This window comes from Scytonema sp. UIC 10036 (assembly GCF_009725235.1).
In genome coordinates this window covers 230,686-278,839 of record NZ_WJFC01000001.1, presented here as the reverse complement: position 1 = coordinate 278,839, position 48,154 = coordinate 230,686, and the positions used below count along the sequence as shown (strand labels likewise).

The window sequence follows — 48,154 nt, the reverse complement described above, 5'->3', positions numbered from 1 at the left end:
CCCCTAACCCCAAACCACTACCCCCTAACCTCTACCCCAATCGCCAATAATAACGATTCCATTCATACATTCCTTGAATTTCGTATTCTTCTCCAGTGTTGAAGCGAATAATGCAATTTGTTGACGAACCACTACTATCGTTGGTTTCATTGATGCTCATAATAATACAATTGTACCATTGACGGCTGCAAGGACCATCATCTTGTACCCACTCCCATAAAGCATTACACACTTCAATGCGATCGCCAACTTTTAGCTTTGGTGCATACTCACAAGCATACTTTTGAAAATGACAATCTTCGACGCGATTTAGCCACTGTAAGCCATAGCGATCGCGAATAAACTGTACTGCACCTGAGTCCTTTTCAAGCAGCCAATCGTTGAGTAGCTGTGCTTTCCACGAAAGGTTTTGTGCTTCTTGAGACTTGACAAATTCTAACAGTGCTTGGATTTCCTCTTGTGTCAGTTCATCTAAGGGATTTAAAACGTCTGACACATCGAGTGAAGAGTTTTCCTTAACTTTCTCTACTATTTGTAGGAGTATTTCCTTTTGTGTATCGGTGAGAGGACAGCTAGCTGCATCGCAACGACAAAACGCCACTTGCAAAGCTACTTGAATCTCATCTGGACTCATAAGTGGTACAGCAATTGAGGACTTGATTGAACCCTCAGCAAGTTGCTGAGAGCTTTATTTAATAATTATTACAAAATTAAAAAAGAAGTCTCCCATACCTATGGAGCGAAATTCCTGTAAGCTGAGGTAAGTGTAGCTTATGACTCTATTTATCCACGGCGTGTTTTATGCAGTTGCGATCGCTTACAGTTATTCTTGTTTCCTGTATCATTTGGGTACTGTCATGGACATTTACCCCTTTCGCTGAAGCACTGACACAGGTTAAGCTATACGATCTCGCCTACCAACAGTGTCCGCCAGAACTAGCACAAGGAGCTGTGACAAGTGGCGGAACGACAATGGCAGCTAACTGCTTTATTGTGACAGGCAAAGCTAAAAATGACACCAATAAGACCGTCTACGATGCGGATATTTTTGGTCGTATTTATGATGCTAACAACGATCCAGTGATGCAAAACCGCACGCGTCTTGGGTCTATTGATGAAATTCCGCCCGGTGTGAGTGATTTTGAATTGCGAATTTCCGTAGCGGCGAATCAACCCTTACCTCTGAAGCTTAAACAATTTAAGGCAGCAGGGTTCAGCGCTCAAATTCGGAAGTAGTCAGTGACGGTTTTCTTGTTATCGTCTCTCATTAATGAAAATCTCTATATTGTAGAGACGCGCCATGGCGCGTCTCTACACCGTTCTTTATGGAGATGCTTATTGAAGCAGTTACCAAACTTAGCCAACTATGGGAAGGCGTGCTAGAGACATGAGCAAAGAACTCAAGACGTTTAGCAGTAGAAAAGCCAGTATTGGAGAAAAATCCATCCCACCCAAGGGAGGAATTATAGAACGGAACAGATTGAGGTAAGGGTCTGTGATTTGGCTGAGAGCTGCAAATGGCTGACTCCCCCAACTAATGTTAGGGAACCATGACAAAAGAACTCTGATAATCAGTAAGATACTATAAATCTGTACGAATTGATAGAGGGTGTTGATCAGTAGATTCATGGATGGGTCGGATTCCTATTAAGTGTTAAAAGCAGTCTTATCTTTGATTCTAATTTAGCGCCTGCCACAGCGTGTGCAATTATAATTATCTGCATCTAGTTACCAGCTACCATTTATGAACCAGTCACTGGTCAGGTGGTCAGGTGGTGAGTCCAGCGCTGCTGGAGGGTCTCCCACGCCCTGGCGACTGGCGTATAGCCCTTGAGAGCATAGCCTGCGGCATCGCGTAGCGTGTCTGTAAGGACATAGGAGATACCTAAAGGGTCAGGTGGCCACTGTACTATCGTAACTCCTCAGCACGAGGGGAACGGTCGTTAACGGGTTGATTGGCATTGCCATTCACCTGACCCAATTGCTGCCGCACTTCATCAATTGTGGCATTAAGTTGAGCAATTTTATCTTCTAGAGATCGCCGTGCCATCTCCATCTCCATGCTGTCTTCCTCAGAAGCTCTAATAGGTCGCTTTTTCGCTACTTTTTTAACTTCTGTTGCGCTAGAGGTTAACTGACGCTCTTCTTCTGGTAATTCTTCAGGTTCTCGTTTGTAAGCAACAAGCGCACCCACAAGCCCACCTACTACACTACCAACAATTGCTCCGGTTAGAAAACCACTTGCAAAACCATCTCGCTGACTCATATCCTTACCACCTTACTCTCCTTTACAGTTGTCAGTTATCAGTTAATATTATTTACTGGTCACTGGTCACTGGTCACTGGTCATTGCCCCTACGTGCATACTAGCTTAAGTTCCAAAAATGCGATCGCCTGCATCTCCCAAACCTGGTACAATAAAACCCTGCTCGTTGACTACTCGATCGATACTGGCAGTGTAAACAATTAAGCCGGGATAAGCATCATTTAATTTTTGCAAAGCTGGTGGAGCTGCCACTACGCTAATAATCCGAATCAGAGTTGTATCAACACCCCGTTGTGTTAATTCTGCCATAGCTGCCATGATAGATCCACCAGTTGCAAGCATTGGATCGGTAACCAACACTCGTGTTTGCGGTTGAAATTTTTGTGGCAACTTATTTAAGTAGCAGTGAGGTTGTAAAGTTTCTTCATTTCGTACTAAACCGAAATGATAAATCGATGCCAGAGGCAGAACTGTTTGCGCTCCTTCCAGTAACCCCAGTCCGGCTCGTAGAATTGGTACTACTGCCACAGGTACCGTAGGATCTATCAAAGTTGCCGGACAAGAATCTAAAGGAGATTGCACTGTTGTTTCTTGAGTAGGCAACCATTCTCGAGCTGCTTCATAAGTCAGCCAGCGCCCCAACTCCGTCATCGCACTGCGAAACAGCACCGAGGGGGTTCCAGCATCACGAGCAACTGCCAACCAGTGCTTTATCAGAGGATGAGGGGGAACGTATACGCGCAGTTGTAGCGTCATAGCCGCAAATAGCCGCTTTTTCTAATAAATAACGACTGAAACATCATAATACTTTTTACCGATCGCAGGTTTCCACTATTGAAAACTACTTTAAATTTATTGATAATATCTTGCATTATCAGTTGACATATATTCTCAATCAAGGCTATATTGTTGTTCAGTGTTCTCCTCTCTTTAAGGATCGGCAAACGGGATTGGTCAGCTTTCTTCTGGCTTGTCCCTGTTTTTTTGTTACTAATTAGTGGTTAGTAGTTAGTTGTTAGTTGTTAGTTGTTAGTTGTTTTTGCACTAACCATCAACCACTAACCACTAACCACTAACCACTAACCATCAACCATTAACAATTATATGGATGTCATAGTTATTGGCTCTGGGATAGGCGGTTTAGTCACAGCAACTCAATTAGCAGTAAAAGGGGCTAGAGTGCTGCTACTGGAACAATATTTAATTCCTGGGGGTAGCGCTGGTTATTTTGAGAGGCAGGGCTATCGATTTGATGTTGGAGCATCAATGATATTTGGCTTTGGGCAGAAAGGAACGACTAACTTACTCACTCGTGCTTTACAAGCTGTCAATGTTAACTTAGAAGTGATTCCCGATCCCGTTCAAATTCACTATCATTTACCAGAAGGTTTAGATATTAAAGTCAATCGGGTTTATGAAGAATTTTTACAAAATTTAATTGCATACTTTCCACATGAGGGCAAGGGAATTCGCCAATTTTATGATGAATGTTGGCGAGTCTTTCATTGTCTCAATAGTATGGAGTTGCTGTCATTGGAGGAACCTCGGTATTTACTTCGGAGTTTCTTTCAGAAGCCCTTGGCATGTCTTGGTTTAGCAAAATATCTACCTCAAAACGTTGGGGATGTGGCAAAGCGTTATATCAAAGACCCCCACTTGTTAAAGTTTCTTGACATAGAGTGCTATTGCTGGTCGGTAGTACCTGCGCGGATGACACCCATGATTAATGCTGGAATGGTTTTTTCAGACAGGCACTACGGAGGTGTCAATTATCCTAAAGGAGGGGTAGGACAAATTGCTCAAAAATTAGTAGAAGGGTTGATTAAAGCAGGCGGTCAAATTCAATATCAAGCGAAAGTCTCAAAAATTATCATAGAAAATAAACAAGCTGTGGGTGTGCAACTGACTAATGGTCAGGTGTATCGTGCCAAACGAATTGTTTCAAATACTACACGCTGGGATACCTTTGAGAAATTACTCAATCAACAAGAAATTCCATCTAATGAGAAAAGATGGCAGCTACGATATCAGAAGTCACCGAGTTTTATAAATTTACATATGGGAGTCAAAGCGGAAGTTTTGCCTTCAAGAACAGAGTGCCATCACATTTTGCTAGAAGACTGGGAAAAGATGACAGCGACAGAAGGAACTCTATTTGTGTCAATTCCTACATTGCTTGACTCAGAATTAGCACCTTCTGGGTATCATATCATTCACGCTTTTACACCTTCCTGGATTGATGAGTGGCAGGGTTTATCAGCAAGTGAGTATGAAGCAAAGAAAGAACAGGCGGCTTGGAGAATGATTGACCGTTTGGAAAAGATTTTTCCAGGGTTAAATAATGGTTTGGATTATCTAGAGGTGGGGACACCTAAAACCCATCGTCGCTTTTTAGGTCGTAATGATGGTACATATGGACCAATCCCCCGACATAAATTGCGGGGATTGTTGGGAATGCCGTTTAATAGAACTTCGATTTCAGGGCTTTATTGTGTGGGAGATAGTACGTTTCCCGGTCAGGGTTTAAATGCAGTGGCATTTTCTGGGTTTGCTTGCGCTCATCGTATTGCTGTTGACTTGGGGCTGAATCACTAAATTTCCTTATGCACGTAATAATTCAAAAAATACTGCCGAGCGAACACTCGTACAATTCCCTTAATCTGTTAAAAATGCAGTATTAATGGCAATACTGCTCAGCCTATAAATGTTGGGTTTCGTTCCTCAACCCAACCTACTAATATTCTCAGCCCTTAAAGTATTGGAATTTATAGTAATATTTGATACAGTTAACAATATCATTCTTGGATTGGGTTCAGCTAAAAATCTTGCATAGCGTTTCCCAGTCTACTGAAGTAAAAATTTATCAGCGTCCATCAGCGTCCATCAGCGGTTAATTCTTTCTTACTGTACTTCACAAATGTGGAAATTGTTATAACGTGTCAAACTAAAAGACAAGGATTACACGGAGGTGTTTAAGAATGTATTCTATAGACCAACTAGAGCAAACATGGCAGGATAAAGCACTTGATAGCATTATCAATATAGTCAGAGCACCTGATGGTGACTTTGAGAGTGTTGGTCAACTTGCAAGTGCTGTTAACGATCCGCAAAGCTTACAAAAAGTAATAGAACATCTTTGTAGCACACCGCAAGGAAAACAAGCATTTCAAAATCGCCCCCGATTGGGTGATGTCAATCTACAAAAACTTTATTGTTTACCAAACAATACATTAGGTTATGCATATGCTAATCATATGCTCAAAAACAATTTGGAACCTTTATCTGCAGGACAAGTAGAAAGCGATAACCAATTCTTAGGAGCGCATCTCAAAGAAACTCATGATATTTGGCATATTATTACTGGATGCGATACGAATATTATCGGGGAGATTCAATTAGAAGCTTTTTATGTCGCCCAACTATACTTTACACGTTTCTGGTTGGCTTTATTAGCTAAAAATCTTGTTAAAGCCTCTATTTACGATATAGAGGTTTCAACAAATTATGTGGATGCGATCGCTAAGGGATGGCTCATGGGAAAACAGGCTAAGCCTCTATTTGGTATTGAATGGAATCTGTTGTGGGAAAAACCTCTAGAGGATATTCGGACTTCGTTTAACATAATTTTTTCTGAAATTTAAAAATTTAGGATCGCGACAGTTGTTAAATAAATGAACCAAAAAAGGTTCCTGTGGAACGGGCGGGACGCCCGTTCTAAATTCACAGGGAGAATGCCCGTCCCACAATTACAACAGCTTGTCTGGAGTAATCGGTAGATTGCGGATGCGCTTACCTGTAGCATGGTAAACAGCATTACCTATTGCAGATGAAACACCAGTAATCCCTATTTCACCCACACCCCTGACACCCGCCGGATTAAAGTTGAGGTCAGGTTCCCCAACGAAAGCAACTTCAATGCGGGGAATATCCGCGTGTGCGGGAAAGTGATAGGTAGCAAGATCGTAAACGACTGGATAACCGATATTTGGGTCAAAGTGACACTCTTCCATCAAAGCTTGCCCAATACCCATGATAACGCCGCCTCGCACCTGAGAAGCTGCAGTCTTAGCATTGATAACGCGCCCAATATTCATGACGGATACCCAACGCGTCACCTGCAGGCGTCCAATTTCTTCATCTATACTGACTTCACAAAAATGCGCTCCCCAAGATTGAAACGCCCATTTCTTTCCTTCTTCACCTGGTTTTGAGGATGCTGTTGCCTCAACAGCTGCACGCCCAGACTGGCGCAGGCTGGCAAATACATCATCAGCTGTCTTGGCGTTGGCTGTTTTCAGGACTTGCTGACAGGCAGACATGACTGCAGGAAGGAGGGATGCTGTCATCATAGAACCGCCTGCTAAGCCGCCATCTGGTAGCAATGAGTCACCAATATCTACCCGCACTTTTTCTACAGATAGCCCCAAAACTTCTGCGGCGGTGGAGGCGACAACCGTATAGGCACCAGTACCCATATCATTGGCTGCAGTCAAAATATGTGCTGTACCATCTGGTAGCAACCGTACCTTCGCGGATGCTGCACCCCTCCCACCAGGGAAAGTTGCCCCTGCCATTCCCCAGCCTATTAGCTTACCATTACGTGTCAGCGATCGCACTTGGAGTGGCCGGTCTTTCCAACCAAATTGTTCTGCACCAAAGCGCAAACATTCAGTGAATGCTTTGGCTGAAAATGGCAGCCCTTTACGCTGGTGTTCCTTGGTTTCATTTTTCAACCGCAATTCCACGGGGTCAATCTTGAGCTTCCAAGCCAATTCGTCCATTGCTGACTCCAATGCCCAAAGACCGGGATTTTCTCCTGGTGCTCTCATAAATGTTGGCGTCCCAACGTTTATCACCGCCACTTCTTGCTTCAACCGCATATTAAGTGTAGCATACATGACTGGAGTAATCCCCGTACAAGGTTCTGTAAAAACATCTACTAGCGATGTACAAGATTTGACATCATGCTCAACAGACACGAGACTACCATCCGCAGTGGCTGCCAAACGAATAGTTTGCTCAGTTTCAGAACGGTGTCCTGTATTTGCAGTCATTTGCGCTCGTGTCAGGACAACTTTCACGGGGCGTTGAAGTTGGCGAGCCACCGCAGCACAGAGAATACCGTGTGGCCAGGGGAAGGCTTTAGAACCAAAAGCTCCCCCAATAAAGGGGGTAACAATACGCACCCGCTCTGTAGGAAGTCCAAAAAGTTCTGCATAGGTACGCTGGCTACCCACCACCCACTGAGACGGTTCGTAAATTGTCAGAGAGTTTGAACCTTGCCACTGAGCAATGGTAGCATGAGGTTCCATAGGCGCGTGCAATTCAGTGGAAGTTTTGTAGGTAACTTCCATCTTTGCTGTTGCACTTGCCATTCCTGTGGTAAAGTCTCCCTTCTCAAACTTCATCTCCTCACCAAACTGGGATGGGGGTTCTTTGAAAGTAGCTTTTGTCGGATCTATAAGGGGTTTCTCAGTTGCGTATTCAACCTTCACCAAGTGTGCTGCATGACGTGCTCGTTCAAAGGTATCTGCTACTACCAAGCCAACGATCTGCCCTGCGTAATAAACCCTATCATCAGATAACGGTAAACGAGCCTCGTAAATTTTCGAGGTCATAAAATTATTGGTTGGCTTGAATACCTTTGGCGCATTTTTATGGGTAAAAACAGCGATGACACCTGATGCTTTCTCTGCTGCACTCGTATCAATGCTTTTAATCTGTCCGTTGGCAATGCTAGCGGTGACAAGGTAACCGTGAACAAGATTTGGAATTTGATGTTCGGCTGCGTAAGTCGCCGTACCTGTTACCTTTGCTCGTCCGTCCTTGCGGCTAACTACAGATCCATTGACTTTGTTCATACAACCCCCCCTCCTTTGGCTGAAATTGTCAGTGCGCGGCGAATTGCCCGTTTTGCCATGTCAACTTTGAAACTATTGTGAGTCAGGGGTTTTGCTTCCCGAAGTGCAATTTCTGCTGCTTGTTCAAATGTTGTGGCGTTGGCAGTCTTGCCAATTAAAAATTTTTCGGCTTCAGTTGATCGCCAGGGTATGTGGGCTACACCACCCATTGCTAAGCGAGCATCTTTGATTTTCTCAGCTGAAAGGTCAACAGCTGCTGCTACTGATATTAATGCAAAGGCATAGGAAGTGCGATCGCGTAATTTCAAGTAAACTCCTGACTTAGCAAAGGAGATTGGTGGTAGGATAATAGCGGTAATTAACTCACCTGGTTCCAAATTTGTGTCTCGCTGGGGAGTATTTCCCGGTAATCTGTGAAAATCTACCATCTGTATTTGCCGCTTGCCTTTAGGGCTTTCCACGACAACCACAGCATCTAAAGCAGCGAGAGCAACACACATATCTGAGGGGTGAACTGCCAAGCACTGGTCGCTAGCACCTAAAATAGCATGACCGCGATTAATTCCCGTTGCTGCTGGACAACCAGTTCCCGGCTGGCGCTTGTTACACGGAAAGGCAGTATCATAATAATAGGGACAGCGAGTGCGTTGCAACAGGTTACCGCCTACAGTTGCCATGTTGCGGATTTGCTGAGACGCACCGGAGAGGATTGCGCGGGACAAAATTGGGTAGTCGCGACGAATATCGGGATTGTCTGCAACTGCTGTGTTGCTCGCAAGCGCCCCAATGAGCAAACCTCCATTAGTTGTGCGAGAAATGCGCTTCATGTCCAGTCGGGAAATATCTATGAGTTGGGATGGCTCATCTAGAAAACCCTTGAGGCGATCGACTAGATTTGTCCCACCTGCTATATAAGCTGCATTTTTGTTAGCTGTTGAGCGTTGAATGGCATCTTTTACAGAAGTCGCACGAATGTAGGTAAAATTGTTCATGTGGGCAACTCCTCAGTTTCGCGAACTAGGACAGTTGCCACAGGAGAAGGTGGTTTTTGACCGGCGACTTGTTGTACGGAAGCAACAATACCGTTGTAAGCACTGCACCTACAGAGATTGCCGCTCAATCGCTCTTTGATTTCCACGGACGAGAGTTCGGCTAGTTGTGGGGGACTCGACAAATCTGGAGTGACAACACTGGCACAACCTCGTTTGACTTCATTGACTAGGGCAACAGAAGCACAAATTTGTCCCGGCGTGCAATAGCCGCACTGAAAACCATCGTTGTCAATAAAGGCAGCTTGCATCGGATGGAGGGTATCGCCCTTTGCTAGCCCTTCAATGGTGACAATTTCTTTGCCCTCTTGCATGATTGCTAATGTCAAGCAGGAATAGACTCGTTCGCCTTCAATCAGAACAGTACAAGCTCCACACTGTCCGCGATCGCATCCCTTTTTACTACCCACCAGTCCCAAGCGATCGCGCAGAGCATCCAACAGCGTAACGCGAGGCTCAATAGAAAGGGTTTGGAGTTTGCCATTAACGTTTAGTGAGACAGACATTTCATCTCCGGAACTTTGGGCAGTTGCCTTTGCTGTGTTTGCTTGTTCGAGCAATGAAGGAGCCGCAATAGCTGCTCCCGTTGCGGTGAGTGCTTGTCCTAAAAAACCACGGCGGGACGTTTTTCCCGTCCCCTTTTTATGGTTTTGCATGATTCTCTTCCTCTGGATCGGAAAGTGCAGAAATACACTCTCGCTTACACTATCATTTTCTCCAGATTCAGCTCTTCTTTTCTAACCAACTCGCTGCCCAATCAACAGCACTTTTTATCAAAAAAAGTCTGGTTGGCGCGTTACCGACGTTAGAACTTTTCACATAACCTGCTTCTTCAAAAGCTGTACCCATTTCCTCAAAACATTCCCAGTTAAACTCAACATCTTTATACGTTTTCCAAACCCGTTGTCCTTCTTCAGTAATCGGTGAGCCTTGGGTAATTTGCTTGACCTTGGTAGTTCGATACTCAGCAAGATGAAAGCAAGTGTTGGAATCGTACCCAACCCCTAATAGTACAACCGAAGCATTCAGGTCATACAAGCGAGCCAGTGGCGATTCATTGCCCAAGGAATAATCTAAACTGTGATTGTTGATAATGTCTGGTGCATATTTTCCCCATGCAGCAAATGAAGATGTGGGATGGGAACTCCGCACAACCTCAGGGAAAGTCCGAAAAGCTTCAGCAATTTTACCCATTCCGCGTGTGGGAGTTAACCGCGCATCAAAGGCTGGCATGGTATCTCGAATTATCTGAACCCATTCACTTGGTACGGGTGGATTTTGCCACTCTGCGGGATCGGAGTAATCACCAGAGTGACTGGGCATAACTAGAGTACCTATAGTCGTTAGCACATCCATGAAAGCTTGAATGACCGTAACTGAACCGCCACAAACCCATCCTAACGACTTTAAAGAAGAGTGTACCAGTACGATCGCACCGGGAATTAAACCAAGTTGGCGCAAGTCAGTTGCAAGACTTGCACGAGTGCGGGGTGATGGTGTTTGAAAAATGGCTTCTGCTTCACTCATATCAATAAAAACAAAGCGATTTGTGAAAATACTTTGAGCAAAAGTCAAATATAGTGCATAAATAAAGTCAGATGACACCTATATAAAATAGGCTGCAAGTGCGATCGCTCGACTCATAACTATACTTGTGATGGCAGGTGTGCCGAGAGAAAATATAGTCTTGGGATTTCGGTCTCCTGAATTAAGGAAAGATTCAGAATTTGCTGTTTCGTAAGACTCAAGACACAAATGTTGGAAGTACTTGTGTCGGTATCAATGTCTCGAACACGGTGAATTTGATTTATGCTAATGGTAGCCAAAATCAAGAACCGTACCTACTTTGTCAAAATAATGAACTGGATGCTAACAATCGCTCTGATTTTGAGCACTGTAATTGACTATCCATCAAAGGTAACAGCCCAAACTAAACAACCAGCAACTAGCGAGCAACCTGCACAACCATCCAGAGATCGGACTTCACTTCAACAACGACGTACCTCTCGACCGGTTTTTGTTTGGCCTAAAACACCCAAGCGGTTGAGTCCTGTTTCTGGGCGTAGAGCAGGAATGGGTAGCCGGGATAACTGTCCTACAGTTGCAACTGCACTTACTGCTTTAATACCGTTGCGAGAGGAACAAGGGGATAGCAAACAGACAGATAAATCAAGTGTGGGGATTGTAGAAGGGCTAACTACCTCTGAACGACCAACTTTTTGGTTTTACGTTCCCTACACTAAGGATTTAAAAGCTAGTGCTGAGTTTAGCTTACAGGATAGTACGGGAAATGATATTTATAAAGATGCAATCTCACTACCTACAAATCCCAGTGTCATAGGTGTTTCTTTACCATCCAATGCATCGTTACAAGTAGGTAAAACATATCGCTGGTACTTAAAAGTTCGTTGCGATCGACAACAAATAGCAAGGGTTCCTATCTACGTAGAAGGAGATATTCAGAGAGTGAATTTGGATTCTGGTGTCATGCAGAAGTTGCAAGCAGCAGCCGATCCCCAACAAAAAATTGCGATTTATGCAGAAGAAGGTATTTGGTTTGATTCTCTGACTATGCTGGCACAACTGTACCTTTCTAATCCTAAAGATGCATCTCTTGCTGCTAATTGGCAAAGCTTACTGCGCTCTGTCAATTTGGATAATGTTGCTACGGCTCCTCTGGTGAAATAACATGATTTAGCGATCGCTTAGATAGGGGTTGATATTACGTTAGGACACGATGCGCGAGTCAATCATTATACCAGAGTGAACTAGGCACGCCCCCTATTCATCCCTATAAACTTCTTTACGATGTCCAACTTTAACAACGGTTATTACTAAAACACCATCGTAAATATCATATAAAATTCGATAGTCGCCTACTCTAAGTCGATAACCGTTTTCTCGATTTTTTAGTTTTATAACACCATTAGGACGTGGGTTATCGGCTAATTCTAAGATTTTCGCTTCAATTCGTTCTTTAATATCAGAAGGCAATTTGTTTAATTGTTTAGTTGCTTTTCTTGAAAAATCAATTTGATAGGTCACTCAATTCCTCTCTTATAATCTTCCCAAGATACCGTCCCATGCTTTTTAATATCTTCTAATGCAGCATCATAGTCTTGAATGTCCTCTTCATCCTCAGATGACCGAATATGTAACAGTTCTAAAACATCCTCCAAAGTATCTTCATAAGCTTGTTCTAGTTGTTCGTAAATAGCTTTTAACAACGCTTGTCTTTTGGTTGTAGTTTCCATTTTTACACCTATAATTAATGACTTCTTATGCTAGTAGGTATTTTGAATTGTCATGTTATTGTCTATTCTATTAAACGTACTTTACTTCTTATCTTACCACAGGTAAAAAGTTCATCTGCATCTGTCAAACCAATGTCAGCGAATACTGTTAGGGCGATGCTTGGCTCTGTCTCTTCTTGTATCTGGGCAATTTTTTTTATCGTAGCCAGATCGTTCCAAGCAAAGTGATATCACGATTGTCCTTAAAATTTCTACAACCAGTTACCCACTAGTACGTAAGGTGCCCAGTAAAGAGGACGGCTGTATTCAGAACCAGACAGCAGCTTTAATTGAGCAAGGCGTAGGGATTCTGCCGTGGTTTTGCCAGTTATTAACTGTCGGTAGAATTCATCAATAAACAAAGCCGTGGAATTATCACCAATCTGCCATAAGGAAGCTAAAGTACTACGCGCTCCAGCACGTAGAGCAACTCCCGCTAATCCCAATGCAGCGCGGTTATCTCCTGCTGCTGTTTCGCAAGCACTCAAAACAAGTAATTCTACTGGCTCTGTTCGTTTTTGCTCTCTACTTTTGAGCAAGCGATCTAATTCCCCTACGTAGATACGTTTATCAGCTGCTAGGATAAAAGTGTCTTTTGCTTTGGAGCTAAATTGCCCGTGAGTTGCTAGGTGAATGACTCTGAAAGGTTGGGTATTGATAGTTTTTCCTAATATTGTACTTTTGAATGTTTCATCTAATAATGTTGTTTTCGATACACCCAATTGCTGAATTAATTTCAGTTCGACTTTAACGTTGGGAAGCGGTGCAAACTTTTCGTGTTCGGGTGGTTGAGATAGTCCTCCAGCAAGGGCGTTTAATTTTTCTTCCGCTAAAGGTTTTGGGCTAAAGAGTTGCAGTCCTGGGCTAATAGCAACAGCGTACTTTTGGACTAAATACAATGCGCCATCATATAATGCAGACATGGGAAGATTTCTTAATAACCCGTCTGGGATAAAGACTAAAGTATTGACTTTACTATTTTTCAGCTCACTTTCAACTGGTTTAATTAACCAGTCATATAACTGCTGCGAAACTGCTTGAAATTTCTTCAATGCATCGGGTTCGACTATCGTCTGTCGCATTTTTGTAACGGCTTGCTCTACTTCCTGAAGATTAACGACAGAAGTTCTACGCATTAACGGTTGGTTGGGGAGCTTGAGGATAACTTCTAAGTGGTTATCTAGGAGAATGGGGTAGAAAATAGCAGTGTTGGGGTTATCGCGATCTACCACTTTGTCAAGCACTACAAATTGGTTACTCAAGCAAGCTTCTCGGAAAAAATTGTCCAGTTCTGCTAGTTGCAAGGCTTCTATTCGCTTGCGGGCTTTATCTAGATCGGGTTTTCCCTCTTGTAAAAGCAGCTCTACTGACTGACGGTAAATGGGTTCTACGCTATCGCGGAAATTAAATTGCACCTCCCGATTGACTGCTACTAAATCGCTGCGGAGAGACTCAAGTGTGGCAACTGCGGTATCATAAGCAGCTATGGCTCCCTGTATATTTTCTTGTGCTTTTAGCAAGCGTCCCAACTGCCACTCCCAACGATAAGCTATATCTGAAGCATTGATTTTTTGAGCAACAAACAATGCTTGTTGCGTTAAATCTTGTGCTTCTTGCCATTGACGGTTCTGCTCGTAGACTTCTCCCAAACTCCCTAATGCATAGGATTGTGCGCGTTCGTCTCCAATGGTTTTGGCTTGTTGAACGCTGCTTGCTAAAATCTCAGCAATGTCTTTTTTATTGCCTATTTTAAGTAAATTACGAGCAAAGTTTATCCGTGCATAAATACCTGCTTGATTTGTTGGTAAACTTGGTAATTGGGATTGAATTGTAGGCTCTAATGTTTTTGCTTCTGCTATTTGTTGATTCTCAACAAGCAAGCTCAGTTGATTGATTTGAGCTTGAACTTTTGTAAGTGGGGTAGGTGCAACTTTAGCCGCATTTTCATAATGAATTATAGAAGATTTTGTATCGTTTAATCCTCTTGCAGTATTACCAAGAGAAAATTCTGCCAGACTAATTTCTAAAGGCAGTTTCAGTCGTTGGGCAATTTCTAAACTAAGTTTTAAATTTTTTGAGGATTGTTCTAAGTCACCGAATTGTTGTTGTGCATTCCCAAGAGAGCGTAAAGCTGTTACTTTTTCAAGTGAATCAGGTTGGGTTTTCAACTGTTGGGAAACTTCATTCAATACGTCTAAGCTACGGCTGTAAAAACCAGAAACTCGCAGAGCTTGTGCTTGGTTGATACGATCGCGTGTCACTCCAGTATTGTTGCCTATTCGCTTCCAGATTTGTTCTGCTTGTTGCCATGTTTTCAATGATACATCCGCCTGTCCCCGTGAAAGTTGCAATTCACCCTGAATATCGAGAGTTTGGGCAAGTATTTCTAGTAAATCTGTCTTGCGATTGTTGACAGTCAACTTTTGGTTGTCTTTCCAGCCAAGTAGACTTAAACTAGTGTCGATCGCTTGGGAAGCTTCTTGCCACGAACCAAGTTGTTTGAAGACTAGAGAGAGGTTTGTGAGTGCGGTGGCTTGTGTGATGCGATCGCCTGATTTTTGAGAAATGCGAACAGCTTGTTGTAGAACAGTTACTGCTTCGGTAAAGCGCCCTGCTTGATACAGTACTTCACCTTGTTCGAGAAGTTGTTGCGGTGTCAGGGATTGGATGGTTTGGATGCGATCGTCTGCTGATTCTGATTGTTTAGCGATCGTGCTAGGGATAAGAGTTAGGAAAAAAGCAAGAGTGAATAGTACTATATGAATCGCCGCAAGTCTGACGACTCGCTTTAACAGATAGAGCTTTTGCATATCTCACACCTTACCAAGATACAGGACAAGAAGCAGTTTGTTCTAGATCTTCTAGATCCCCGACTTCTTAAAGAAGTCGGGGATCTAGCCGCCTATCAGAATTAATAGTGACGTGCAAAGAAGGTGAATAAACTCAGAGCACCGCTACCAATTAAGAGTTAGCAGGGTTAACAAACAGGCTTAACCTTTAGATCGAATACCATCTGAAATTCCAAAAAAAACAATTTGTGAATGGGTTGTTTCTAGTTAATCAAACTGCTACAGCCAAAATTTTACAACGCAAACAACTTCTTTTACTGACTTAAGGAGAACAAAAATGATGAAAAGTTGTAATAAACCGATGGTTAGATTTTTCAAAAAAGCTCGCAATTTGCTAGCATTGCCTCTTGCTGTAAGCACTTGGCAAGCTTCAATTCCTGTTGTACTATTGCTTGTATCTTCTGCCTTTGTGACTGCCGAGATTGCACGTGCTGTAGAATCAATGCCCGTTACCCTCGTTCAAGGATTTGGTTACGACCCCACATATGCTGCATACAAGGTATTGATTCAATCTAGAAGCGGCAATCAATACTTCGTATGGTACGACAGCTTAATTCAAGCCAAGATTGGTTCAGTTATTGTTCTCACATATGAAGGTTCTGGCCCTTCGCTCTATTTCTACAAGTTAATCAACACTGGTAATGGAAAAGAAGCACGGATCAGTCGATATCAAAAAGTCAATTGATCTGTCACATCCACAGCCAGTTTCCAAAGTCCGCGTCGGTGAACTTTGTTTGTATACTGTAAACGGCTAACAACTGTTCTTTTTCAGAATGGTTTAGCATCTGTAGGGGCGCGGCGGCCTTGCGCCCCTACGAGTTTTTGACAACTTTTGGAAAATTAGATTCTGAATTTTATACAATTAAACAATGTGCTGGTTACTGGCAATCCCAACTATTGACAAGAAGCTCTTGGAAACCAAGGGCTGCGAGAGGTAATATCAGGAACTTGTGCCACTAATTCTACGTTTCCATTACCATCAACTACCCAACTTGAGGCTTTCACAATTTGACGAACCTACATTCTGCCCCCCAAGGTTACCCCTGTTAACTCACCATTTGCTTGTAAGCTTAATGTGCTATCTAAATTGCATTGAGTGTTATAATAAGCCAAAACTCTGCCGGAGTGGCTGCCGTCATCGTGTAGCGTTTTGTGGGTATACATAACCATGAATGTACAACTTGTTAATTCTCTCGTAGAAGTGGTACTAAACCTCTCTCTCGAAGAGCAAAAACTATTTCAAGAAAAGCTTAGTAACAAGAATTTAATGTTACAAACTAATAAACCTCAAACATCAGAAGAGAGATTATTACTTTGGCAGAAGTGGATGGATATAGCACCAAAAAGCTATGCCAACCTTTCTGATGAAGCTCTGCGTCGAGAAAATATCTACGATGATTAAGTATGACCCATTATCTATTAGATACCAATATCCTGTTGCGTTCCAGGGATATAGCTGCTCCCGATTACAATCTTGTTGATCGTACAATCAGGTATCTAATATCTAACAATCATCAATGTTTTATTACATCTCAAGTTTTAATTGAATTTTGGGTTGTAGCCACTCGTCCTACTGATGTAAATGGATTGGGATGGACACCAGAAGAAACCGAACGAGCAGTGCAAATGCTCATAAAACAGTTTGAGTGGCTAGAAGAAACACCGAGTATATTTCGCATTTGGTTGAGCCTCGCTACAACTCATAGGATTTCAGGGAAACGCATCCATGATTTACGCCTACAAGCAGTAGTGCTTGCCCATAATATCAGTCATATTCTGACTTTAAACCCAAAAGACTTTGTTCCAGTTGAGGGAATTACTATTATTCACCCCAACAGTATAAACAGCTAAAAACCTGGGAAATACTAGAGTTTTGTTTGTAAATTGTACCCAATTTATTACGAACGAGCGAGGTTTTCATTGTGTTATTAGTTTACCGTTGTTTGTTGTGTTCAGCAAAGTCATTTGAGCAACTGAGCTATTTATATGCAAGACTATTGTGCTTGCGATCGCTATTCCTAAACCTTGCCATTTGTACAAACTCTCAGACACTTTTACCCCACTAACTCACAATTAGCTTCTTTCTAATGTGCTGGGTACTGGCAATCCCAACTATTGACAAGAAGCTCTTGGAACCCAAGGGCTGTGAGAGGTAATACCAGGCACTTGTGCCACTAATTCTACGTTTCCATTACCATCAACTACCCAACTTGACGCTTCCACAATTTGAGCTTTTGTCGCCGCAAGGTTGGGAGTCATTGAAACTACTGTGGGTTCGCTAATTGTGGTTTGAACTGAGTTTTCTGAGTGCAATTGCTCCAGACGTGCGTTCTCAGGCGATCGCAATCTCACCCACTGTGCAATGGTACTTGAATCTTGTAGTGGTTCAGTGGGATTGAGTGGTAGTCCACCTCGCCCTGTTGCAGTAAAAGTATTCTGAAATTGTCGCGTACCTGGAGTGCAGGCGGTGTAAATTTGGTTTGAAGCATCAACTAGATTAATTGGGAGTTCGACTAATCCACTAGTGAGATCGACATCAGGTGGGGTGATTTCTACATTGCCACTTAACTCTCGCGTTGCGCCTGTAGCTGTGATGTCACTTGTTTTTGAGGAAGCTATATCCCGGAACCCAGCGCCAAAGATGCCTTTGGTATTAATTCTGATATTACCACCACGTGAGTCAGTTGAGTTGGCAGTGATATCGCTATTTTCAAAAGCAGCAAGGAATTTAGTGTTAATGTTGATATCGCCACCAAATACATTTTCTCCCCTAGCGTTGGTGGTGATGTTACTGCCACGACGCAGTAACACTAAATCTCTTGCACTAATGGTAATAGTTGCTTGTTCTACATTTAGGTTATTGTCCCGACTGCGAGTATCAGCACTGAGAGTACTATTGTCCAGAAGGATAGTGCGAGTATTGACATTCAAGTTACCCGCCGCCCCATTTCCCACACTACTAGCAATAATTCGAGCACCATCTTTCAGGAAGAATTTTTCTGTGCTGATGTTGATGTCCCCACCTTTGCCTACACCTTGAGATTCCACAGTGCTGAATACTCTAGCATCACCTGCAAAAGCCACAAAATCTTTTGCTTGCAAAAACATACTACCCGCATTTCCTACTCCAAAAGTACTGACGGATAGTTCAGCACCATTAATTAAAGACAGCGAACTACCAAAGATCGTGATGTTCCCACCATTGCCTTTTGCCGTCGTCTCTACGGCGCTGAAAATCGCACTGGGAAATCCGTCCTTGACTCTAGAAATCGTCACTGCACCTTGAACATCAACATTGACATTGCCCGCATTTCCCTTTCCTAAGGTACTGGCAATCAGTTGAGCACCATCCGTGAGGGAGAAAGAATTACCAGAGATCGTGATGTTCCCACCATTACCTATTGCCCCTATTCCCACAGCGTTGAAAATTCCACTGGACAATCCGTACTTGACACCAGAAATAGTCACCGCACCTTGAACATCAACATTAATATCACCTGCTTTCCCTTCTCCAAGAGTGCTGGCTTGCAGTGGAGCGCCATCAGTTAAGGAGAAAGAATTACCAGAGATCGTGATGTTTCCACCATTACCTTTTGCCTTTGTTCCCACAGCACTGAAAATTCCACTGGACAATCCGTCCTTGAATCCAGAAATCGTCACTGCATCTTCAACATCAACATTGAAATTGCCCGCATTACCCTCTCCAAAAGTGTTGGTAGACAATTGAGCACCATCAGTTAAAGATAACGAACTACCAGAGAGAGTAATATTGCCGCCATTACCTTTTGCTCCCGTTTCTACAGTGCTGGCAATTGTACTGACAAATCCATCCTTTATCCCAGAAATCGCGACTACACCTGTAACACCAAGATTAACCTTGCCTGCATCCCCATTCCCAAAAGTGCTGAGGTATACGCCAGCACCATCAGTTATGGATAACGAACTACCAGAGAGAGTAATATTGCCGCCATTGCCTTTTGCCTCCGTTCCTACGGTGCTGAAAATACCACTAGCAAATCCGTTCTTCACCCCAGAAATCATGACTGCATCCGTAACATCAACATTGACATTGCTTGCATCCCCTACTCCAAGAGTGCTAGCAAATAACCCGGCACCATCAGTTATAGATAACGAACTACCAGAGAGAGTAATATTGCCGCCATTGCCTTTTGCTCTCGTCCCCACAGCGCTGAGAATTCCACTAGGAATTCCATCCTTGACTCCAGAAATTGTCACTGCGCTTGTAACATCAATATTGACATTACCTGCATTCCCTTCTCCATTAATGCTAGCTGATAATAGAGCACCATCAGTTAGGGAGAATGAACTACCAGAGATATTAATGTTTCTGCCATTGCCTTTTGCTCCTGTTTCCACATTGCTGCGAATTCCACTGGCAAATCCGTCCTTTCTCCCAGATATTTTGACTGCACCGGTGACATCAACATTGACATTACCTGTATCCCCTTGCCCAAAGGTGCTAGCAATCATTTGAGCGCCATCAGTTAATGACAACGAACCACCAGCAATACTAATGTTGCCGCCATTGCCTTTTGCCTCCGTTCCCACAGTGCTGCGAATTCCACTGGCAAATCCGTCCTTCACGCCAGAAATCGTCACCGCACTGGTGACATCAACATTGACATTACCTGCATTTCCCTCTCCAAAAGTGCTAGTAGACAGTTGAGTGCTATCCGTTAAGGACAACGATCGCGAGAAAATTTTAATATTCCCTCCATTGCCTATTGATTGCGATCGCACAGTATTGAAGATGTCGCTCCCAACAAATTTTATGTCCTCAGTAGCATTTAGGATGATGTCTCCAGCTACAGTGCCAACTGAACCATTACCTTCCTCAATCCCAGCTGAAAGAACGCTTCCTCCCAAAACATCTAAATTCCGAGCGTTGACTGCGATACTACCACCACCAGCAGCTTCTACAAATACACCAGTGCCATTGGTAAGGGACACATCTGCCCTTTGCACTTGTTGGGGAAAACTCAAACTCAGATTATTTCCTACAACATCTAACCCTACAGTTCCTGATGCTGCTAACCCACCCAACTCGACTCGACCCCCCGGAGTTTGTAAAGTTGTGTCATCCAGCGATATCTTACCCCCTACTAACGCTAAATCGCTAAAGTTGTCAGTTCGTCCTGCCGAGAAAAATGAGGACTGCATCGTAATATTCCCCGACGTTCCTGTTAGTCCCAAGCCAATCGGAGCAGTAATTGTTAATAGCTCAGTTGGATTTGTTGTTGTCAATTGTGTCCCATCTTTAAAATCCATTCGGTTCGCCGTTGTTGCTAAAAAAGCACCGCCAACATCCAACACCGCACCAGGACCAAAGATAATACCATTTGGGTTGAGTAAGAAGAAGTTAGCAGGAGAACTCGTCTGTATAGTGCCATTAATATTAGAAATAAAGGGAACTCCTACCCCTGTGACGCGCACAATTACATTGTTAATTGCTGAGTTTGTCTGGAAATCTGCAACGTCATTAGGATTTGGAAGCGAAAATTGACGAAAGCTGTGGAACAAATTGCTTCCCCGTTGGGAGCCATTGGTAATGGAACAAACACCGCTTTCACATGAAGTTGTTAACTCGCCATTTACCCGTGTACCTAAGGTGTTGTCTGGGATAATTTGAGCTTGGACACAGTTAAAAGAGGAAACGATCGCGATCGCCCAAGGAACAATGGCGGAACCAAACGCACTACTGAAAAACCAGCCCCAACAAGATTTGACCCCAAACATTGCAACCTCCCAGTCGTAACCGTTGGTAAATGGTGCTGATTCTCGTCGCTGAAGTATATTAGCACAAACTATACCAGTGTTGGAACAACTAGAGATAAAGTGTAGTCAGTTAATCTCACAGAGATGTTTTTGATAGCAACGATATAATAGTTGCAGCCCAAATTGATTAAACATCTTTATGTCACTCACCGAACTTATGCCCCTTCTGAAGGAATTATCTTACTCTGATAAGCTTCTGCTACTACATTTCCTGGTAACTGAATTATTGAAGGAATCAGGTTTAGCTGTATTAGACACTCAGGGCACAGTAGCTAGTCAAGGCTTACACGATTCTTTTGAAGCTGCTGCTGTTTTAGCAAAGGCATTGGTAGAGGAAAAAGCAACGACACATGGTTGATAAAGCTAGATTTGCATTCACCGAGATGAATCCACAACTTGGTGCATTAAGCACGCTACCCTATCTACCGATAGTCCTAACTTATCAAAACCAATCTCTCAGTGTATCAGGCTTACTAGATACAGGTTCTAGCGTCAATGTATTACCATACGAAATAGGTTTAAGGCTAGGAGCTGTTTGGGAACGTCAAAGACTCTCTGTTCCATTAGGGGGTAATCTGGCTAGGTTTGAAGCACGAGCATTAGTGTTGATAGCAAATGTTGAGCAGTTTCCTCCGGTAGAACTAGCTTTTGCTTGGACAAGAGACAGGAATGCTCCATTGATTTTAGGACATATGAATTTTTTTCTAGCCTTTGATGTTTGCTTTTACCGTGCTGAGTCGGTATTCGAGATTAGCCCTAAAAGAGTTTTTCAATAGAATTTATTAATAGCGATTGAAATCGCGGCTATACAAGCTAGGTTCACCTGGTATTGTAGGGGCGCAAGGCATTGCTCTCCTACCGATGTACTTCATTTACCTGAAAAATACATACTATAAACAGCGCTGATTCTTGCTGCTGGGATATACTAGCACAAACTAAGTAGCCAAGCACAAATAAACCGAACTACATTACAAAATGTAAACAGACCTGAAATCCTTACCAATGACGAATGACAAATGACTAATGACGATCCTCACGCTTTTAACTTTAATTGTGCTGGCTTACTTATACCAGTGTTGGAACAACTAGAGACGAATTAAAAACACTGGAGTGCTGCTTGAAAATGAATAAACTAATATCACTGCTACCAATTAAGAATTAACAGGGTTAGCAAACAGGTTTAACCTTCAGTTCAAATACCATCTGACATTCCTAAGAAAAACAATTGGATTTTAGGAGTAAATATGAAAACTGCCATAAGTTTACTTGTCAGTTTAACGGTGTCCATTGCATTTCCAAGTAGCACATTTGCACAAGTTCCGGGTCGTTTCTCGAAAGAACAGATGATGCCCATATGCAATACTATATACAATTTGCACGATCGCAATCCAAGAGACTTACAGTTAACTAGCGCCAGAAGGGAATGCAATTTTAGATTTTACCTTGTGAGGCTTTGTATGACAACTAGAGCCTCTGTGACTTGCTGGGAAGAGATGTCTAAATCCTCTGCTGCATTAGATGGTACGGCGGATGGCGATATCATTCTTGTTCAAGCATTAAGAAAATACGGATTCAATATTTAAAGAGCGAGCGCTATGACTTTAAGTGAAGATATTCAATTAACACAAGAGATAGAAATGTCACGACAAGAAGAGATTAAAAACGGATTACCTGATGCTAGCGACGAACAGGTAGAGCGCTTTCTAAAACAAGTTGAACGGTTAGAAGAGCTAGAAAACTACTTTGAGAAATATCCAGAGGACAAACCGGGCTATCAGGATATTTTGGCTCGTGCAAAGAAGGCTCTCGATTATCAACGTTCTTACCGCATTGCTCTCATTGGTGTCACTGGTGCTGGTAAAAGTACGTTGACTAATGCCTTACTGGGAGATGATATAGTTCTGGCTAGAATTGCTGGTAAACCAGCTACTGGTACAGTGTTGGAAATTTTCTTCGATCTGCTAGAAACAGAACCTCGAAAAGCGATAGTAAATTATCGAGACGAAAAAAACATTCGTACACTCATCTATGAATCTCTTCAACGCTACCAGCATTACAAAATTGATATATCATGGCTGAATGGCAAACTAGATATAGGCTTTGCAAGTAAACTTGCAACTGTGGAGCCAGAATAGAAAATTGCAGAAGTCGAAATTCGCAAAAACTTTGAAAACTTGCGGAAAACACTCAGCGATCTTGTTTCACAATATCTCAATAACAATATGAGTAGTTTGCAACGTGAATTTTTCATGGACAACGTTAGAGATGCAGAAAGCCTCAAATAGCTTGTTGATGAAAATAGCGATCGCAATGTCGAAAAATCTTCTCGCTGCATTGGTTTAATCGAGAGCGTCAGTTATCACCTACATTCGGTACAAAGTCATGCAGAAACAAAGACATTGCAACTTCCAAAAAATGTTTGCTTGGTCGATCTTCCTGGATTAGATGGTAGTACTCTGCACAATATTATTATTCGTAATGGTATTAAAGAGGCTGATGCAGTTATACAAGAATGGGCTAATCTATAGTATCTACGAGTATTGGCGTCAAAGTGGAAGTGCTAAAGGACTAATTTGGATGTCTGATGATTTTGATACACCTCTAGAAGAACTTCGTGAGTATATTGTCTCATACTGATTCAAGACTGCGTAGGTTTTGCATAAAAATACGAAATTACGTAGGTTGGGTTGAGGAACGAAACCCAACATTTATCAGCATTTGTTGGGTTGAGCGAAGCGCTCAACCCTATTTCCCTTAACCGCTTATCTTCTCTCCTATATTATTGTGATATAATAATGTATGAATTTCTCCAATATTGAATTGATATGCATCAAGTCGATATATCTCAAGCTACAAGTTCTCCAGAAAGTTTGTTTCAAACAGCGCTTTCAGGTGACGAAATTGTAATTACTCAGAACAACGAGCCAATTTTAAAAATAATTCGTTTAAATCACCCAAAAAAACGGCGTCAAAGTGGAAGTGCCAAAGGACTAATTTGGATGTCTGATGATTTTGATGCACCTCTAGAAGAACTTCGTGAGTACATGGAATGAGATTCCTTATTGATACTCACACATTTTTGTGGTTTATTCATGATAGCCCACAGTTGAGTTCCAACGCAAAGAATTTGTTGGAATCAGATAACGATCTATGGATAAGTATGGTTAGTTTATGGGAGATAGCGATTAAAGTTAATATTGGTAAACTTACACTCCCAAATAACTATGAGGACTTTATCCCCGAACAACTTGTACTAAATGATATTGAAATTTTGCCGATTAGAATGGCACATTTATCAATTTACACTACATTGCCATTACATCATCGTGACCCTTATGATAGATTACTTGTCGCACAAGTCATGACAGAAAAAGTTTCAATTATTAGCAGTGATGTTACATTTAATAACTACTCTATAAATAGAATATGGTAATCGTTTTTGTAGAGAATCAATAAACTTCTTGACTTGCGTGCAACGTATTTATGAGTGTTTGGTCTGTTTTTATCAGAAAAGGCGATTGAGTAATTCTTCTCGTTCTAAATTAAAGTGATTAGCGATCTCTCGAAGAATGGCACTAAGTGTTCCTATTTTAATCGGATCGTGAGCAGGAATTGTCAGGTTGTGTTCTCCATTTTCCTGAGTTGTCAGGCGAATGTGGCTACTAGTCTGGCGAGTCGTTTCATAGCCCAACTTGGTAAGTGCTTTAATAAGGTCTTCAGCAGACAAATCTCTGGGCAATTTCACAAGGCAAACACCTCGTCTCGGACAATATGTAGGCGGATGAGTTTGGGACGACTCTGCTCATCAAGATAATGACACTGAACTGCATCTCGTATCATTTTCCGCAAAGTTGTCAAGTCATCTGCTTGTGTGAAAATGGACTCACCAAGCGCTCTTGCATTGTATCCACCGTCTAGGTCATCTTCAACCAAAAAAACAATTTCGCTCATATGCTATTAGTAAAATGCCTTACTATCTAAGTTAACAAATACAAATTGCCTTCGTGATGTCATTTATGATTATATACAATTAAGCTAGAGAGTTAAAAGGTTAATATCTGTAGACATGAGTACTCTAAAGTTTTTATTCTTGAGTCAAAATCGCTGAGCCATTCCAAATATAGCTTTACAAGTTGAATTTACAGCAGCAGCATCTGATAAAGACTTCTTTTGATGGGATTTAATTTTTACGAAGTTCCCCGTTCCTTGTTCCCTTGTTATAATAAACCAAAACTCTGCTGGAGTGGCTGCCGTTATCGTGTAGCGTTTTGTGGGTATACATAACCATGAATGTACAACTTGTTAACTTCCTCGTAGAAGTGGTACTAAACCTCTCTGTTGACGAGCAAAAACTATTTCAAGAAAAGCTTAGTAACAAGCATTTAATGTTACAAACTAATAAACCTCAAACATCAGAAGAGAGATTATTACTTTGGCAAAAGTGGATGGATATAGCACCAAAAAGCTATGCCAACCTTTCTGATGAAGCTCTGCGTCGAGAAAATATCTACGATGATTAAGTATGACCCATTATCTATTAGATACCAATATCCTGTTGCGTTCCAGGGATATAGCTGCTCCCGATTACAATCTTGTTGATCGTACAATCAGGTATCTAATATCTAACAATCATCAATGTTTTATTACATCTCAAGTTTTAATTGAATTTTGGGTTGTAGCCACTCGTCCTACTGATGTAAATGGATTGGGATGGACACCAGAAGAAACCGAACGAGCAGTGCAAATGCTCATAAAACAGTTTGAGTGGCTAGAAGAAACACCGAGTATATTTCACATTTGGTTGAGCCTCGCTACAATTTATAGGATTTCAGGGAAACGTATCCATGATTTACGCCTACAAGCAGTAGTGCTTGCCCATAATATCAGTCATATTCTGACTTTAAACCCAAAAGATTTTGTTCCAGTTGAAGGAATTACTATTATTCATCCCAACAGTATAAACAGCTAAAAACCTGGGAAATACTAGAGCTTTGTTTGTAATGTCATGTTACTGTCAAAGATAACATTGGAATTGTTTGGGAGAGTGGTATCTGGGATGATTTGCTTTCAGCCAGAATACCCCAAAGTGACATTGTTTTAGGTTTTCATCATCCCAGTAAAGGAAGTTTGACAGAATTTGCTACTGCTTAAGTCAGAGAATAAGCTGTTTGTTATACTCTCTTAATATAAGATGCTAGATTCTTGACTATACATTAACATCCATCGATTCAACCTCCATACACTGGCAGTCATGAGTATCTTGATGAAGTATCTAATCCGCAAAGTAGGCACTACGTGTCTTGGGTTTACGATCGCAGCTTGTTCTTTCGCTTCAGCGAATAAGAATCCACCAGTTCCTTCTGCTGAAGCGCCTCTTGTTCGAGCTGCTACTGCAAGTGGAGAAGCTCAAGGATTTCGGCAAACACCAATCGTCAAAGGCTTAGAGCGTCCGTGGAGTATGGCATGGCTTCCAGATGGAACAATGCTGATCTCGGAAAAAGCAGGGCGGCTGCGAGTTGTGCGAAATGGAGTCCTCGAACCAACCCCGATTGCAGGTGTACCGGAAGTGTTGACAACAGGGCAAGCTGGATTGATGGATGTCTCGATTCATCCTCAGTTTGCCAAAAATCGCTTTGTTTACCTCACCTATTCCCACGGTACCCAGAATGCTAATCGAACTCGCGTTGCCAGAGCAACATTTGATGGAAAAGCGTTACGCAATTTACGGGTGATTTTTGAAGTCTCCCAAGTAAAATCGGGTGGACAACATTTTGGCTCTCGCATTATTTGGTTACCAGATAATACAATGCTAGTCGCTATCGGGGATGGAGGAAATCCACCTATTCAGCTAGAGGGTAACCTAATTCGGAGACAGGCGCAAAATTTACGCAGCCATTTGGGTAAAATTATACGGTTAAATGATGATGGTTCGATACCTCGCGATAATCCATTAGCGACTAACAAAAATGCAAATTCGGCAATCTGGACTTACGGGCATCGCAATATTCAAGGACTAGCGTTCGATCCAGGTGCGCGGCGGATTTGGTCAACGGAACATGGGTCGCGTGGTGGTGATGAGCTAAACTTAATTCAAGCTGGGAAAAACTACGGATGGCCCCTTGTAACCCATAGCAAAGAGTATACAGGTGGCGAAATTTCAAAGACTCGATCGCAACCTGGTAAGATCGATCCAAAAGTCGTTTGGACTCCGGCAATAGCTCCTTCTGGATTAGCATTTTATAATGGCGATCGCTTTCCGGCGTGGAAGGGAGATTTGTTCGCTGGAGGTTTGGTTTCCCAAGATGTGCGGCGCATCGATCTTGACGAAGCGGGAAACGTTCGAGGTCAACAAGAAATTCAGATCGGACAACGGGTGCGGGATGTGCGGCAAGGACCAGATGGGTTATTGTATATTCTCACAGATGATTCGGATGGTCGGTTGATTCGGTTAGAACCTACTGGAGGTTAGAAGTTCTTCTCAACGGAGATCGATTTTGGAAAAGATTTCAATGCAAGCAATGGGACTGCGAGAGTCGTTGGTTTTCTTCGGAATTCCTATGCTGCTGCTGTATATTGCCACGCATATTGGAGTCTCCGCTCTCAACCAAGCAACTGGAATGCCAACGCTAGTCTCCTGGTTCATTTGTGGAGGTACACTCGTCTTTCTGCCGCTCTTTGTGGCTGCTTTTGTTTTCTATTGGATTGAAGGCAATCCCTGGCAAACTGCTGCGATCGTGGCTCGGTTGCGACTAGGTAAGCCCTCTTGGCATACGCTTGGTTGGACTGGGTTGGGTGTGCTAAGTATAGGAATCTTAACTTATGCCATTGTTGCAATAGGGCAAGCCTTTATTCCTGGCTTTTCAGCCCAGCCCTCATTCATGTCTGTGTCACCGCTAACCGATAATAATCATTGGATATTAGCCATCTGGATACCTATGTTCTTCTTCAACATTTTTGGAGAAGGGCTGTTTTGGCGAGGATATATTTTTCCCCGACAAGAATTGGCATTCGGACAGTACACCTGGTTATTGCACGGCTGTTTCTGGTGGATATTTCACATTCCGTTTGGGTTTACATTGTTGGTAACACTCATCCCGATTATCTTCATCACGTCGTTTGTGGTTCAAAAAACAAAGAATACTTGGTCAGATATTATAATTCACGCCTTGATTAATGGGTCAGGTTTTTTGCTAATTGCATTTGGAATAGTTGAATAAGTTAACGCTGTTTGCTGAAGTCGGGAAATTGGGAAATCGCTTAGGGCTTTCCAAGAAATAAATTATCCATTTTGTGGAACGGGAGTCCCGCCCGTTTTAGGCGGGCAAGATGCCCTCTCCACAAGAACTGTATTGGATTCAAGTAAAAAGCGCTATAATTCAGAGATTGAATCAAAAAAATGTCAAATGTTTATGTGCGTGGTCAGAGCTTTGTTTTTGTCGTTTGGGCATAGCGGTAGACCAAAATGTTCATTACTTCGTTTAATCTTTGAATTTACCTAATAATCTTGCCCATTTCTGACAAAATTATTCTGTTGTAACACTCTTGTTTTTGAAGAAGATTTAGACTATCAAAAACTTTGTTGATGAGGCAAGCGTCTCTTGCCACCTCTCCCTACCACCCTGCTAAAATTATCATTTTGATTGAGAACTTTTTGAGTATTTTAGCTGATTGACAAAATGGACTTTATTGGTGAGTTTGAATCCACTGCACCATATTCACAACTAAGTTGGGTTCGTGGGGAGAGAAAGATTGCAGAGGGATGTCAGACTATCTGTCGCTTACCTTGCCAATTAGGATACTCGTCGTTCCACAACCAATCGTATATCTTTTCCCAAGGACTTTCGCCCTTTGCTCTTCTTCCTCGCCCCGACTTCTTAAACTGACGAGAACCGCCAATGTTTAAATCATTCAACTTTGTGCATATATTCTTCAACTCAGCTTGGAGTTTTTGTTCCCTATATACGATTGGCTCCGGTTTTTCTTCCTTCTGCTTTTTTGGTTTCGAGTTCGGCTAGTCGTCTTTCTGTTCAGTACATGCTGATTGTGCAATTGAATCTGTGTTCTATTTAATCTCTATTGCAAGTACTTCGTTATTCTTACGTGCATTACTCCGAGCAAACCTTTCCAATGTTTCATTTGAAACAGGAAAGTGTGACGTAAATTGTAACTTCTCACATTCAAGCCACAGTCCTACTATGAGGACGCCAAATGCACCGGGGCAGAGAAGTCATAACTATGTTGTTACGATTGTAAATCACTCAAACACTAACGCCGACACAGGGCAGTTCACCCTCAAACGTCAAAGATTACTTGGTACGAAGTATATTCGACAATAGATTGGCTTTGCCGTTAGCACGAATCAAACCATTAATATTGGATACCGTTCCACCCGTTACCCGTGTCAGAATATTTTGAATTTCTGGTGCATTGTTGAAAAAAGCCCCTACTCCTTGTGGAATGGAAAACTCTCTAAAGCTATGGAACAGATTCGCGCCTGTTGTGGTTCCACCTTCGATAATTGTCGTGTTGCCGTTAAATGTAACGTTGGAATTATTTGGGAGAGTGGTATCTGGGATGATTTGAGCAACTGAGCTATTCGGACACCAGATAATGGAACAAGCGATCGCTATTCCCAAACCTTGCCAGTAGCACAAACCCACAGACACTCCAGACATGGCACTCTCCTATTCAATTTAGTTTTGCACTCTCAATTATAGAGTGTAGGTGTCAATAAACTTGATTGATACATAAGCTTTACAAATAACATTGCAGGAACCCGATCGCTTTTTACGAACTGTGGGGTGAATAAATTAATTTTGCTCAACCAATAAAGAAATAGAAGAAAATCGAGTCAAGCTTAACTTCTACTTGCAAACTCAGTGCAGCTTGCTCCACGTTTTTGTTGTCAATGCAAAAGCTCTAACTCATTCATTGAAACCAAAGGAGATAGTGAGATATGGCTACTGTTTCTATCATTGATTACTTTACAGATAAGGGGATTCCCTTTACTATAAAATATCCAGCACCTAACCTTCCAACGCAAGGAAATTCAGTAACTTGGTCTTCTCTCAATGCTAACAGCAGTATTTCTGACATTATTGGTGCTGTTAAACTATTAGATAATAATTCTGTCTATACTAGAGGATTTGTTAGCTCTTCCTCAGACGGTACAAGCTTTACAAGGCAATTTGTTGTTGGTAATTCTCAAGATAGCATCTTGCAAGCAGGTAGCGGTAAGGATGTGCTGATTGGTCGTGGTGGTAATGATACTCTTACTGGCGGAACTGGAGCAGACAGTTTTGTTTTTCTATCTTCAAATGATGGCATTGACACGATTACTGATTTTGATGTTCTTGAGGACAAGATTGTCGTGTCTGCTTCAGGCTTTGTAGGACTTACACCACCGATCTTAGCTCAAGAAATCTTACTAACTTCAGGACAGTTGAGTTTGGGTAGCACTGCTACTACCAGTGATGTACGCTTTACATACAACCCTACTAATGGAATCCTAGCTTATGACGCAGATGGTATCGGTTCACAAGCGCAAGTCGCGATCGCACAACTATCATCCAATTTAAATTTCACCCACCAAAACATACAGGTAGTAGCTTAATAAGAGTTAAAGTTTAAAATTCCGGTCACTCACATGAAACCGGGATTTTAGAGTGTTAATACAAATTCTGGCAAGGTTTTTTACTGTCAGGACTATTGGAAAATAAATTTATTATTGACACACGGGACAAGAAGCTCTTGGAAACCAAGGGCTGTGAGCGGTGACACTAGGAGTTTGTGCCAGGAGTTCGATGTTACCATTAAGCAACAGGGCTTTTATAGTTCATTTGTACGCAAGTGACGAACAAAGCACGCTTAAACTGAGTTTTACTATCATTTCTGGCGGTATCTGCCGCTTTTTGCAGCGTAACCTTTATTTGTAAAAACAGTTTGCCAAGGGAAGATTGTGTATTGGCAAGTATGGCAGTAAATGGTACAATTTTTGTACTGTTTATATCCATAGGAATTAAAACTATGCCACGTCTCGAATTGGGTAATCCCTATGATACTTATGTGCAGGCATTGATTGATACTGGGCTTTACAGCACCTACACAGAAGTGGTGAAGGATGCGCTGCGCCAGCATATGGATTCCAACAGGGAGAGCAAGCGCATCGCGTTATCCCATGCTGCCATTGCTGAAGGAGAAGCGGATATACAAGCGGGACGTATAGAACTTTACAGCCCTGCATTGATTGACCGCCTGACTGAGGAAGTGCTGGCAGATGAGTAAGGAAAATTACATCCTCTATCTGTCCGGGCGTGCCAAGAAAGATTATAAGAAAATTCAGCGTTACACGAAGAATTCTTACGGCAAAGAACAAGTGCTGAAATATTCAGCCATGCTCAAGGAATGTTTGGAGAAAATAAGGGACAATCCAATGCTCGGACATTTCCGGTCTGATATACCGCAAACCCATAAGGCATATAATGCAGGTGAACATGTAATTGTCTACCGCCTTGAAAATCAGACGGTCTATGTAGTAACAATTCTGCATGGCAGTATGGACTTTTTAAGCCAGTTTGAAGAATAGGGTGATAATTGTTCCAGCTATTAAGGAAAACAACTTACTCTAGCAATACCTTCGCCAATTTACGAGGGTTCAACTTCTGTAGAAAGCGGATGAATACGACCCAAGGAAGTAAGCTTGGTAAAAATCTGGGCGAATATTATAGGCTCTGGTTTTACAGGCAGCATTTTTAACATTTCCCGGACATATTGAAAACAATAGGATAGGTTAACCATAAACAATGCTCATGTTAGCAGCATTAGTCACCGCAATTTGAGTGAAGTTCATAAAATCCTCCAATCCCCAAAATTGCTTAGCATCCCGGAAATTAAATTCTATTTCAGAGACTATGGGTATGGCTTCGGTAGTAGGTGGACAAACAACTATCATTCGTACAGAATGGGGACTGACAATATTATCCATTCCCTTGCTCTAACTGCTCTAGTTCTTCTAGTGCTGCTATTACATCTTTTTCCTGGTAAGATTTTGCATCTTTGCCATCTTTACCGGAAAGGACTACAGGATTTGGCAAAAGTGGATGAATCCAACAGGAGTGACTTCCTTTCTCCCGTTTAGGCAACAATGTAAATCCTGCTTTTTGCAACATCTGTTTCAATTCTCTAACTTTTTTGGGCATATTACGGAAGATAACACAGCAACTAGAGCGCAAAATTCCATAGTCATCTTCTCGTCCTCTTATATTGGCAATCTCAACTATGAGCCAAATATAATATTACCGAGATACAGAACAAAAAGCTTTTGGAAACCAAGGGCTACCAGAAGCTTGTGCCACGAGTTCTATGTTGCCATTGCGATCGACTACCCAGCTTGAAGCTTCCACAATTTGAGTTGCTAGTGTAACTTTGGTAGTGCTTGAAACATCTGTTGATTGAGGCGCGGTGTTGGCTGAGTTTTCTCTTTGCGTTCGACTTTGCCATTGTCTGTTAGACGATCGCGAATCATCATCTGTAATCAAGGGACGTTGAGTGGTTTGGGCGTTGAGGGGCGATCGCTTTAACTGGGAAGATGATTATTACACCAAGTTTGGAAATTACGAGATTATGAAAATTCCTGAATACTTGGATAGTTGACTATGCTGCTCACGGTGCCAGAAAATTTATCGGCAATTCCAAAAAAATAAGATCTGCTTAGTTAGTTATGTAGGTGGAATCGAACCAAGTAGTTGTTCTGCCAATTCCAAAAATTCTTCGGCACGTTCAATCTGTTCTTGTGCCTGTTCTTCCGTAAGTCCTGGATTAATGTTATAGTCTGCTTGGCGGCGAATCTGTTCTGCGGCTATGAGGTAGCGATGGAATTCTACTGGTACACGCCCTGTGTTGGCAAACCGCTGACCAAATGCTGAAATTACAGCAGAATGTCGGGAGAAAGCTAGCCCTTCACCTTCTAAAAAAGCTGAGGCAATGTAAAACATGGTGTAGTAACCACGGGCAGCAGCAAATTCTGGTAAATTTGTTTTATTGAGAACTTTTGCTGCTTGTAAACTCCTGACAGCTTTTTGAAGTAGTGCTTGTTGTTCAGGTGTCATATGGCTATTCCTTCTCGACGAACATTGCGAAAGAAACCGCCATTCTCGTGCTGGAATCGCTCGCTTTCTACAAAGGCGCAGGTAACAAGAACGTTATATTTTAAACATAGTTCCGTCAAGAAGTAACTTGTACGCTCTATTTCGGCAGCAAAATCAACAGGTTCCCTTAGCACAATTAATACATCAATGTCTGAGTCTGGGCGAGCATCTCCTCTAGCTTGGGAACCATAGAGGATAATCTGAACTAGCCGCTCATGATACAGTGTTTCAAGGTAAGAGCGTAATTCAGTTAGGATTTTTGATAATTTCTCATGCATCTTGAGCTTAAGCTTTCAGAGTAACAGTTTAATCAGTTATAACCTTGGTATGACCGCAATGTGTGGGACACCCATGTCAGATGAAGAATATGAACATAGACTTCAATCTGTTATCGATGGTAGCTGCTTTGCTAAATATCTAGATAAAGTATTAAAACAAAAGCAAGAACTTCAGGATAAATTGGCAGGAATCGAAAAAACAGAACAAATGCTAAGGGCAAAGATTGCAGAATCTCAAACCAAAAAATAAATGCTTAAATGCTATGTTCTCTCTTCTGCTTGGAAAGATAGAAATCCACACCGTGCTGTGAGCAACTAGCGGTAACAATTTTTCCTCTGGTCAAGCAAGTAGCGGTAACGATGTCTTAATTGGTCGTGCTGGTAATGATACTCTCACCGGAGGAGCGGGAGCAGATAGTTTTGTTTTTCTCTCTTCAAATGATGGAATTGACACGATTACTGATTTTGATGTTCTTGAGGACAAGATTGTTGTGTCTGCTTCAGGCTTTGCAGGACTCATACCACCGACCTTAGGTCAAGACGTCTTACTAACTCCAGAGCAGTTTAGCTTGGGTAGCAGTGCCACTACTAGAAACTCAAGCTTCCTCTATAACCCTGCTGATGGTATTCTAGCTTATGACGCAGATGGTATCGGTTCCCAAGCGCCAGTCTCAATTGCACAACTATCATCCAATTTAGATTTCACTTACCAAAACATACAGGTAGTAGCTTAATCTAACCAACCCACAGGACAAGAAGCTCTTGGAAACCAAGAGTTGTGAGGGGTTACACTAGGAGCCTGTACCACGAGTTCTATATTGCCATTGCGATCAACTACCCAACTTTGAGCTTCCACAATTTGAGTTGCTGCTGTAACTTTGGTAGTGCTTGAAACATCTGTTGATTGAGGTGCGGTGTTGGCTGAGTTTTCTCTTTGCTGTTGTCTTTTAGATGATCGCGAATCACGATCTGCAATCAAGGGACTTTGAGTGGTTTGGGCGTTGAGAGGCGATCGCAATCTCACCCATTGTGCAATAGTATTTGCATCTTGTAATGGTTCAATAGGATTAAGCGGCAATCCACCACGTCCTGTGGAAATAAAAGTATTCTGGAATTGTCGCGTACCAGGAGTGCAGGCAGTGTAAATTTGATTAGAGGCATCAACCAGATTAATTGGGAGTTCGACTAATCCACTGGTAAGATCCACATCCGGTGGACTGATTTCTACATTCCCACTCAAATCTCGCGTTGCGCCTGTAGCTGTAATGTCACTCACAGAAGTGGGTGCATCGCGGAACTGCGTCCCAAAAATGCTTTGAGTCTTGATTCTCACATTTCCACCACGGAAGTCAGTTGAGTTGGCACTGATATCACTGTTTGCGATCGCAATCAAGAAATCGCTGTCAATATTGATATTACCACCAACGACATTTTCGCCACTTGCATTAGTGGTAATGTTACTGTTACGACGAAGAACAATGTTTCGAGAGTTGAGGTTGATGGTTGCTTGTTCTCTATTAGGATCTTTGTTAGGGCTGCGAGTGTTGGCATTAAGTGAGGCGTTGTTGTCTAGGCGGATAGTGTTAGCGTTGATGGTCATAATACCTGCGTTTCCTGTTCCCTGACTATTGACAAATATCCCAGCGCGATCGCGTACAAGTAATTGACGAGTATTAACCTTCAAATCTCCTGCATTTCCGGTTGAGTCTCGTTCAGCAGAAACAAATAAACCACTGGAAAACCCACCACGCGCTGATTGACCAATCAGTTGCACGCTTTCTGAAGCATTTAAAGTTAAATCTCCCGCTTGTCCTGAATTAAACGTAGAAGCTATAACTTGCGCCCCATCTCGCGCAAGTAAACGTTGAGTATTTACAGCCAAATTTCCCGCACTACCAGTTGCACCTTTTTCAGAAGAAGCGAACAAGCCACTGAGAAAATCGCTATTAGCTGACTGACCCATCAGTTGCACGCTTTCTGAAGCATTCACAGTTAAATTTCCACCTCGTCCAGAACTAAACGTACTTGCCAAAACCTGCGCCCCATCCCTTACTATTAAATTTTGGGTATCAACCTTCAAATCTCCTGCATTTCCGGTTGAGCCTCTTTCAGCAGACGCAATTAAACCACCAGGAAAACCATCAGCAGATGTGCCAACCAGTTCAACCTTATTAGAGGCATTGACTGTTAAATTTCCCGCCCTACCTGTACCAAATGTTCCAGTAAATATCCGTGCTCCATCTCGTACAAGTAAGTCTTGGGTATTAACCGTTAAACTTCCTGCATCTCCGGTTAAACCTGCTTGAGCAGAAGTGGCCAAACCACTGATAACACGACCATCAGCAGAAGTGCCAATCAACTGTACCTTGTTTGAGGCGTCTACAGTTAAATTACCCCCTTTGCCTCTACCATTTGTGCTAGCGTCAATTTGTGCCCCATCTCTCACAAGTAAATCTTGAGTAGTAATCTTCAAATTTCCTGCGTCTCCAGTTGAACCTCTTAACGCAGAAGTACTTAAGACGCTGGTAGTTTGACCATCTGCTGACGTACCAATAACTTCCACCTTCTTAGAAGCATTTATAATTAAATTTCCTCCGTTACGTGCGCCGAATGTAACTGCATCCACTTGTCCACCATCACGCACAAGTAAGTTCTGGGTATTAATCGTTAAGTCTCCCGCGTTTCCTGTTAAGCCTTGATTTGTGGATGCGCTCAACCTGCTAGCACTCATGACTTCCACGCTACCGCTCGCATTGACTGTCAAATTTCCTCCCTTACCTGCGCCAGATGTAGCACTTGTAACTAATGCCCCATTTTGGATAATTAAATCTTGGGTGGTAATCATCAAGTTTCCCGCATCGCCAGTTGAATCTTGGTTATTAGTAGAAGTACCCAAACTACTAACAAAGCGACGGTCAGAAGACGTACCAGTGAGTTGGACTTTATTAGAGGTATTGATAGTTAAATTCCCTCCCTTACCTGCACCAGATGTACCCGTATTAATCTGTGCTCCATCTCGCACGAGTAAATTTTGGGTGGTAATCGTTAAATCTCCCGCATCACCAATTGAGCCTGATTCAGCAGAAGAAAGCAAACCACTAAAAAAACGACCGTCAGAAGACGTACCAATGAGTTCCACACTACGGTCAGCATTAACAGTCAAATGACCTCCCTTACCTCTACTAAAGGTAGAAGTCGTGACTCGTGCTCCATCACGAACGCTGAAATGATTTGTGTTAATTCTCATACTTCCTGCATTTCCAAAGCCGAAAGTACCAGTGGAGATATTGCTGAGACCATTAGGTAAGCTAGGCGATCGCCCTACAACCTCTACTGAGTCATTGGCATCTACAGTTAAATTTCCTCCTTTGCCCGTACCAGATGTCAAAGTTGTGATAGCTCCACCATCACGAATACTTAAACGACCTGTAATTATGCTGAGATTTCCGGCATCTCCAGAACCAAAAGTACTAGTAGAAATAGTACTAGGACTATTGTCTGTACTAGGCGATCGCCCTACAACCTCTACTGAGTCTTTGGCGTTTATGGTTAAATTTCCTCCGCGACCAAACTCAGTACTCGTAGTAATATCTCCACCATCGTTAACGCTTAATCGTTGTGTATTAATAGTTAATTTTCCGCTATTTTCAGTACCAAAAGTGCTTGTTGCTAGTCTACTTCCTGTAGTGATTGTCTCTCCAGTTTGTGGATTAATAAATGTTGTTATACCGCTCAAATTAACAGAGTCGGAAGCATTAATTAATAAATTTCCACTACTACCACGTCCTGATGATTGCGTACCAAGGCTTCCCCCGTTAGCAAGCGTTAGCGATCGCGTCTGAAGTTCGATATTCCCCGCATCGCCTTGACCAGTGCTGGTAGATGAAATTGATGCAAGCTCATTTAATGAAATTGAGTCATCAGCGATAATACGAACATTGCCGCCCCTTCCCTCATCAAGATTTGAAGCATTGATGGAAGTATTATTACCATCTAGTGTGAGGTTTCTTGTTTTGATTTCAATATCACCGCTAGGCTGATTATTAAGTTCACCAAAACCGGATGCAGTAGAAGCGCTTAAAATAGTACTTCCACCAGTCATCGAAATAGTTTCTTGAGCTTTTAAATCAATTTTTCCACTTTGTCCTTGTCCAATATTGCCAGAATCAATTATGGAGCGGTTACTTAAATTAATATTTCGAGCAGCGATTGTCAGGTTGCCTGATTTACCTATCCGATTCAAGATTCCATTGGTACTAATCAAACTATTATCAAGGCTGATATTATCCTTAGCATTTAAATTAATATTTCCCCGGCTTCTTGGACTAGGACTACTAATTTGGCTTTGATTTGTGAGACGAATTGACTGGGCGTTAACTGTAATATTTCCGGTATCGCCTAAAGAATTTTCTAAACCTTGATTAGCAATGCTACTACGATCGTCTAGCGTAACATTGCCAGTTGCATTAACTACGACATCTCCCCCAGCTACACCCAGTTGACCTTCCCCTGCTGCAAGAACTGAACCAATAATACTATTTCCAAAAAGGCTCAAGTTCTCAGCATTGACAGAAACTGCACCTCCTCCAGTTGTCGAAGCAAGGGCGTTATTTTGCAGGACTATATCTGCCTTTGGTACACCTTCTCTGAAGGCTAACTGCATTTGATTACCGCTACCAATCAACTCAACAGTTCCTGTTAGAGCAACTGCACCGAATTCCAAACGATTTCCTACTGAAATTGCAATACCACCATCGAACGTAATATTTCCCCCTATTAAGTAAAAACTTCCTGGCGTTGCAATTTGACGACTCCGGTTAATTATTTCACTGCGATTCATTTGATTAAAAAACAATGCACTTGGATTCACTGTTAACAAAGCTGGTGCTTGAGGATTCGTAGCACTAAACAATCCTTGCTCTCCAAATTGCACTCCATTTGCAGTCGTCCCTACAAAAGCACCTGGTACATCTAATCTGGCATTTCCCCCAAATATAATGCCGTTGGGATTGATTAGAAATAAATTGGGTTGGGAGTTGCCAACAGTACCCAGCGTACCCAAAATCTCCGAGCGGTTACCACCTGTGACTCGTGCTAGAATATTTTGGATATCTGCGCTAGGACTGAAAAAATAAGCTTCTCTTCCTTCATTGACGTTAAATTCTTGAAAACTATGAAATAAGTTAATTCCGCGAGTTGCACCACCAGTAATGACTTCTCTTGGTTGTCCCTGAAAATTTTGTATAATTTGCGATGATTCAGTTCCAAGGGTATCATCGGCTTGGATATTACTGGGAGTACTCTGAGCCAAGGCTTTGTTTGCAAAGATACTTATCCCTATCGATGTCAAAAGTCCTACAAATCGTAATTGCCAACAACCCAGCCAGCGTTTTGTTTTCATTTGAATTTTTGTAGAGAAAGTTATCCTTTATCCTTGCACTATTGGTTTGGCAGGTATCCTTGCACTATTGGTTTGGTAGGCTGCTACCCCCGTTCCTGTCGCGCAAGTACTCCCAAATCTGCCGAATCTCCTTGCGAAATTCCTGGCGGTCAATAGCTGCTTGTTGTCTGTCTTGGGCTGCTTGCGCTCTATCCTGCTCTGCTTGTATTGCTAGAATATCAACACGATTGGTTACAAAGTTAACGTTTTCGGTTAATTGCTGGATATTAGCAACTAAGACATCAATCGTGGCACTCTGAGCGCTAACATTTTGGTTAGTTTGTTGGATGTTAGCACTTATAGCAGCAATGACATCATTCTGATGACATCACTCTGAGCGCGAACATTTTGGTTAGTTTGTTGGATGCTAGCACTCATAGCAGCAATGACATCACTCTGAGCGAGTACTGTTTCACCTACGTTGCTAAACAGGGTTTCTAGGCGGGTTAAGCGTTTCTCAACAGTTAATGGTGGTTGTCGTGGGTTGGTCATTTGTCCTCCTTGTTTTGCTCTTGGCGTTTTTTGACGATCGCTTCTGACACCATAAACGCGGCTAAGTTGCCCATCATCTCAAATCACCCTACGCAATGTCCATTTTTTTATGTCATTTATTGTACTGTAGTGTACTCGATATTTTATCCTAATGGTGTCCTATAGTAGTAATGCAAGCGCAAGACAAGCGCTAATGCATAGCCTTTACAAGGGGGGTAATAATGTGATTCAAATGACAGCCTACAACTTTTCCAACATCCTCTAAGAAATAGAAAATTCTCAACGACTGTGAACTGATAACACAACAACACTGCTTGTAACCACAGCAAAGGCTGTAGGAAGAAATGGTAACCATGCTCCTTGTGGGAAAAGAGCGATGCCCTTAGAGGGAGTTGCACAGAGCGCGATCGCACAAACTCCATATAAAACAATGACTGTAGCAACTATGGCACATCCCCCATTTAACAGCGATGCTCCCAAAGAGAGCCGAGCAGAGCGCGATCGCACGTTCCAAACAATCAGACCAGACACACTCGACCATCCCCATATCCAGAGAATATCACCCCAGTCAGGTAAAACCCAAAAAATTGGTCGTTCGTCTAAAACTGCACTCAGAATTTGACTAACCATTTGCGCTTGTATGTATACGCCTGGAGTTTCCTGATATTCTTGCTTTGCTTCACTGTAGGGAGTTCGCCAAGTATCACCGACAGTGTTTGCTGTCACTCCTATAAGCACAACTTTATCTTTAATAAAATCAAGGTTAGCTCCATCACTTAATGCATATTCCAAAGTAACTCCTCTATAATCAGCATCACGGTAATTAACAAGTATTTGAATTCCCCCTAATGTTTCCAAATTTTGATAGCCACCACTAAGACCGGGCTTTAAGCGTTTAAATATTTTAGAACCTGTTTTAGAATTAAATTTTACATAATCTTCATCTAATTCAAGATTTTTGTCAGATAGGTAACGAGCAGCCAATTGCAAAGAGAGTGAATGAGGAGTTTTACAGGGAGACGAAAAATCTTGATCCATCATCAAAATTTGACGACGGATAACACCATCTGGATCTAGAATTGCATCAGTAAAACCCTGACGCTCTACAGGTACTTTTTGGGGAGGTTTAACTCCTTGAGGATCGTGTTTGCTATCTTTGCCTTTACAGACAACAACGACATTTTCTTGGTTCAGTTCATCAGCCAGTTGTATCGGTTTTAATTTATCTGGAGGATCGGTAAAGTCTCGATAAATATCCAATCCAACGACTCGCGGTTGATGCTGTTGTAATTTGTTAATTAGTTCAGCTAACGTACTATCCGAAATGGATTTTAGCCCTGTTGTTATTCCTTGTCGGGATTGAATGTCTTTCTCAGTAATTTCAACAATGACTAACCTGTGGTCTAACTCTTCCTTTGGTCGCAATAGCAGCATTTGGTCAAAGATTTGCAGTTCGGCTTTCTGGAAAACTCCTAAATATCTTAAACTTATCGTTACAAGAGTAACAATAATAGTACTTAGCAGCACAGTCCATAATTTAGTCTTTGAAACCGAAATTCTGCTTGGAATCGAGACATGATTGCCAGCCTCAGTGTTACTAGAGCGATGCTGCAAAGCAGCCGCTTCGCGATAAGCCGGGTACGGCTTGCGCCAAGGGCGATCGCGTAACGCTTGCCAAGTTATTGGGACAGTTGTAGGATTTTGACAGATAACGGGTAACCAACTAGCACACGGAAATTCATTTTCCAATGCTTGAAGTCTTTTCCGCGCTTCTCGCACAGCAAGGAAAAATGGCTTCCCACCCGTAAAAGACATGAGAAAATTGTTCAAGAACTGCTGCGCTACTAAATCTGATACTGGTTCGCGCATGACAATTATTTGAGGAATGTTCAAATCTGCCAAATTTCGAGCCAAACCAATTCCATCACAAGAGTTGAAAATTGCAAGTTTTAAACCCCGTGTAATTGCTGTCTGAAGAGCATATTTAAACTGAGAAATTGTTAAACTCTCAGTCTGGTTGATCTGAATTTCCCCTTTTTCACCACCTGCAAGGCTAACACTATGACCTGCAAAAAACAGAATATCCCAATCTCGATCCCACAGTTGTTCGTCCAATTCTCGACGTGTAGGTTCGACTAGAAAGGTAGTTTGGGTATCTTTTAACTTTTGTAACAAAGAACGGTCTTTATCAATATTAATACCAACACTGTTACCCAAAATTGCCAAAATCTTAACTTTACCTGTGGGAGATTTTTGTAATATCTGAGGAGACGCATACTCATGATTGCTCAACGCAACCTCAGCGTTGGGGTAATCCTCAAAAAAATCCCATAAATGCCATGGTAATCGATGTAGTAGTGTTATGTGAGTTTCAATAATGACTCTAATTTCATCATCTCGACTCAGTAGAGTCCGTAACTGCCGTTCAATATTTTGGAAGGATTCAGATTTTAACCAAGTATTAATACAGACTTGTAGTTGTTGACACAAGCCCTCAAAGTCATTTACAGAAATATGAGTAATATCTTGCGAATGCACTTTTATACGTTGATTGCTACCCAAACGTTCATGGATAGCTTCGTAGAGTAACTGCCAACTTCTGTAGAGTTCGCTGAGTTCCGGTATAGCTGGTAAACTCCCTGTTATTTTAACAGATTGATTATTATACCAAAGTTGAGCAGTGACAACAGGAAAACCCCGATCTAAGTCTCCTCCCAACAAGCTAAAGACAACTAGTTTACTCATTTGTCAAAAGTCCTTTGTCATTTGTCATTTGTCATTTGTAAGAGTGTTGTTTGTGCGTATCTAATGACCAATGACTAATGACCAATAACCAATGACTAAATTACAAAATTTTCTGTTATTTGGTAACTATCAAGAGTCACTTGGATGGTGAAACATTCTCCTACTTCTCCACTAAAAAGTTTCAATTGCACGTAGTTATCTTGTTCTCTTGCTTGCACCTCCTGAATAGTTTCCCCTGACTCTAAAAGCAAAGCTAGCTTAATATTAACAGGTAAGTAAAATTCCCCATGGGTTGGATGTAGTTGCACGCGAATATCAACTTGTTGGTTAGTCTCTGGTATCAAAGCAACTAATAGCACTACTTTTTGAGACTCTATTTCCATTCCCAAGTCAATCAGCTTAGCACGTTTGACCCTAGCAACCCCTATTCCAGAAGAACTCCTGAAATTAAAAGCTAAACTGTTGGAATTGGGCTGCAAAAACGTCTCTATTGTTTCCCAAGCAGTATCGTACACACCTTCAAACCAACGACTGAGATTGACTTGCACTTGGGAAGATTGTACCTTCTGCCGTTGTTGGTACAAGCACTGTCGCCACTGTTCGTTTTCTAATAGCGCTCCCCAAGTTGTAAATGGCACTGATAGTCTGGGAAATGTTACTGAGTCACTGCCTAACCGTTGCAAAAGATTTTCTGCTTGCTCGGTTGATACTTGTGGTAAAGGGGCTACAGCTGCTTTTGTCTCCTCTCCGATACAAAATTGATAGCTCAAAGAGAAAGCGTTGAGGTCTTGTGTCAAATGCCGTGCGTCCATACAATAAGTTCTATCTACTGGGTCATACTCAGCCAGAGATTTTAGTTCGGTATGAGTTGTGTAAGCCCAAATTCGCACCCATTCCCCATCTGGTTTGACTTGCACTGCTAAATAATAGTCTGCTGCCCAACTGGGAATATCTACCCATTCCTGAGGAACTTCTAACTCGCTATCATCAATTGCCTCACTAGGGATCAACATGACTTGCTTCCCTTCTAATAAAATTGCCGTGCCATTGACAAATTCCCAAAAAGCTGTAATGCCGGGGGAACTGTACCAAATACTTGCTTCAGGAAAGGATTCAGTAGAAATCCAATCCAAAAAGGCATAAAGGCAAATTTGATTCGTGTAAGCGCACCAACGACTGCTGGGCGTGGCATAAACTTGGCTTTGTTGCCAAGATTGCTCCTGAACTGTTGGTGATATTTCTAACAACCATTCTCTTGGGTCTGCAAACGCGCCAGTCATTTTTACTACCTTGTACTCATCATGTTATACTCACCATATTGATTTCTCAACCACTCTTCTAAAAAAAGACTCATATCTTTAATTTGGTTGGAATGAACAGGAATATTCAAAGTTGACTGGCTCCACTTAACTAATGCTGCAAGCATTGATTCTCTGCCTTTAACCAGTCTGCGAGACACTGTAGGCTGGCTCATCTGCAACTCCTGCACAATCTGCTGCTGAGTGAGCCCTTGTTGGTAATAAAGCTTGAGTACTTCTTGGGATTGTGCATCTAGGCTCTGTAAAGAATTTAACAATTCAGCAGACATCTGAGATATTTGGTTTTGTCGGTTTTCCACATCCTCTTCGGCTATCATATCAGCCATGGGTGAGCTAGAGGATGGGTCAGGGACATCAAACGTTATTGTTGTGTCGTCATCTTGCTTGAAAGTATTTAGCGATTTAACAGGTGGAAACAGATAAGCACGCACGTAGAGAGCTGTTTGGGTTAACCATTTTTCAATTGTCTCGCTTGTGCATTCCCCAGTCGATTGAGTAAGTTGGCTCTTGCGTTCCTGGTTGTAGAGGTTGGCAATAGCTTCCCAAAGTTGGCGACTTGGTTCCGGTAACTTAGCAATTCCGGACGGTTGCTTCTGGACGTACAGTTCTTTGAAACAAGTCCAGGCTAAACGATATTGAGTCATTGCGGTAGGTGATAATCCAACTTCACTCAGAGCTTCTAAAAGCAGCTTTTTACTGACTTTACGCAATAATGCCCAGTTGGTGCAAAGTTCGGCTTCCTGGCGTTGGCGTAAAATATCTCTCAACCGACTGGGCATTGCCATCATGGCGTAAGCTTTTAAGCTAGAGCATTTTTCTGCCTTGAAGTCTTTAAGAATTGTTTCGATTTCTGTATTCGCCATTTGGAAGTAATCAGCTAGACTGTATTGGCTGTTCGTAAATTTGGCAACTGTTTTTGAAGCTGTCCAATAACATGGTTCTTGCAAATAAGCCAACAAATGCATTTTTGCTAAATGATTGGACTGAGTTTTCCAGTGCTTGTGCCAATAGAGTGCCCAAAAGTTCTCTGAGGTAGTGACTTCTGCTGAAGAGTTCAAGCAATTTTGGATACTTCGATGCAGTTTGCGATCGCTCAACCATTTGCCAAATTTGTCATTTTCCAGCTGCGCGAATGTTGAGAACATATCCGTAATGTCTTGTCGGGGACGCATAGGCAATAGAGGTGGGGGATTAGAGGTTAGGGGATAGGGAAGAGGGATTTTCTTGTTTGATTGTGGAATTGCTCTGTAATTAGTTGGCTTTAGCTTCTAATACTCTTTAGTTTACGTACTTTTAAGGAGATTTTTTAAAGATTTTACGAAATCGTGCATCGTACTGATGAAGAAAAGATTATCACTCAATTCATGATTAACCAAAGGAGTATATTGATAGGCATTTTTCAAAGAAGAAATCCCGTTGATATAATTATTAATACCAATAATAAATGCCAGTTCTATCTAGAAATCTTCTTCATTTAACTCGGCTATTTTCATCAAGGCTCTTAAGGTTCCTATCTTTAAATCTTTGTTTGTATGAACAGGAATTGATAATATTTGCTCGTAGTCAGGGTGTTTGTAGATATGATGACTTCCAGTTATTTTTCTCAAAATCCATCCTTTTTTCTCTACTATTGTACATAGCTTTTTACCCGAAATAGACTTCATACAGCAATTTCTACTATTCGATCTGTATCATTTGTCGAATGACTTTCATTGGCTACCTCAAGCCATCCTTCAATTGCATCCTTAAGATTAGTCATCAGTTCTTCCCAAGTATCACCTTCAGTAATACAACCAGGTAAAGCAGGGACTTCTGCCCAGAATCCACCTTCTTCAGCTTGATGAACAATCGCTTTAAACTTCATATCATGTCATGTATACGAGATTGAACCTTTATATTATAATTGCTGCCACTGATGCTACGCCATACACATACTGCAAGGGATCTCGGAAATTGTAGGTTGGGTAAACCCGTGTAGAAACCCAACAAATGTCTGTCAATGTTGAGTTTCGTTCCTCAAACGCCAGTAAAGGTGCGGAGGGAAACCCTCCTATGGCGCATTCGCGCCACGCACACGGTTCAGGGCTGGCTCCCCAACCTACGTGTTTTCGCATTTTTAGGCTTAACCGATAAGTATTGCCACTGATACTTTCACTATTCTGCCAAAGGATCTCCCACTCCCGATCCCTCATTCCCCAAGCAACTGCATAAGGTCAAAGGTACAACATCTATCTCCTATTGCAACTGTAAAATGAGGTCAGTTCATCAAAGGAGAGCATACAACCTATGGGTGCTTCATCCAGATACTGGAAAATTTGGCGAATTAATCCAGCCAGCGAACAAGCGGGGTACAAACTCTTCTTGGTTCCTCCGGCACAGGATTTTTGTCACAAACAGTTGTCACGTTCCCAGAATGGAGATGTGGAAACTGCTCTTTACGCCTTCTTCTACAATCAAAAACTGGAGGTTGATGACAAAAATCGTGCTGTTGCTGGGCTTTGTCTTAGGTGCTACGTTTCCGACCCTATACTAAAAGCTTGTCAAAAAATTGACAATTTATTTGGTACGGAAAAGCACTTTACTTACCAAGATTTGCTGCCATTTGTTCTAAATGATGATGGTGAAAGCTTACTCGTTTTGGATAAAGACAGCAAAAATCAACTGCTTTTAGATAAAAACGGTCAAGCTAAGACAGCCAGTTTTAAATTCTTTTCTGTTAGGGTTCTGCAAACTTACAAGCCTGACTCTCAGTCGAGAATGAGCTTAGAGAATTGGGCTTATTTACAAACCAGACAAAATCCAGAGCTAAAAGAGTTTTTATCAGAATTTGGTTTTCAGCATCTGAGTGACTGGGCGCTTTTGAACCGTGCTAGATCCAAACAGCTAGAACGCTTCTCACAACGCGAACGTCATTTAGTAGAAGTTTTTCATGCCGTTTATCGTCGCGATCGCCAACAGCAGCGTTCTTATCAAACTAGACGATGTCCCGATCCTACTAACGCTCAACAGCAAGAAATGCTAGCCCAGTTGAAACAACGCAAGGTTATTATCAATGACTCAATGGAGTTAATTAAAGAACTCAAACTTGTTGTTGCACAACTCAGGCAGTATGATATCTGGAGCTATAGAGAATCGATAGAAATTCAAGATCCCGAAACTGGCGGTTACTCACTTAGATCTGATTTACCTTATGAATTCCTGAATGAAGTTGATGTAGAACAGCGAGAACTTTTAGAGTTTTTGCACGAGCAACTACAATTAGCTTTGCTTAAAGCTATTAAAGAAGAAATTCAAGCGAGTCTTAACCGATTGGAAAAAAGCAAAAAGTATGCGCCTCTAGCTCAAAAGTTCATTCCTGGATTGAAATTATATTACGGTCAAGGATTAGCTCTAAAAGAAATTGTTCCTCAACTAGGAATGAGTAGCTGGGATCAAGCAAGACGAATCTTAAACCCTGGTGAACTTTTAAATAAGGTACGCTATGCCACAGTTCAAACACTCCTTGAGAAAATTTTACAAAAGGCTGAGGAAAAAGGTTTAACGAAACTTCCTCCACAACCAGATTATCTCAAAGCTATTTCCGAACAAATAGAAGCTTTTGTTGATGAAGAAATTTTTCAAGAAGCATCGGAAGAAATTAGAGTGGGGAAAAACCGAGCCATGAATAGCGTATACGCACGACAGCTTTTGCAATACATAGAAAAACGATAAACACAGTTTACAATTAGGAGAGAACTTATTATGTCAGAGTTATCAATAACCCCAACAAAGATCGGGTTGATTTTGCCGGAAAGCGTATGGTTGGAACCGGAACACTTTTACCAAGCAACACAAATCAGTAACCAAATTATGAATGAAACAAAACAGTGGCAAATTTATCTCAATAGCTTGGGATTGTTTGGGTTTGAACAATGGCTGACTGCACGCCTTCCAGAACAATCTATTCAAAAACAAACTCATGTTATTGAAACCTGTGCTCAACTTCAACTTGGAGAGTTTAAATTTTGCGTGATTTCTACCGAGCATCTGCTTGATGAAGTGGTAAGCATACCGGAAAATATTATTCATGCACCCGAACTAGTAGCTCATTTTTATGTAGTGCTAGAAGTTTCTGAAGAACAGGAAGAAGTTATTATTAGAGGTTGTTTGCGTTACGATCAACTGGTTACCTATTGCAGTAGCGATCGCTTACATGATGGCTCATACCAATTAGGGCTATCGGTATTCGATTCAGAACCCAATCATTTGTTGCATTACTATCTTCACTTGGAACCTAGCTCTATTCCTTTACCCGTGGCTTCAACCGAAAAGGTATCAGACAAGTTATTAACATACTTTAATGAAACAAGAACTAAATTGAGCCAATGGTTTCAAGGGGCTTGTGATGAAGGTTGGGAAATTATTGATAGCATGCTGGATCGCGAAACCAATGTGGCATTTAATATTAGGCAAACACAAGCGGGTGTGAAGAGAGCTAAGTTAATTGACTTGGGAGTGCAACTCGGTCATCAAACAGTAGCGTTGTTAGTCAATATCACAGAAGAAACTGAGGAAAAATTAGGCGTTTTGATTCAGCTACACCCTACCAATGGAGAAAGAGTATTACCATCAAATATTAAA

57 protein-coding genes and 2 pseudogenes (1 of these 59 cut by a window edge) are annotated in these 48,154 nt (G+C 41.9%); 29 read left to right on the top strand and 30 right to left on the bottom strand.

Going from position 1 to position 48,154, the window contains the following annotated elements; all coding sequences use genetic code 11:
* Positions 1-31 precede the first annotated feature (31 nt).
* Positions 32-634, bottom strand: coding sequence for a hypothetical protein (locus F7734_RS01365; protein WP_155743025.1), 603 nt, complete (start codon positions 632-634; stop codon positions 32-34).
* A gap of 167 nt (positions 635-801) precedes the next feature.
* On the opposite strand from F7734_RS01365, the gene F7734_RS01360 reads away from it, so the two are divergent.
* Positions 802-1,236 carry a hypothetical protein gene (locus F7734_RS01360; RefSeq protein ID WP_155743024.1) on the top strand — a complete coding sequence of 145 codons (435 nt, stop codon included), beginning with the start codon at positions 802-804 and terminating at the stop codon, positions 1,234-1,236.
* A 120-nt stretch (positions 1,237-1,356) separates the two neighbouring features.
* Here the strand turns inward: F7734_RS01360 and F7734_RS01355 are convergent, their stop codons facing one another.
* The 3 genes from F7734_RS01355 to upp form a co-directional block, all read right to left on the bottom strand.
* A complete protein-coding gene (locus tag F7734_RS01355; protein WP_155743023.1) occupies positions 1,357-1,629 on the bottom strand; it encodes a YggT family protein in 273 nt (90 codons plus the stop codon).
* A 280-nt stretch (positions 1,630-1,909) separates the two neighbouring features.
* The gene (locus F7734_RS01350; protein ID WP_155743022.1) at positions 1,910-2,266 is read right to left on the bottom strand and encodes a hypothetical protein; all 357 of its coding nucleotides are present in this window, start codon (positions 2,264-2,266) and stop codon (positions 1,910-1,912) included.
* A 105-nt stretch (positions 2,267-2,371) separates the two neighbouring features.
* The gene (gene upp / locus F7734_RS01345; RefSeq protein WP_155743021.1) at positions 2,372-3,022 is read right to left on the bottom strand and encodes a uracil phosphoribosyltransferase; all 651 of its coding nucleotides are present in this window, start codon (positions 3,020-3,022) and stop codon (positions 2,372-2,374) included.
* Between the two features lie 348 nt (positions 3,023-3,370).
* Between upp and crtH the strand changes: the two genes are divergently transcribed.
* Positions 3,371-4,861 (top strand): carotenoid isomerase, encoded by a 1,491-nt coding sequence (gene crtH, locus F7734_RS01340; RefSeq protein ID WP_155743020.1) that lies wholly within the window; start codon positions 3,371-3,373, stop codon positions 4,859-4,861.
* A 383-nt stretch (positions 4,862-5,244) separates the two neighbouring features.
* Positions 5,245-5,907, top strand: a complete 663-nt coding sequence (locus F7734_RS01335; RefSeq protein ID WP_155743019.1) for a Coq4 family protein — start codon at positions 5,245-5,247, stop codon at positions 5,905-5,907.
* Positions 5,908-6,012: 105 nt separating this feature from the next.
* On the opposite strand, the gene F7734_RS01330 is transcribed toward F7734_RS01335, so the two are convergent.
* The 4 genes from F7734_RS01330 to F7734_RS01315 all read right to left on the bottom strand — a co-directional run bounded on the left by F7734_RS01330 (position 6,013) and on the right by F7734_RS01315 (position 10,781).
* Positions 6,013-8,127: a xanthine dehydrogenase family protein molybdopterin-binding subunit gene (locus tag F7734_RS01330; RefSeq protein WP_155743018.1), complete on the bottom strand. Its 2,115-nt coding sequence runs from the start codon at positions 8,125-8,127 to the stop codon at positions 6,013-6,015.
* Positions 8,124-9,119, bottom strand: a complete 996-nt coding sequence (locus tag F7734_RS01325; RefSeq protein ID WP_155743017.1) for a xanthine dehydrogenase family protein subunit M — start codon at positions 9,117-9,119, stop codon at positions 8,124-8,126. Before F7734_RS01325 ends, F7734_RS01330 begins: the two co-directional genes overlap by 4 nt.
* Positions 9,116-9,832, bottom strand: coding sequence for a 2Fe-2S iron-sulfur cluster-binding protein (locus tag F7734_RS01320; RefSeq protein ID WP_155743016.1), 717 nt, complete (start codon positions 9,830-9,832; stop codon positions 9,116-9,118). The genes F7734_RS01325 and F7734_RS01320 overlap by 4 nt, the downstream gene beginning before the upstream one ends.
* Before the next feature lie 67 nt (positions 9,833-9,899).
* On the bottom strand, positions 9,900-10,781 hold the full coding sequence (locus F7734_RS01315; RefSeq protein WP_347566107.1) for an AAC(3) family N-acetyltransferase: 882 nt from the start codon (positions 10,779-10,781) through the stop codon (positions 9,900-9,902).
* Positions 10,782-10,833: 52 nt separating this feature from the next.
* Between F7734_RS01315 and F7734_RS01310 the strand changes: the two genes are divergently transcribed.
* A complete protein-coding gene (locus tag F7734_RS01310; protein WP_155743045.1) occupies positions 10,834-10,917 on the top strand; it encodes an element excision factor XisI family protein in 84 nt (27 codons plus the stop codon).
* A 68-nt stretch (positions 10,918-10,985) separates the two neighbouring features.
* Positions 10,986-11,864 (top strand): DUF928 domain-containing protein, encoded by an 879-nt coding sequence (locus F7734_RS01305; protein WP_155743015.1) that lies wholly within the window; start codon positions 10,986-10,988, stop codon positions 11,862-11,864.
* A gap of 93 nt (positions 11,865-11,957) precedes the next feature.
* Here F7734_RS01305 and F7734_RS01300 read toward each other — a convergent pair whose 3' ends face one another.
* The 3 genes from F7734_RS01300 to F7734_RS01290 all read right to left on the bottom strand — a co-directional run bounded on the left by F7734_RS01300 (position 11,958) and on the right by F7734_RS01290 (position 15,279).
* A complete protein-coding gene (locus F7734_RS01300; protein WP_166481661.1) occupies positions 11,958-12,221 on the bottom strand; it encodes a type II toxin-antitoxin system RelE/ParE family toxin in 264 nt (87 codons plus the stop codon).
* A complete protein-coding gene (locus tag F7734_RS01295; protein ID WP_155743014.1) occupies positions 12,218-12,430 on the bottom strand; it encodes a hypothetical protein in 213 nt (70 codons plus the stop codon). Before F7734_RS01295 ends, F7734_RS01300 begins: the two co-directional genes overlap by 4 nt.
* Positions 12,431-12,681: 251 nt before the next feature.
* Positions 12,682-15,279 carry a CHAT domain-containing protein gene (locus tag F7734_RS01290; RefSeq protein WP_155743013.1) on the bottom strand — a complete coding sequence of 866 codons (2,598 nt, stop codon included), beginning with the start codon at positions 15,277-15,279 and terminating at the stop codon, positions 12,682-12,684.
* 316 nt (positions 15,280-15,595) lie between these two features.
* Between F7734_RS01290 and F7734_RS61640 the strand changes: the two genes are divergently transcribed.
* The 3 genes from F7734_RS61640 (at position 15,596) to F7734_RS01275 (ending at position 17,169) form a co-directional block, all read left to right on the top strand.
* Positions 15,596-16,003, top strand: coding sequence for a hypothetical protein (locus F7734_RS61640; RefSeq protein WP_207713969.1), 408 nt, complete (start codon positions 15,596-15,598; stop codon positions 16,001-16,003).
* Between the two features lie 483 nt (positions 16,004-16,486).
* Positions 16,487-16,720 carry a hypothetical protein gene (locus tag F7734_RS01280; protein ID WP_155743012.1) on the top strand — a complete coding sequence of 78 codons (234 nt, stop codon included), beginning with the start codon at positions 16,487-16,489 and terminating at the stop codon, positions 16,718-16,720.
* A 2-nt stretch (positions 16,721-16,722) separates the two neighbouring features.
* Entirely contained in the window at positions 16,723-17,169 is a 447-nt protein-coding gene (locus tag F7734_RS01275) for a PIN domain-containing protein (protein WP_155743011.1), read from the top strand.
* Positions 17,170-17,430: 261 nt separating this feature from the next.
* Here F7734_RS01275 and F7734_RS01270 read toward each other — a convergent pair whose 3' ends face one another.
* Entirely contained in the window at positions 17,431-21,075 is a 3,645-nt protein-coding gene (locus F7734_RS01270) for a filamentous hemagglutinin N-terminal domain-containing protein (protein WP_155743010.1), read from the bottom strand.
* Positions 21,076-21,253: 178 nt separating this feature from the next.
* Between F7734_RS01270 and F7734_RS01265 the strand changes: the two genes are divergently transcribed.
* The 8 genes from F7734_RS01265 (at position 21,254) to F7734_RS01235 (ending at position 24,547) form a co-directional block, all read left to right on the top strand.
* Complete coding sequence (locus F7734_RS01265; protein WP_155743009.1) at positions 21,254-21,472, top strand: hypothetical protein; 219 nt, start codon at positions 21,254-21,256, stop codon at positions 21,470-21,472.
* Positions 21,465-21,890, top strand: a complete 426-nt coding sequence (locus tag F7734_RS01260) for a hypothetical protein (RefSeq protein WP_155743008.1) — start codon at positions 21,465-21,467, stop codon at positions 21,888-21,890. The genes F7734_RS01265 and F7734_RS01260 overlap by 8 nt, the downstream gene beginning before the upstream one ends.
* A 468-nt stretch (positions 21,891-22,358) precedes the next feature.
* The gene (locus tag F7734_RS01255; RefSeq protein WP_155743007.1) at positions 22,359-22,697 is read left to right on the top strand and encodes a hypothetical protein; all 339 of its coding nucleotides are present in this window, start codon (positions 22,359-22,361) and stop codon (positions 22,695-22,697) included.
* Positions 22,698-22,709: 12 nt separating this feature from the next.
* Complete coding sequence (locus tag F7734_RS01250) at positions 22,710-23,249, top strand: GTPase (RefSeq protein ID WP_155743006.1); 540 nt, start codon at positions 22,710-22,712, stop codon at positions 23,247-23,249.
* Between the two features lie 264 nt (positions 23,250-23,513).
* The gene (locus F7734_RS65005; RefSeq protein WP_279239644.1) at positions 23,514-23,642 is read left to right on the top strand and encodes a hypothetical protein; all 129 of its coding nucleotides are present in this window, start codon (positions 23,514-23,516) and stop codon (positions 23,640-23,642) included.
* Entirely contained in the window at positions 23,593-23,751 is a 159-nt protein-coding gene (locus F7734_RS65000) for a DUF2281 domain-containing protein (RefSeq protein ID WP_347566106.1), read from the top strand. Before F7734_RS65005 ends, F7734_RS65000 begins: the two co-directional genes overlap by 50 nt.
* 188 nt (positions 23,752-23,939) lie before the next feature.
* Positions 23,940-24,167 (top strand): DUF2281 domain-containing protein, encoded by a 228-nt coding sequence (locus F7734_RS01240; RefSeq protein ID WP_155743004.1) that lies wholly within the window; start codon positions 23,940-23,942, stop codon positions 24,165-24,167.
* Entirely contained in the window at positions 24,164-24,547 is a 384-nt protein-coding gene (locus F7734_RS01235; RefSeq protein ID WP_155743003.1) for a type II toxin-antitoxin system VapC family toxin, read from the top strand. Before F7734_RS01240 ends, F7734_RS01235 begins: the two co-directional genes overlap by 4 nt.
* 72 nt (positions 24,548-24,619) lie before the next feature.
* On the opposite strand, the gene F7734_RS01230 is transcribed toward F7734_RS01235, so the two are convergent.
* Together F7734_RS01230 and F7734_RS01225 are read right to left on the bottom strand one after the other, a co-directional pair.
* Positions 24,620-24,859, bottom strand: coding sequence for a type II toxin-antitoxin system HicA family toxin (locus F7734_RS01230; RefSeq protein WP_166481660.1), 240 nt, complete (start codon positions 24,857-24,859; stop codon positions 24,620-24,622).
* Complete coding sequence (locus F7734_RS01225; RefSeq protein WP_155743002.1) at positions 24,856-25,065, bottom strand: 2-oxoisovalerate dehydrogenase; 210 nt, start codon at positions 25,063-25,065, stop codon at positions 24,856-24,858. The genes F7734_RS01230 and F7734_RS01225 overlap by 4 nt, the downstream gene beginning before the upstream one ends.
* Before the next feature lie 335 nt (positions 25,066-25,400).
* Between F7734_RS01225 and F7734_RS01220 the strand changes: the two genes are divergently transcribed.
* The 5 genes from F7734_RS01220 (at position 25,401) to F7734_RS01200 (ending at position 28,331) form a co-directional block, all read left to right on the top strand.
* Positions 25,401-25,634, top strand: a complete 234-nt coding sequence (locus F7734_RS01220) for a hypothetical protein (RefSeq protein ID WP_155743001.1) — start codon at positions 25,401-25,403, stop codon at positions 25,632-25,634.
* A 2-nt stretch (positions 25,635-25,636) separates the two neighbouring features.
* The gene (locus F7734_RS01215) at positions 25,637-26,083 is read left to right on the top strand and encodes a PIN domain-containing protein (protein WP_155743000.1); all 447 of its coding nucleotides are present in this window, start codon (positions 25,637-25,639) and stop codon (positions 26,081-26,083) included.
* 56 nt (positions 26,084-26,139) lie between these two features.
* Positions 26,140-26,265, top strand: coding sequence for an element excision factor XisI family protein (locus F7734_RS64995; RefSeq protein ID WP_347566109.1), 126 nt, complete (start codon positions 26,140-26,142; stop codon positions 26,263-26,265).
* Positions 26,266-26,377: 112 nt separating this feature from the next.
* On the top strand, positions 26,378-27,583 hold the full coding sequence (locus tag F7734_RS01205; RefSeq protein WP_243146605.1) for a PQQ-dependent sugar dehydrogenase: 1,206 nt from the start codon (positions 26,378-26,380) through the stop codon (positions 27,581-27,583).
* A gap of 25 nt (positions 27,584-27,608) precedes the next feature.
* Positions 27,609-28,331, top strand: coding sequence for a CPBP family intramembrane glutamic endopeptidase (locus F7734_RS01200; RefSeq protein WP_155742998.1), 723 nt, complete (start codon positions 27,609-27,611; stop codon positions 28,329-28,331).
* A gap of 545 nt (positions 28,332-28,876) precedes the next feature.
* On the opposite strand, the gene F7734_RS01195 is transcribed toward F7734_RS01200, so the two are convergent.
* Complete coding sequence (locus F7734_RS01195) at positions 28,877-29,026, bottom strand: hypothetical protein (RefSeq protein WP_155742997.1); 150 nt, start codon at positions 29,024-29,026, stop codon at positions 28,877-28,879.
* A gap of 394 nt (positions 29,027-29,420) precedes the next feature.
* The gene (locus F7734_RS01190) at positions 29,421-29,789 is read right to left on the bottom strand and encodes a filamentous hemagglutinin N-terminal domain-containing protein (RefSeq protein ID WP_155742996.1); all 369 of its coding nucleotides are present in this window, start codon (positions 29,787-29,789) and stop codon (positions 29,421-29,423) included.
* A 281-nt stretch (positions 29,790-30,070) separates the two neighbouring features.
* Here F7734_RS01190 and F7734_RS01185 point away from each other — a divergent pair, with 281 nt between their 5' ends.
* Positions 30,071-30,727, top strand: coding sequence for a calcium-binding protein (locus F7734_RS01185; RefSeq protein ID WP_155742995.1), 657 nt, complete (start codon positions 30,071-30,073; stop codon positions 30,725-30,727).
* 199 nt (positions 30,728-30,926) lie between these two features.
* Here F7734_RS01185 and F7734_RS60490 read toward each other — a convergent pair whose 3' ends face one another.
* Complete coding sequence (locus F7734_RS60490) at positions 30,927-31,127, bottom strand: hypothetical protein (RefSeq protein WP_166481659.1); 201 nt, start codon at positions 31,125-31,127, stop codon at positions 30,927-30,929.
* A gap of 13 nt (positions 31,128-31,140) precedes the next feature.
* Here F7734_RS60490 and F7734_RS01180 point away from each other — a divergent pair, with 13 nt between their 5' ends.
* Positions 31,141-31,398, top strand: coding sequence for a type II toxin-antitoxin system ParD family antitoxin (locus F7734_RS01180; RefSeq protein WP_166481658.1), 258 nt, complete (start codon positions 31,141-31,143; stop codon positions 31,396-31,398).
* Positions 31,391-31,699 carry a type II toxin-antitoxin system RelE/ParE family toxin gene (locus tag F7734_RS01175; protein WP_155742993.1) on the top strand — a complete coding sequence of 103 codons (309 nt, stop codon included), beginning with the start codon at positions 31,391-31,393 and terminating at the stop codon, positions 31,697-31,699. Before F7734_RS01180 ends, F7734_RS01175 begins: the two co-directional genes overlap by 8 nt.
* Before the next feature lie 59 nt (positions 31,700-31,758).
* On the opposite strand, the pseudogene F7734_RS01170 reads toward F7734_RS01175, so the two are convergent.
* The 3 genes and pseudogenes from F7734_RS01170 to F7734_RS01160 all read right to left on the bottom strand — a co-directional run.
* Positions 31,759-32,017 (bottom strand): annotated as a pseudogene (locus F7734_RS01170) (IS4 family transposase); the annotation flags it as partial.
* Positions 32,018-32,090: 73 nt separating this feature from the next.
* Positions 32,091-32,312 (bottom strand): type II toxin-antitoxin system HicA family toxin, encoded by a 222-nt coding sequence (locus F7734_RS01165; RefSeq protein WP_155742992.1) that lies wholly within the window; start codon positions 32,310-32,312, stop codon positions 32,091-32,093.
* A 96-nt stretch (positions 32,313-32,408) separates the two neighbouring features.
* Positions 32,409-32,651 (bottom strand): hypothetical protein, encoded by a 243-nt coding sequence (locus tag F7734_RS01160; protein WP_155742991.1) that lies wholly within the window; start codon positions 32,649-32,651, stop codon positions 32,409-32,411.
* Between the two features lie 40 nt (positions 32,652-32,691).
* On the opposite strand from F7734_RS01160, the pseudogene F7734_RS62965 reads away from it, so the two are divergent.
* Positions 32,692-32,812, top strand: a pseudogene (locus F7734_RS62965) (Uma2 family endonuclease); the annotation flags it as partial.
* Positions 32,813-32,831: 19 nt separating this feature from the next.
* On the opposite strand, the gene F7734_RS01150 reads toward F7734_RS62965, so the two are convergent.
* Together F7734_RS01150 and F7734_RS01145 are read right to left on the bottom strand one after the other, a co-directional pair.
* Complete coding sequence (locus tag F7734_RS01150) at positions 32,832-33,221, bottom strand: HEPN domain-containing protein (protein ID WP_155742990.1); 390 nt, start codon at positions 33,219-33,221, stop codon at positions 32,832-32,834.
* Positions 33,218-33,538: a nucleotidyltransferase domain-containing protein gene (locus F7734_RS01145; protein WP_155742989.1), complete on the bottom strand. Its 321-nt coding sequence runs from the start codon at positions 33,536-33,538 to the stop codon at positions 33,218-33,220. The genes F7734_RS01150 and F7734_RS01145 overlap by 4 nt, the downstream gene beginning before the upstream one ends.
* 73 nt (positions 33,539-33,611) lie before the next feature.
* Between F7734_RS01145 and F7734_RS01140 the strand changes: the two genes are divergently transcribed.
* Together F7734_RS01140 and F7734_RS62960 are read left to right on the top strand one after the other, a co-directional pair.
* Entirely contained in the window at positions 33,612-33,788 is a 177-nt protein-coding gene (locus F7734_RS01140) for a hypothetical protein (RefSeq protein WP_243146604.1), read from the top strand.
* A gap of 241 nt (positions 33,789-34,029) precedes the next feature.
* Positions 34,030-34,272, top strand: coding sequence for a hypothetical protein (locus F7734_RS62960; RefSeq protein WP_243146603.1), 243 nt, complete (start codon positions 34,030-34,032; stop codon positions 34,270-34,272).
* Here F7734_RS62960 and F7734_RS01130 read toward each other — a convergent pair.
* From F7734_RS01130 to F7734_RS01095, 8 genes are all read right to left on the bottom strand, one after another.
* Positions 34,269-38,939, bottom strand: a complete 4,671-nt coding sequence (locus F7734_RS01130) for a filamentous hemagglutinin N-terminal domain-containing protein (RefSeq protein WP_155742988.1) — start codon at positions 38,937-38,939, stop codon at positions 34,269-34,271. The genes F7734_RS62960 and F7734_RS01130 overlap by 4 nt on opposite strands.
* A 336-nt stretch (positions 38,940-39,275) precedes the next feature.
* Positions 39,276-39,470: a hypothetical protein gene (locus tag F7734_RS62955; RefSeq protein ID WP_243146602.1), complete on the bottom strand. Its 195-nt coding sequence runs from the start codon at positions 39,468-39,470 to the stop codon at positions 39,276-39,278.
* 279 nt (positions 39,471-39,749) lie between these two features.
* Positions 39,750-42,215, bottom strand: coding sequence for a CHASE2 domain-containing protein (locus tag F7734_RS01120; RefSeq protein ID WP_155742987.1), 2,466 nt, complete (start codon positions 42,213-42,215; stop codon positions 39,750-39,752).
* A gap of 95 nt (positions 42,216-42,310) precedes the next feature.
* Entirely contained in the window at positions 42,311-43,495 is a 1,185-nt protein-coding gene (locus tag F7734_RS01115) for a DUF1822 family protein (RefSeq protein WP_155742986.1), read from the bottom strand.
* Between the two features lie 5 nt (positions 43,496-43,500).
* Entirely contained in the window at positions 43,501-44,679 is a 1,179-nt protein-coding gene (locus F7734_RS01110; RefSeq protein WP_347566105.1) for a sigma-70 family RNA polymerase sigma factor, read from the bottom strand.
* Between the two features lie 312 nt (positions 44,680-44,991).
* On the bottom strand, positions 44,992-45,198 hold the full coding sequence (locus tag F7734_RS01105; protein ID WP_155742984.1) for a type II toxin-antitoxin system HicA family toxin: 207 nt from the start codon (positions 45,196-45,198) through the stop codon (positions 44,992-44,994).
* Complete coding sequence (locus F7734_RS01100) at positions 45,195-45,398, bottom strand: type II toxin-antitoxin system HicB family antitoxin (RefSeq protein WP_155742983.1); 204 nt, start codon at positions 45,396-45,398, stop codon at positions 45,195-45,197. The genes F7734_RS01105 and F7734_RS01100 overlap by 4 nt, the downstream gene beginning before the upstream one ends.
* A gap of 28 nt (positions 45,399-45,426) precedes the next feature.
* Positions 45,427-45,726 (bottom strand): hypothetical protein, encoded by a 300-nt coding sequence (locus F7734_RS01095; protein WP_155742982.1) that lies wholly within the window; start codon positions 45,724-45,726, stop codon positions 45,427-45,429.
* A gap of 94 nt (positions 45,727-45,820) precedes the next feature.
* Here F7734_RS01095 and F7734_RS01090 point away from each other — a divergent pair, with 94 nt between their 5' ends.
* Together F7734_RS01090 and F7734_RS01085 are read left to right on the top strand one after the other, a co-directional pair.
* Positions 45,821-47,245, top strand: coding sequence for a hypothetical protein (locus tag F7734_RS01090; protein WP_155742981.1), 1,425 nt, complete (start codon positions 45,821-45,823; stop codon positions 47,243-47,245).
* A 30-nt stretch (positions 47,246-47,275) separates the two neighbouring features.
* Positions 47,276-48,154 carry the 5' portion of a DUF1822 family protein gene (locus tag F7734_RS01085; protein ID WP_155742980.1) on the top strand. Its footprint extends 162 nt past the window's final position, so the window shows 879 of its 1,041 coding nt (coding positions 1-879); its start codon is at positions 47,276-47,278; the stop codon falls past the right edge of the window.

Coding starts and splice junctions, on each gene's coding strand:
- F7734_RS01365 (WP_155743025.1), bottom strand. CDS start 634: ATGAGTCCAGATGAGATTCAAGTAGCTTTGCAAGTGGCGTTTTGTCGT.
- F7734_RS01360 (WP_155743024.1), top strand. CDS start 802: ATGCAGTTGCGATCGCTTACAGTTATTCTTGTTTCCTGTATCATTTGG.
- F7734_RS01355 (WP_155743023.1), bottom strand. CDS start 1,629: ATGAATCTACTGATCAACACCCTCTATCAATTCGTACAGATTTATAGT.
- F7734_RS01350 (WP_155743022.1), bottom strand. CDS start 2,266: ATGAGTCAGCGAGATGGTTTTGCAAGTGGTTTTCTAACCGGAGCAATT.
- upp (WP_155743021.1), bottom strand. CDS start 3,022: ATGACGCTACAACTGCGCGTATACGTTCCCCCTCATCCTCTGATAAAG.
- crtH (WP_155743020.1), top strand. CDS start 3,371: ATGGATGTCATAGTTATTGGCTCTGGGATAGGCGGTTTAGTCACAGCA.
- F7734_RS01335 (WP_155743019.1), top strand. CDS start 5,245: ATGTATTCTATAGACCAACTAGAGCAAACATGGCAGGATAAAGCACTT.
- F7734_RS01330 (WP_155743018.1), bottom strand. CDS start 8,127: ATGAACAAAGTCAATGGATCTGTAGTTAGCCGCAAGGACGGACGAGCA.
- F7734_RS01325 (WP_155743017.1), bottom strand. CDS start 9,119: ATGAACAATTTTACCTACATTCGTGCGACTTCTGTAAAAGATGCCATT.
- F7734_RS01320 (WP_155743016.1), bottom strand. CDS start 9,832: ATGCAAAACCATAAAAAGGGGACGGGAAAAACGTCCCGCCGTGGTTTT.
- F7734_RS01310 (WP_155743045.1), top strand. CDS start 10,834: ATGGCAGGTGTGCCGAGAGAAAATATAGTCTTGGGATTTCGGTCTCCT.
- F7734_RS01305 (WP_155743015.1), top strand. CDS start 10,986: ATGCTAATGGTAGCCAAAATCAAGAACCGTACCTACTTTGTCAAAATA.
- F7734_RS01295 (WP_155743014.1), bottom strand. CDS start 12,430: ATGGAAACTACAACCAAAAGACAAGCGTTGTTAAAAGCTATTTACGAA.
- F7734_RS01290 (WP_155743013.1), bottom strand. CDS start 15,279: ATGCAAAAGCTCTATCTGTTAAAGCGAGTCGTCAGACTTGCGGCGATT.
- F7734_RS61640 (WP_207713969.1), top strand. CDS start 15,596: ATGATGAAAAGTTGTAATAAACCGATGGTTAGATTTTTCAAAAAAGCT.
- F7734_RS01280 (WP_155743012.1), top strand. CDS start 16,487: ATGAATGTACAACTTGTTAATTCTCTCGTAGAAGTGGTACTAAACCTC.
- F7734_RS01275 (WP_155743011.1), top strand. CDS start 16,723: ATGACCCATTATCTATTAGATACCAATATCCTGTTGCGTTCCAGGGAT.
- F7734_RS01270 (WP_155743010.1), bottom strand. CDS start 21,075: ATGTTTGGGGTCAAATCTTGTTGGGGCTGGTTTTTCAGTAGTGCGTTT.
- F7734_RS01265 (WP_155743009.1), top strand. CDS start 21,254: ATGTCACTCACCGAACTTATGCCCCTTCTGAAGGAATTATCTTACTCT.
- F7734_RS01260 (WP_155743008.1), top strand. CDS start 21,465: ATGGTTGATAAAGCTAGATTTGCATTCACCGAGATGAATCCACAACTT.
- F7734_RS01255 (WP_155743007.1), top strand. CDS start 22,359: ATGAAAACTGCCATAAGTTTACTTGTCAGTTTAACGGTGTCCATTGCA.
- F7734_RS01250 (WP_155743006.1), top strand. CDS start 22,710: ATGACTTTAAGTGAAGATATTCAATTAACACAAGAGATAGAAATGTCA.
- F7734_RS65000 (WP_347566106.1), top strand. CDS start 23,593: ATGGTATTAAAGAGGCTGATGCAGTTATACAAGAATGGGCTAATCTAT.
- F7734_RS01240 (WP_155743004.1), top strand. CDS start 23,940: ATGCATCAAGTCGATATATCTCAAGCTACAAGTTCTCCAGAAAGTTTG.
- F7734_RS01235 (WP_155743003.1), top strand. CDS start 24,164: ATGAGATTCCTTATTGATACTCACACATTTTTGTGGTTTATTCATGAT.
- F7734_RS01225 (WP_155743002.1), bottom strand. CDS start 25,065: ATGAGCGAAATTGTTTTTTTGGTTGAAGATGACCTAGACGGTGGATAC.
- F7734_RS01220 (WP_155743001.1), top strand. CDS start 25,401: ATGAATGTACAACTTGTTAACTTCCTCGTAGAAGTGGTACTAAACCTC.
- F7734_RS01215 (WP_155743000.1), top strand. CDS start 25,637: ATGACCCATTATCTATTAGATACCAATATCCTGTTGCGTTCCAGGGAT.
- F7734_RS01205 (WP_243146605.1), top strand. CDS start 26,378: ATGAAGTATCTAATCCGCAAAGTAGGCACTACGTGTCTTGGGTTTACG.
- F7734_RS01190 (WP_155742996.1), bottom strand. CDS start 29,789: ATGTCTGGAGTGTCTGTGGGTTTGTGCTACTGGCAAGGTTTGGGAATA.
- F7734_RS01185 (WP_155742995.1), top strand. CDS start 30,071: ATGGCTACTGTTTCTATCATTGATTACTTTACAGATAAGGGGATTCCC.
- F7734_RS60490 (WP_166481659.1), bottom strand. CDS start 31,127: ATGGATATAAACAGTACAAAAATTGTACCATTTACTGCCATACTTGCC.
- F7734_RS01180 (WP_166481658.1), top strand. CDS start 31,141: ATGCCACGTCTCGAATTGGGTAATCCCTATGATACTTATGTGCAGGCA.
- F7734_RS01175 (WP_155742993.1), top strand. CDS start 31,391: ATGAGTAAGGAAAATTACATCCTCTATCTGTCCGGGCGTGCCAAGAAA.
- F7734_RS01165 (WP_155742992.1), bottom strand. CDS start 32,312: ATGCCCAAAAAAGTTAGAGAATTGAAACAGATGTTGCAAAAAGCAGGA.
- F7734_RS01150 (WP_155742990.1), bottom strand. CDS start 33,221: ATGACACCTGAACAACAAGCACTACTTCAAAAAGCTGTCAGGAGTTTA.
- F7734_RS01145 (WP_155742989.1), bottom strand. CDS start 33,538: ATGCATGAGAAATTATCAAAAATCCTAACTGAATTACGCTCTTACCTT.
- F7734_RS01140 (WP_243146604.1), top strand. CDS start 33,612: ATGTCAGATGAAGAATATGAACATAGACTTCAATCTGTTATCGATGGT.
- F7734_RS01130 (WP_155742988.1), bottom strand. CDS start 38,939: ATGAAAACAAAACGCTGGCTGGGTTGTTGGCAATTACGATTTGTAGGA.
- F7734_RS62955 (WP_243146602.1), bottom strand. CDS start 39,470: ATGACCAACCCACGACAACCACCATTAACTGTTGAGAAACGCTTAACC.
- F7734_RS01120 (WP_155742987.1), bottom strand. CDS start 42,215: ATGAGTAAACTAGTTGTCTTTAGCTTGTTGGGAGGAGACTTAGATCGG.
- F7734_RS01115 (WP_155742986.1), bottom strand. CDS start 43,495: ATGACTGGCGCGTTTGCAGACCCAAGAGAATGGTTGTTAGAAATATCA.
- F7734_RS01110 (WP_347566105.1), bottom strand. CDS start 44,679: ATGTTCTCAACATTCGCGCAGCTGGAAAATGACAAATTTGGCAAATGG.
- F7734_RS01105 (WP_155742984.1), bottom strand. CDS start 45,198: ATGAAGTCTATTTCGGGTAAAAAGCTATGTACAATAGTAGAGAAAAAA.
- F7734_RS01100 (WP_155742983.1), bottom strand. CDS start 45,398: ATGAAGTTTAAAGCGATTGTTCATCAAGCTGAAGAAGGTGGATTCTGG.
- F7734_RS01095 (WP_155742982.1), bottom strand. CDS start 45,726: ATGAGGGATCGGGAGTGGGAGATCCTTTGGCAGAATAGTGAAAGTATC.
- F7734_RS01090 (WP_155742981.1), top strand. CDS start 45,821: ATGGGTGCTTCATCCAGATACTGGAAAATTTGGCGAATTAATCCAGCC.